The sequence below is a fragment of the Alteromonas aestuariivivens genome (assembly GCF_003367475.1).
GTDB lineage: Bacteria > Pseudomonadota > Gammaproteobacteria > Enterobacterales > Alteromonadaceae > Alteromonas > Alteromonas aestuariivivens.
In genome coordinates this window covers 1-57671 of record NZ_QRHA01000008.1, presented here as the reverse complement: position 1 = coordinate 57671, position 57671 = coordinate 1, and the positions used below count along the sequence as shown (strand labels likewise).

The 57671-nt window shown below is 49.0% G+C and carries 59 protein-coding genes (1 of these 59 running past the window's edge); 16 read left to right on the top strand and 43 right to left on the bottom strand.

Annotated elements, in window-relative coordinates; all coding sequences use genetic code 11:
• The 24 genes from DXV75_RS12050 to rpmH form a co-directional block, all read right to left on the bottom strand.
• Window positions 1-228: the 5' portion of a hypothetical protein gene (locus DXV75_RS12050; RefSeq protein ID WP_115593676.1), read on the bottom strand. The gene continues 720 nt to the left of window position 1, outside the view; 228 of the gene's 948 nt are visible here — the first part of the coding sequence; it begins with the start codon at window positions 226-228; its stop codon lies beyond the left edge, outside the window.
• Window positions 229-594: 366 nt separating this feature from the next.
• Window positions 595-1011 carry a F0F1 ATP synthase subunit epsilon gene (locus tag DXV75_RS12045; protein ID WP_115593675.1) on the bottom strand — a complete coding sequence of 139 codons (417 nt, stop codon included), beginning with the start codon at window positions 1009-1011 and terminating at the stop codon, window positions 595-597.
• A gap of 64 nt (window positions 1012-1075) precedes the next feature.
• Window positions 1076-2461: a F0F1 ATP synthase subunit beta gene (gene atpD, locus DXV75_RS12040; RefSeq protein ID WP_115593674.1), complete on the bottom strand. Its 1386-nt coding sequence runs from the start codon at window positions 2459-2461 to the stop codon at window positions 1076-1078.
• A 33-nt stretch (window positions 2462-2494) separates the two neighbouring features.
• Window positions 2495-3355 carry a F0F1 ATP synthase subunit gamma gene (atpG, locus tag DXV75_RS12035; protein WP_115593673.1) on the bottom strand — a complete coding sequence of 287 codons (861 nt, stop codon included), beginning with the start codon at window positions 3353-3355 and terminating at the stop codon, window positions 2495-2497.
• A gap of 67 nt (window positions 3356-3422) precedes the next feature.
• Complete coding sequence (gene atpA, locus DXV75_RS12030; protein ID WP_115593672.1) at window positions 3423-4964, bottom strand: F0F1 ATP synthase subunit alpha; 1542 nt, start codon at window positions 4962-4964, stop codon at window positions 3423-3425.
• A 14-nt stretch (window positions 4965-4978) separates the two neighbouring features.
• On the bottom strand, window positions 4979-5512 hold the full coding sequence (atpH, locus tag DXV75_RS12025; RefSeq protein WP_115593671.1) for a F0F1 ATP synthase subunit delta: 534 nt from the start codon (window positions 5510-5512) through the stop codon (window positions 4979-4981).
• A 15-nt stretch (window positions 5513-5527) separates the two neighbouring features.
• Entirely contained in the window at window positions 5528-5998 is a 471-nt protein-coding gene (atpF, locus tag DXV75_RS12020; RefSeq protein ID WP_115593670.1) for a F0F1 ATP synthase subunit B, read from the bottom strand.
• Window positions 5999-6043: 45 nt separating this feature from the next.
• A complete protein-coding gene (gene atpE / locus DXV75_RS12015) occupies window positions 6044-6265 on the bottom strand; it encodes a F0F1 ATP synthase subunit C (protein WP_012520222.1) in 222 nt (73 codons plus the stop codon).
• A gap of 103 nt (window positions 6266-6368) precedes the next feature.
• Window positions 6369-7205, bottom strand: a complete 837-nt coding sequence (gene atpB, locus DXV75_RS12010; protein ID WP_181898419.1) for a F0F1 ATP synthase subunit A — start codon at window positions 7203-7205, stop codon at window positions 6369-6371.
• A 30-nt stretch (window positions 7206-7235) separates the two neighbouring features.
• Window positions 7236-7634 (bottom strand): ATP synthase subunit I, encoded by a 399-nt coding sequence (locus tag DXV75_RS12005; protein ID WP_115593668.1) that lies wholly within the window; start codon window positions 7632-7634, stop codon window positions 7236-7238.
• Window positions 7635-7836: 202 nt separating this feature from the next.
• A complete protein-coding gene (locus tag DXV75_RS12000; RefSeq protein ID WP_115593667.1) occupies window positions 7837-8712 on the bottom strand; it encodes a ParB/RepB/Spo0J family partition protein in 876 nt (291 codons plus the stop codon).
• Window positions 8713-8774: 62 nt separating this feature from the next.
• A complete protein-coding gene (locus DXV75_RS11995; RefSeq protein WP_115593666.1) occupies window positions 8775-9569 on the bottom strand; it encodes a ParA family protein in 795 nt (264 codons plus the stop codon).
• 11 nt (window positions 9570-9580) lie between these two features.
• The gene (gene rsmG / locus DXV75_RS11990; RefSeq protein ID WP_245953192.1) at window positions 9581-10225 is read right to left on the bottom strand and encodes a 16S rRNA (guanine(527)-N(7))-methyltransferase RsmG; all 645 of its coding nucleotides are present in this window, start codon (window positions 10223-10225) and stop codon (window positions 9581-9583) included.
• Window positions 10222-12123 (bottom strand): tRNA uridine-5-carboxymethylaminomethyl(34) synthesis enzyme MnmG, encoded by a 1902-nt coding sequence (gene mnmG / locus DXV75_RS11985; protein WP_115593664.1) that lies wholly within the window; start codon window positions 12121-12123, stop codon window positions 10222-10224. The genes rsmG and mnmG overlap by 4 nt, the downstream gene beginning before the upstream one ends.
• Window positions 12124-12641: 518 nt before the next feature.
• Window positions 12642-13406: a DUF4097 family beta strand repeat-containing protein gene (locus tag DXV75_RS11980; RefSeq protein ID WP_115593663.1), complete on the bottom strand. Its 765-nt coding sequence runs from the start codon at window positions 13404-13406 to the stop codon at window positions 12642-12644.
• A 67-nt stretch (window positions 13407-13473) separates the two neighbouring features.
• The gene (locus DXV75_RS11975) at window positions 13474-14295 is read right to left on the bottom strand and encodes a DnaA ATPase domain-containing protein (protein WP_115593662.1); all 822 of its coding nucleotides are present in this window, start codon (window positions 14293-14295) and stop codon (window positions 13474-13476) included.
• A 5-nt stretch (window positions 14296-14300) separates the two neighbouring features.
• The gene (locus DXV75_RS11970) at window positions 14301-14972 is read right to left on the bottom strand and encodes a DnaT-like ssDNA-binding domain-containing protein (protein ID WP_115593661.1); all 672 of its coding nucleotides are present in this window, start codon (window positions 14970-14972) and stop codon (window positions 14301-14303) included.
• Window positions 14973-14980: 8 nt separating this feature from the next.
• On the bottom strand, window positions 14981-15412 hold the full coding sequence (gene mioC, locus DXV75_RS11965; RefSeq protein WP_115593660.1) for an FMN-binding protein MioC: 432 nt from the start codon (window positions 15410-15412) through the stop codon (window positions 14981-14983).
• A 104-nt stretch (window positions 15413-15516) separates the two neighbouring features.
• Window positions 15517-16911 carry a tRNA uridine-5-carboxymethylaminomethyl(34) synthesis GTPase MnmE gene (mnmE, locus tag DXV75_RS11960; protein WP_115593659.1) on the bottom strand — a complete coding sequence of 465 codons (1395 nt, stop codon included), beginning with the start codon at window positions 16909-16911 and terminating at the stop codon, window positions 15517-15519.
• 3 nt (window positions 16912-16914) lie between these two features.
• On the bottom strand, window positions 16915-17397 hold the full coding sequence (locus DXV75_RS11955) for a YajQ family cyclic di-GMP-binding protein (protein ID WP_115593658.1): 483 nt from the start codon (window positions 17395-17397) through the stop codon (window positions 16915-16917).
• Window positions 17398-17454: 57 nt separating this feature from the next.
• A complete protein-coding gene (gene yidC / locus DXV75_RS11950) occupies window positions 17455-19143 on the bottom strand; it encodes a membrane protein insertase YidC (RefSeq protein WP_115593657.1) in 1689 nt (562 codons plus the stop codon).
• 10 nt (window positions 19144-19153) lie between these two features.
• Window positions 19154-19402, bottom strand: a complete 249-nt coding sequence (gene yidD / locus DXV75_RS11945; protein WP_245953207.1) for a membrane protein insertion efficiency factor YidD — start codon at window positions 19400-19402, stop codon at window positions 19154-19156.
• Window positions 19390-19746, bottom strand: a complete 357-nt coding sequence (rnpA, locus tag DXV75_RS11940; RefSeq protein ID WP_115593655.1) for a ribonuclease P protein component — start codon at window positions 19744-19746, stop codon at window positions 19390-19392. The genes yidD and rnpA overlap by 13 nt, the downstream gene beginning before the upstream one ends.
• Before the next feature lie 15 nt (window positions 19747-19761).
• Window positions 19762-19896, bottom strand: coding sequence for a 50S ribosomal protein L34 (gene rpmH, locus DXV75_RS11935; protein ID WP_014290886.1), 135 nt, complete (start codon window positions 19894-19896; stop codon window positions 19762-19764).
• A 646-nt stretch (window positions 19897-20542) separates the two neighbouring features.
• On the opposite strand from rpmH, the gene dnaA reads away from it, so the two are divergent.
• The 4 genes from dnaA (at window position 20543) to gyrB (ending at window position 26749) form a co-directional block, all read left to right on the top strand.
• Complete coding sequence (gene dnaA, locus DXV75_RS11925) at window positions 20543-21997, top strand: chromosomal replication initiator protein DnaA (RefSeq protein WP_115593653.1); 1455 nt, start codon at window positions 20543-20545, stop codon at window positions 21995-21997.
• A gap of 30 nt (window positions 21998-22027) precedes the next feature.
• Complete coding sequence (dnaN, locus tag DXV75_RS11920; RefSeq protein ID WP_115593652.1) at window positions 22028-23131, top strand: DNA polymerase III subunit beta; 1104 nt, start codon at window positions 22028-22030, stop codon at window positions 23129-23131.
• 100 nt (window positions 23132-23231) lie between these two features.
• Complete coding sequence (gene recF / locus DXV75_RS11915; RefSeq protein ID WP_115593651.1) at window positions 23232-24320, top strand: DNA replication/repair protein RecF; 1089 nt, start codon at window positions 23232-23234, stop codon at window positions 24318-24320.
• 8 nt (window positions 24321-24328) lie between these two features.
• Entirely contained in the window at window positions 24329-26749 is a 2421-nt protein-coding gene (gene gyrB, locus DXV75_RS11910; RefSeq protein ID WP_115593650.1) for a DNA topoisomerase (ATP-hydrolyzing) subunit B, read from the top strand.
• Window positions 26750-26974: 225 nt separating this feature from the next.
• On the opposite strand, the gene DXV75_RS11905 is transcribed toward gyrB, so the two are convergent.
• The 3 genes from DXV75_RS11905 to glyQ all read right to left on the bottom strand — a co-directional run bounded on the left by DXV75_RS11905 (window position 26975) and on the right by glyQ (window position 30482).
• Entirely contained in the window at window positions 26975-27424 is a 450-nt protein-coding gene (locus DXV75_RS11905; RefSeq protein ID WP_245953191.1) for a hypothetical protein, read from the bottom strand.
• Between the two features lie 77 nt (window positions 27425-27501).
• Window positions 27502-29574: a glycine--tRNA ligase subunit beta gene (glyS, locus tag DXV75_RS11900; RefSeq protein WP_115593648.1), complete on the bottom strand. Its 2073-nt coding sequence runs from the start codon at window positions 29572-29574 to the stop codon at window positions 27502-27504.
• 2 nt (window positions 29575-29576) lie between these two features.
• The gene (gene glyQ, locus DXV75_RS11895; protein ID WP_115593647.1) at window positions 29577-30482 is read right to left on the bottom strand and encodes a glycine--tRNA ligase subunit alpha; all 906 of its coding nucleotides are present in this window, start codon (window positions 30480-30482) and stop codon (window positions 29577-29579) included.
• Between the two features lie 147 nt (window positions 30483-30629).
• On the opposite strand from glyQ, the gene DXV75_RS11890 reads away from it, so the two are divergent.
• Entirely contained in the window at window positions 30630-31220 is a 591-nt protein-coding gene (locus tag DXV75_RS11890) for a DNA-3-methyladenine glycosylase I (protein WP_115593646.1), read from the top strand.
• Here DXV75_RS11890 and DXV75_RS11885 read toward each other — a convergent pair.
• The 4 genes from DXV75_RS11885 to DXV75_RS11865 form a co-directional block, all read right to left on the bottom strand.
• Window positions 31217-31669 carry a DUF2489 domain-containing protein gene (locus tag DXV75_RS11885; protein WP_115593645.1) on the bottom strand — a complete coding sequence of 151 codons (453 nt, stop codon included), beginning with the start codon at window positions 31667-31669 and terminating at the stop codon, window positions 31217-31219. The two genes, DXV75_RS11890 and DXV75_RS11885, sit on opposite strands and share 4 nt — an antisense overlap.
• A gap of 22 nt (window positions 31670-31691) precedes the next feature.
• Window positions 31692-32186, bottom strand: coding sequence for a Der GTPase-activating protein YihI (yihI, locus tag DXV75_RS11880; protein ID WP_115593644.1), 495 nt, complete (start codon window positions 32184-32186; stop codon window positions 31692-31694).
• 50 nt (window positions 32187-32236) lie between these two features.
• Window positions 32237-32887, bottom strand: a complete 651-nt coding sequence (locus tag DXV75_RS11875; RefSeq protein ID WP_115593643.1) for a class I SAM-dependent methyltransferase — start codon at window positions 32885-32887, stop codon at window positions 32237-32239.
• Between the two features lie 345 nt (window positions 32888-33232).
• Window positions 33233-33856, bottom strand: a complete 624-nt coding sequence (locus DXV75_RS11865; RefSeq protein ID WP_115593641.1) for a c-type cytochrome — start codon at window positions 33854-33856, stop codon at window positions 33233-33235.
• A 175-nt stretch (window positions 33857-34031) separates the two neighbouring features.
• Between DXV75_RS11865 and yihA the strand changes: the two genes are divergently transcribed.
• A complete protein-coding gene (gene yihA, locus DXV75_RS11860) occupies window positions 34032-34640 on the top strand; it encodes a ribosome biogenesis GTP-binding protein YihA/YsxC (protein WP_115593640.1) in 609 nt (202 codons plus the stop codon).
• 385 nt (window positions 34641-35025) lie between these two features.
• Here yihA and polA read toward each other — a convergent pair whose 3' ends face one another.
• A complete protein-coding gene (polA, locus tag DXV75_RS11855; protein WP_115593639.1) occupies window positions 35026-37782 on the bottom strand; it encodes a DNA polymerase I in 2757 nt (918 codons plus the stop codon).
• 408 nt (window positions 37783-38190) lie between these two features.
• On the opposite strand from polA, the gene elbB reads away from it, so the two are divergent.
• Together elbB and DXV75_RS11845 are read left to right on the top strand one after the other, a co-directional pair.
• Window positions 38191-38844: an isoprenoid biosynthesis glyoxalase ElbB gene (gene elbB / locus DXV75_RS11850; RefSeq protein WP_115593638.1), complete on the top strand. Its 654-nt coding sequence runs from the start codon at window positions 38191-38193 to the stop codon at window positions 38842-38844.
• A gap of 164 nt (window positions 38845-39008) precedes the next feature.
• Complete coding sequence (locus DXV75_RS11845) at window positions 39009-40460, top strand: TrkH family potassium uptake protein (RefSeq protein ID WP_115593637.1); 1452 nt, start codon at window positions 39009-39011, stop codon at window positions 40458-40460.
• A gap of 5 nt (window positions 40461-40465) precedes the next feature.
• Here DXV75_RS11845 and DXV75_RS11840 read toward each other — a convergent pair whose 3' ends face one another.
• From DXV75_RS11840 to def, 9 genes are all read right to left on the bottom strand, one after another.
• Window positions 40466-41833 (bottom strand): transglycosylase SLT domain-containing protein, encoded by a 1368-nt coding sequence (locus tag DXV75_RS11840; RefSeq protein ID WP_115593636.1) that lies wholly within the window; start codon window positions 41831-41833, stop codon window positions 40466-40468.
• Between the two features lies 1 nt (window position 41834).
• Window positions 41835-42419 carry an LPP20 family lipoprotein gene (locus tag DXV75_RS11835; RefSeq protein WP_115593635.1) on the bottom strand — a complete coding sequence of 195 codons (585 nt, stop codon included), beginning with the start codon at window positions 42417-42419 and terminating at the stop codon, window positions 41835-41837.
• Between the two features lie 14 nt (window positions 42420-42433).
• Window positions 42434-43504 carry a hypothetical protein gene (locus tag DXV75_RS11830; RefSeq protein WP_115593634.1) on the bottom strand — a complete coding sequence of 357 codons (1071 nt, stop codon included), beginning with the start codon at window positions 43502-43504 and terminating at the stop codon, window positions 42434-42436.
• Between the two features lie 16 nt (window positions 43505-43520).
• Entirely contained in the window at window positions 43521-44471 is a 951-nt protein-coding gene (locus DXV75_RS11825; protein ID WP_115593633.1) for an LPP20 family lipoprotein, read from the bottom strand.
• The gene (locus DXV75_RS11820) at window positions 44464-45114 is read right to left on the bottom strand and encodes an ETEC_3214 domain-containing protein (RefSeq protein WP_115593632.1); all 651 of its coding nucleotides are present in this window, start codon (window positions 45112-45114) and stop codon (window positions 44464-44466) included. The genes DXV75_RS11825 and DXV75_RS11820 overlap by 8 nt, the downstream gene beginning before the upstream one ends.
• Before the next feature lie 309 nt (window positions 45115-45423).
• Window positions 45424-46803, bottom strand: coding sequence for a Trk system potassium transporter TrkA (gene trkA, locus DXV75_RS11815; RefSeq protein ID WP_115593631.1), 1380 nt, complete (start codon window positions 46801-46803; stop codon window positions 45424-45426).
• A gap of 29 nt (window positions 46804-46832) precedes the next feature.
• Window positions 46833-48146 (bottom strand): 16S rRNA (cytosine(967)-C(5))-methyltransferase RsmB, encoded by a 1314-nt coding sequence (rsmB, locus tag DXV75_RS11810; protein ID WP_115593630.1) that lies wholly within the window; start codon window positions 48144-48146, stop codon window positions 46833-46835.
• Window positions 48147-49100 (bottom strand): methionyl-tRNA formyltransferase, encoded by a 954-nt coding sequence (gene fmt, locus DXV75_RS11805; RefSeq protein ID WP_115593629.1) that lies wholly within the window; start codon window positions 49098-49100, stop codon window positions 48147-48149.
• Window positions 49101-49117: 17 nt separating this feature from the next.
• Complete coding sequence (gene def / locus DXV75_RS11800; RefSeq protein ID WP_115593628.1) at window positions 49118-49627, bottom strand: peptide deformylase; 510 nt, start codon at window positions 49625-49627, stop codon at window positions 49118-49120.
• Window positions 49628-49830: 203 nt separating this feature from the next.
• Between def and DXV75_RS11795 the strand changes: the two genes are divergently transcribed.
• From DXV75_RS11795 to DXV75_RS11765, 7 genes are all read left to right on the top strand, one after another.
• Window positions 49831-50913 (top strand): LysM peptidoglycan-binding domain-containing protein, encoded by a 1083-nt coding sequence (locus DXV75_RS11795; protein ID WP_115593627.1) that lies wholly within the window; start codon window positions 49831-49833, stop codon window positions 50911-50913.
• A 36-nt stretch (window positions 50914-50949) separates the two neighbouring features.
• Window positions 50950-52077, top strand: a complete 1128-nt coding sequence (gene dprA, locus DXV75_RS11790) for a DNA-processing protein DprA (protein WP_245953190.1) — start codon at window positions 50950-50952, stop codon at window positions 52075-52077.
• A 1-nt stretch (window position 52078) separates the two neighbouring features.
• Window positions 52079-52555, top strand: a complete 477-nt coding sequence (locus DXV75_RS11785; RefSeq protein ID WP_115593626.1) for a DUF494 family protein — start codon at window positions 52079-52081, stop codon at window positions 52553-52555.
• Window positions 52556-52588: 33 nt separating this feature from the next.
• On the top strand, window positions 52589-53134 hold the full coding sequence (locus DXV75_RS11780) for a DNA topoisomerase family protein (RefSeq protein WP_115593625.1): 546 nt from the start codon (window positions 52589-52591) through the stop codon (window positions 53132-53134).
• A gap of 24 nt (window positions 53135-53158) precedes the next feature.
• Window positions 53159-53728, top strand: coding sequence for an L-threonylcarbamoyladenylate synthase type 1 TsaC (gene tsaC / locus DXV75_RS11775; protein ID WP_115593624.1), 570 nt, complete (start codon window positions 53159-53161; stop codon window positions 53726-53728).
• Between the two features lie 5 nt (window positions 53729-53733).
• Window positions 53734-54666: an oxygen-dependent coproporphyrinogen oxidase gene (hemF, locus tag DXV75_RS11770; protein WP_115593776.1), complete on the top strand. Its 933-nt coding sequence runs from the start codon at window positions 53734-53736 to the stop codon at window positions 54664-54666.
• Between the two features lie 148 nt (window positions 54667-54814).
• Window positions 54815-55489, top strand: a complete 675-nt coding sequence (locus tag DXV75_RS11765) for an OmpW/AlkL family protein (RefSeq protein ID WP_115593623.1) — start codon at window positions 54815-54817, stop codon at window positions 55487-55489.
• A gap of 56 nt (window positions 55490-55545) precedes the next feature.
• On the opposite strand, the gene DXV75_RS11760 is transcribed toward DXV75_RS11765, so the two are convergent.
• Window positions 55546-55971: a group II truncated hemoglobin gene (locus DXV75_RS11760; RefSeq protein ID WP_115593622.1), complete on the bottom strand. Its 426-nt coding sequence runs from the start codon at window positions 55969-55971 to the stop codon at window positions 55546-55548.
• Between DXV75_RS11760 and aroE the strand changes: the two genes are divergently transcribed.
• On the top strand, window positions 55970-56788 hold the full coding sequence (gene aroE / locus DXV75_RS11755) for a shikimate dehydrogenase (RefSeq protein WP_115593621.1): 819 nt from the start codon (window positions 55970-55972) through the stop codon (window positions 56786-56788). The two genes, DXV75_RS11760 and aroE, sit on opposite strands and share 2 nt — an antisense overlap.
• Before the next feature lie 18 nt (window positions 56789-56806).
• On the opposite strand, the gene DXV75_RS11750 is transcribed toward aroE, so the two are convergent.
• On the bottom strand, window positions 56807-57337 hold the full coding sequence (locus DXV75_RS11750) for a gamma carbonic anhydrase family protein (protein ID WP_115593620.1): 531 nt from the start codon (window positions 57335-57337) through the stop codon (window positions 56807-56809).
• Window positions 57338-57671: the final 334 nt, after the last annotated feature.

Genomic DNA, 57671 nt, shown 5'->3' with positions numbered 1-57671 from the left:
GCTGTCGGCATTGTGGCGCATCAGGCGCAAACAATACCAAAAATAGCTCGTCAGCAACGGAAGCGTTACAGCCAGGTAGAGATTATGGGAATATGTATCGGGCAGCTCTGAGTTGATATGGGCAGACAGCGCACCGGCGAGAAAATTAACCAGCAATCCCCCAATAGCGTAGAGAGCGGGGGACAACCATAGCGGGAAAATTTCATTCAGATAGGGGCGGCTTTGCATCACTCAAACTAAATAAGATTTAATGCCGTTCCCTGACGTGTTGCAGCCCACTTTGCCCGGCACCCTGCCTTAAGACCAGCCTGTGAGCTTCAAAAACAGAATGCCTGCTTTCTTGAGGTTAAGTCTAATCAGCTTCGGTATCCAATCCAAGCCCGAAAGTGTCAGTAAATGTAAGAAAATTAGGTGATTAAGTATTAAATTTCAGTTGGTTACAAAATTACTCAAAAATAACTACAGAATATTAACGTGGTGGTTTGGGAAAACCGATCTGCACGTCAACATACTTTTTACAAACAGTAATCCCAATATGCGGATACAAAAAACCCAGCATATCGCTGGGCCTTTTTATTCAAACTGAATATTCAATTACTTGCGCAGTTTTTGAATCAAACGCAATTGCGCAATGGCTTCGGCCAGCTCGTGAGCGGCTTCTGCGTAATTAAAATCAGCGCCAGGGTTGGCGATGTGCTCTTCTGCACGACGTTTGGCTTCTTCAGCAGCCTGCTCGTCCAGGTCTTCTGCCCGGACCGCAGTGTCAGCCAGTACGGTAACGTTACTGGGTTGTACTTCGAGTACGCCTCCAGCAACATAGATAACTTCTTCTTCACCGTGCTGTTTGACCAAACGCACCATACCCGGTTTGATTGCAGTGATCAGTGGCGCGTGGCCCGGGTAAATACCCAGTTCACCTTCGCTACCTGTCACCTGTATGGTTTCTACGCGGCCAGAGAAAATTGCCTCTTCCGCACTTACTACATCCAGATGCACTGTCATAGCTGCCATTTAAACCTCCCGATTAGGTACGCAAGCGTAGTGAGTGGGCTGGTGGTTAACCAGCCTCAGTCAATTACGCCTTCTTGGCTTTCTCGATGGCTTCTTCAATTGAGCCGACCATGTAGAAAGCCTGCTCTGGCAGATCATCGTAGTCACCGTTCAGAATGCCTTTAAAGCCGCTGATGGTGTCTTTCAGAGAAACGTATTTACCCGGAGAACCGGTGAATACTTCTGCTACGAAGAAAGGCTGTGACAAGAAGCGCTGAATTTTACGTGCACGAGATACAACCTGCTTGTCTTCTTCAGACAGCTCGTCCATACCCAGGATGGCAATGATGTCTTTCAGCTCTTTGTAGCGCTGCAGAACACTTTGCACTCCACGGGCAGTCTCGTAGTGCTCCTGACCGATAACCAGCGGATCCAACTGACGAGATGTGGAATCCAGCGGGTCAACCGCAGGGTAGATACCCAGAGACGCGATATCACGTGACAATACTACCGTCGCATCCAAGTGAGCGAAGGTGGTTGCCGGAGACGGGTCAGTCAAGTCATCCGCCGGTACGTATACCGCCTGGATAGAGGTGATTGAACCGGTCTTAGTGGACGTAATACGCTCCTGCAGTACACCCATCTCTTCTGCCAAGGTAGGCTGGTAACCTACCGCAGAAGGCATACGGCCCAACAGTGCCGATACTTCGGTTCCTGCCAGGGTATAACGGTAGATGTTATCTACGAAGAACAGTACGTCACGACCTTCGTCACGGAATTTCTCTGCCATGGTCAGACCGGTCAGAGCCACACGCAGACGGTTGCCCGGTGGTTCATTCATCTGACCGTATACCAGAGATACCTTGTCCAGTACGTTGGACTCGTTCATCTCATGGTAGAAGTCGTTACCTTCACGGGTACGCTCACCCACACCAGCGAATACCGAGAAACCACTGTGCTCGATAGCGATGTTACGGATAAGCTCCATCATGTTTACGGTTTTACCTACACCGGCACCACCGAACAGACCAACTTTACCACCCTTGGCAAACGGGCAAACCAGGTCGATTACCTTGATGCCGGTTTCCAGCAGCTCAACAGAGCTGGACTGCTCTTCGTAGCTTGGCGCCTCACGGTGAATAGACATACGCTCTTCTTCACCAATCGGGCCTGCTTCGTCGATAGGATTACCCAGAACGTCCATGATGCGGCCCAGTGTGGCTGTGCCCACAGGAACCGAAATCGGCGCACCGGTGTTATCAACTGCCACACCACGACGCAGACCGTCGGTGGTACCCAGAGCGATGGTACGAACGACACCGCCACCTAATTGTTGCTGCACTTCCAGTGTCAGACCGGATAAGTCACCTCCGGTCACTCTCAGCGCGTCATATACTCTTGGCACCGAATCTTGTGGAAACTCAATGTCCACAACGGCGCCAATGATTTGGACGACCTTACCTTGACTCATAATTTGTCCTCGTTATCTCTTTTAAACCTTTGTCTACACCGCGGAGGCGCCGCCCACAATCTCACTGATTTCTTGTGTGATTGCAGCCTGACGGGCCTTGTTGTATACCAACTGTAAGTCGTCAATCAGGTTGCCGGCATTGTCGGTTGCGGCTTTCATCGCAACCATCCGGGCAGCCTGCTCAGACGCGGCGTTTTCTACAACGCCCTGGTACACCTGGGACTCGATATAACGAACCATCAACGTTTCCAGTATGTGTTTTGGATCCGGCTCGTAAATGTAGTCCCAGCGATGCTTATATTCGTCGTCTTCGGACTTAGGCAAAGGCAATAATTGATTCATCACTGGCTTTTGCGTCATGGTGTTAACAAAGTTGTTGTAAACCAGGAACACCCGATCCAACTTACCTTCGTCGTAGGCTTTCAGCATTACCCGAACCACACCTACCACATCACTGACACTGGGTGCATCGCCCAATCCGGATTCAGCGGCCAATAAGGTTCCGCCAAACCGGTTGAAGAATGCACATGCCTTGGAGCCTAACGCTGCAAAGTCCACTTCCACACCCTCGTCACGCCATTTTTTGACGTGCTGGGTGACCAGCTTAAATTCGTTGGTGTTCAAGCCACCACATAAGCCGCGGTCAGTGGAAATCACAATGTAGCCAACCCGTTTAATTTCCCGCTCTTCCAGATAAGGATGGCGGTATTCCAGGTTGCCGTTGGCAATGTGACCAATCACTTTAAGCATGTTTTGTGCGTACGGACGGCCAGAGGCCATGCGGTCTTGCGCCTTTTTCATTTTTGACGCAGCCACCATTTCCATCGCACTGGTAATCTTCTGAGTATTCTTGATACTCCCAATCTTACCTTTAATTTCTTTACCGCTGGCCATGACTATCTCTCCGATTACTCAACGTTGCGCTGGCAGTCTGTGTTTAACTTCCTGCCAGCACCATTGGTTACCAAGTTTGTGTCGCTTTAAATTTGGTTAAAGCGTCATTCAACTGTGACTCAATGTCGTCGTTGTAGTTACCTGTTTCGTTGATAGTCTTGACCAGATCAGCATGCTCGCTGTTCATGTAAGAGTGCAAGGCCGCCTCGAAATCCAGGATCTTGTTCAGTTCCACGTCTTTCAGATAGCCTTTTTCTACCGCGAACAGGGACACACCCATGTCAGCAATTGACAACGGCGTGTACTGCTTCTGCTTCATCAGTTCGGTAACGCGCTCACCGTGCTCCAGCTGGGCACGAGTGGCTTCGTCAAGATCCGAAGCAAACTGAGAGAACGCGGCCAGTTCACGATACTGAGCCAGCGCCAGACGGATACCGCCACCCAGTTTCTTGATGATCTTGGTTTGCGCAGCACCACCTACCCGGGATACTGAGATACCAGCGTTAACCGCAGGGCGGATACCGGCATTGAACAGATCAGTTTCGAGGAAGATCTGACCGTCAGTAATCGAAATTACGTTGGTCGGTACGAACGCAGATACGTCACCCGCTTGGGTTTCAATGATCGGCAGAGCCGTCAAAGAACCAGTCTGACCTTTCACTTCACCGTTGGTGAAACGCTCAACGTATTGAGTGTTTACGCGCGCCGCACGCTCAAGCAAGCGGGAGTGCAGATAGAACACGTCACCAGGGTATGCTTCACGGCCCGGAGGACGCTTAAGCAGCAGTGAAATTTGACGGTAGGCAACAGCCTGCTTGGACAAATCATCGTATACGATCAGAGCGTCTTCACCGCGGTCACGGAAGAATTCACCCATAGTACAACCAGAGTACGGTGCCAGGTATTGCAACGCAGCGGATTCAGATGCAGAAGCCGCAACCACAATGGTGTGATCCATCGCGCCGTGCTCTTCCAGTTTGCGTACTACGTTAGCGATGGTAGAAGCCTTTTGGCCTACCGCTACGTACACACACTTAACACCAGTACCTTTCTGGTTGATGATGGCATCAACCGCCATCGCTGTTTTACCGGTCTGACGGTCACCGATGATCAACTCACGCTGACCACGACCAACCGGGATCATGGCGTCAACAGACTTATAACCGGTCTGAATTGGCTGGTCGACCGATTGACGTTCGATTACGCCCGGTGCAATTTTTTCTACCGGCTCATAACCGTCTGCTTCGATGGAACCTTTACCATCGATTGGCTCACCCAGGGTGTTTACAACACGGCCCAGCAGGTTACGACCCACCGGAACTTCCAGGATACGACCAGTAGATTGTACTTTAACGCCTTCTTGCAGGTCCGCATAAGGACCCATAACCACCGCACCTACGGAATCGCGTTCCAGGTTCAGTGCGATGGCGTAACGACTTCCAGGAAGCTCAATCATTTCACCTTGCATTACATCGGCCAGGCCGTGAATGCGAATAATACCGTCGGTTACTGCGACGATGGTGCCTTCATTGCGTGCTTCACTGGTTACATTAAACTGTTCAATACGTTTCTTGATCAGTTCTGCAATTTCAGTGGAATTAAGTTGCATTACTCTTATCCCCGTTATGCTTGCAACGCGTCTGCGAGACGGTTCAATTTCGATTTTACGGAACCATCAATGACTGTATCACCGGCTTTGATTACAAAACCGGCAACAAGGGCAGGGTCCACGTTACAATTAAGCTTCACTTTACGTGCCAAACGTTTTTCTAATGACGCACTCAACTCAGTTTGCTGAGAAGCCGTCAGTTCGACTGCCGAAGTAACGTTCACTTCGATCTCTTTGTCGTACTCAGCCTTCAGCTCGTCAAACAGAGCGGAAATTTGTGGCAGCGCCACCAAACGTTTATTTTCAGCCAGAACCTTAATCAGATTCTGGCCGTGTTCGTCGAGCTGTTCACCACAGACTTTGATGAAAATGTCAGCCAGGGTTTCCGCTGCAACGGCACCAGTCATTAACTGGTGCATATCGTCGTTACGGGCTACCTCGCCAGCGAACATCAGCATGTCTTGCCATTGGGCAACGGCTTTATGCTCGACAGCAAAATCGAAAGCTGCTTTAGCATAGGGACGAGCAACAGTTGTCAGTTCAGACATGGCTCATCTCCTCTCTTAAAGCTCAGCGACAAGTTTTTCAACAATGTCGTTTTGTGCTTCAGCGTCGATTTCACGTTGCAGGATCTGCTGGGCGCCAGCTACTGCCAGGGCAGCAACCTGCTTGCGCAGTTCCTCTTTGGCACGATTGCGTTCAGCTTCAACTTCGGCATAACCGGAAGCGATGATTTTCTCCCGCTCGGCATGGCCTTTCTGCGTTTCTTCGTCAACCAGTTGGTTGGCGCGCTTCTTGGCCTGCTCGATAATTTCAGCTGCTTGCGCTTTCGCTTCTTTCAATTGCTCAGTAGCTTTCGACTGAGCAAGTTCCAGGTCTTTCTCGGCGCGTTCAGAAGCTTCCAGGCCATCGGCTATCTTCTTCTGACGCTCTTCAATCGCTGCCATCAGCGGTGGCCACACGTACTTCATGCAGAACACCACGAACACAACGAAGGCGATCAATTGACCTATGAATGTGAAGTTAAAGTTCACAATCGCCCCTCCTCAAAAAAGTTCGCAAAAAATGTCAGTAAGGTCTTACGCACCAACAGCGAACAGGAGGTACAGGGCGATACCAACACCGATCATCGCGATGGCGTCGATCAGACCCGCTACGATGAACATTTTTACTTGCAGTTGAGGAGCCAGTTCAGGTTGACGAGCAGCAGATTCCAGGAATTTACCACCCAGCAGACCAAAACCAATAGCGGTACCCAGGGCACCCAGGCCGATTAGCAGTGCAACAGCGATGTATAACATTTACGTCTCCGATTTAAGTTAAATATTAAAGTTAAAAATTAAGGTATAACCCGTAAAAACGCACAGCATCGGTTCCAGGGCCGGACTGTGCGCACAAAACTTTCTAGTGGTCTTCGCTAGCCAGGCTCAGATACACGATGGTCAGCATCATGAAAATAAAGGCCTGTAAAGGAAGAACCAGGATATGGAAAACCGCCCACATAAAGTGCAGTGGCAGCTGCGCCAATCCGATGGTGGCAATCAGAATAAAGATTAGCTCACTGGCATAGAGGTTACCGAACAAACGCAGAGCCAGTGAAAGCGGGCGTGCCAGCAAGGTAACGGACTCCAGAATGAAGTTCACCGGAATAAAGACCGGATGGCCAAATGGCTGCATCGTCAATTCCTTGGTGAACCCGCCAATCCCTTTCATTTTGATGGAATAGAACAGAATCAGGATAAATACGCCAGCCGCCAGTGCGAACGTCAGGTTCAGGTCAGTGGTGGGAACTGCTTTCATATAAACATCGTGAGGATCCATGCCAAATCCGTACTGGCCAATCAGCCCGGCAATCCAGGGTAAAAGGTCAACGGGAACCAGATCCATCAGGTTCATCAGCAGCACCCACATAAAAATAGTCAGTGCTAGAGGGGCAATTAGTCCGCTTCTGCCGTGATAGGTACTTTTTACGTTGTCATCAACAAACTCAACGATAAGCTCGACAAACGCCTGCATTTTTCCGGGTACACCGGTAGTGGCGTTTTTGGCGACGCGACGGAACAGCCAGAGAAAAAGAATGCCCAGGCCGACGGACCAGGCGAGAGTGTCCACATGTATTGCCCAAAAACCGGCATCGGCACACGCTTTGTTAAACGCAACTCCGCTGTCGGTTGAGCACATGGTGGCATTGGTCAAGTGGTGCTTGATGTATTCTGAGGTAGTGTATTCAGATGCCATTATTAAACCCAAATTGTAAAGTATGAAAATCCTTTATCGCTCGTCACTGCCAGTCGGGAAATGACGAACCAGGGCCAGCCAGTAGCTGACCGTTGTAATGGCAAAAGCACCAAAAAGTGCCAAAGGCCGGGTGTCCAACACCACAAATGCCACTACAAATAAAAGTATTGTCAGTGCCAGTTTCACTCTCGAACCCTGGCTGAAACTCCGTGCTACCAGCGAATTTTTACTGGCACCGGCGTATCTGAATGCAAACAACGCAAAAACAAAATTGGGTAAAATACTGATGACAGCGCCTACTGCGACGGACAGAGAAAGCTGTGCCGTACCGAAAGCCCATGCAGATGCGGTAAGGCCAGCTGCCGTGACAAGCTGAAATACAGTGCCCTTTTTTGCTAAAAATTTGCCTTGGCGTGCCAAATCTCTGGCCACATTTATTCTCTTTTTTAACGCCCAACAAAAAGCGTCAGAAGTATACTGTTTTAGCGATATTTTTCAACCATTCGTCGGATAATGTAATGGATTTCGCTAAACGACTAACGCGCAAACAGATAGTTGACGAAGACTTCTTCGCTCTGCGGGACCGAGGAGCGAAGATTAGACTACCATTGTTTATTTTTTAAACAAATGTAAATTATTCAATTCGGGAGAGGATCCCGTCGAGTTGATCAAGGTCATTGAAATTGATCACAAGTTTACCCTTGCCTCTGGCGTTATGGTCAATGCTGACCTGGGCACCCAAGCGTTCAGACAGTCCAGTTACCAGACTTTGCACATCCGGATCGATTTTTTTCTCCGGTTTGGGTTTTGCGGGTTCCAAAAATTTACGTACCAGCTTCTCTGTATCCCTCACTGTGAGGCCTTTACCTGAGACGATCTGTGCTGCCTCGGACTGGCTTTCTCCCTGTAGCCCCAGTAAAGCACGTGCGTGACCCATTTCAATGTCACCATGTTCCACCAGAAGTTTAACGTCTTCATTGAGGTTATTCAGACGCAACAGGTTAGTCACAGTAGTACGGGACTTACCCACCGCTTCCGCCACTTCAGCATGGGTCAGCTCAAATTCGTTCATCAGCCTGTCCAATGCCTGGGCTTCTTCCATAGCGTTTAAATCTTCGCGCTGAATATTCTCAATCAGAGCAATGGCTACGGCCGCTTCATCCGGAACGTCTTTGATCAGGCACGGAACCACATCAAGCTGAGCTAACTGAGAGGCCCGCCAACGGCGTTCTCCGGCAATTATTTCATAGCGCTCATGGCCAAGCTGGCGAACTACGATAGGTTGAATGATACCCTGCGAACGGATGGATGAAGCCAGTTCTTCCAGCGCTTCAGGCGACATGTCTTTTCGGGGCTGATATTTGCCGGGAGTAAGAAATTCAATCGGCAGCTTGCTTAATTCACTGTTAACCGGGCTGCTCGTGTCGTCAGTTTCTTTTCGGGCTGAGGACTGGCTGGTCGCCAATAACGCGTCCAGACCTCGTCCGAGTCCTCTTTTTTTTGCAGACATAGTTTCCTCAATGACTATAGCGCAGGCGTGTTTCCCAGCAGGGAATGGTCACGCGGCAGACTTCAACTGGCCTTGGCCGGAGTCTGTAATGTTTTGTCCCTTCGTCTTAAAATCTCTCCGGCCAACGCAAGATAGGCTTTGGCACCAGTGGAGGATTTGTCGTAATACATTGCCGGAGCACCAAAACTTGGCGCTTCCGCTAACCGAACATTACGGGGAATCACGGTACGGTATACCTGCTCACCAAAATGACGTTTAAGCTGCTCAGACACATCGTTGGCCAGGCGATTACGGGGATCATACATGGTTCTGAGCACCCCTTCTATTTTCAGATTGGGGTTAACCACCGACGCCAGCTTCTGGATAGTATCCATCAGGGCAGTCAGGCCCTCAAGCGCATAATACTCACATTGCATTGGAACCAGCACGGAATCGGCCGCAGCCAGCGCATTAACGGTCAATTGATTCAAAGAAGGAGGACAGTCGATAAAAATAAAATCGTAGTGTTCGAGGACTGGCTTCAGCGCATTTCGAAGACGTACTTCACGGGCAAACAGCTCCATCAGTTTGATTTCAGCCGCTGTTACGTCGCCGTTTGCAGCGATCAAATCGTACTTTCCGGTGGTTTCCGGCACAATCACCTCATTCACCGGTTTATCTTCGATCAACAACTCATAACTGGTGGCATCAACGTCGTATTTGTCTACACCGCTACCCATGGTGGCATTGCCCTGAGGGTCGAGATCAATGAGCAACACCTTGCGCTTGGTCGCTGCCATAGATGCTGCCACATTAACGGCTGTCGTGGTTTTACCCACGCCACCTTTCTGGTTTGCTATTGCGATAACCTTTGCCACTGTGAATCCTGTTACGCTTTTTTGATCGTGACGAGATGGCGTTCCCCAATTAACCCAGGTACCGTCAGTTCGTTCACGGCTTGAACATGAAAGTGTTCACTTACTTCCTTAAGTTCGTCATGCGGATACTGCCCTTTAAGCGCCAAAAACGCTCCCTGAGAATCTACCAGATGCTGACACCAGTGCAACATATCTTTTAGCGAAGCGAAAGCGCGGCTGAGGACTAAATCGTAATGGAAATCAGGTTGATGCTCTTCAACCCGGGCATGCACAGGTTCCACATTTTTAAGCCCCAGTTCAAAAGCCACCTGCTTCATAAACCGTACGCGCTTACCCAGACTGTCGAGTAATACAAACTGAACCTCAGGCAAGGCGATTGCCAGTGGAATACCCGGTAACCCAGGCCCAGTGCCTACATCAATCACACACTTTGCGCTTACATACGGGATCACGGCAAGTGAATCCAGAACATGCTTAACCATCATCTGATCAGGGCTGCGAACCGAAGTAAGATTGTACGCCTTGTTCCACTTGTGCATAAGCGCCACATAGCTGATCAGCTGATGCTGCTGACTTTCAGAAAGTGCACAATCAAGGGTTTCAAGACCGGATTGTAAAATGCTCTGTAGCTGCTGAGGATTTACCGCTTCACTCACGCTGATTTTTGCTCCTGCTTGCGCAACATTCCGTGCTTTTTCAGATAAACCAGCAATAACGAAATTGCCGCCGGGGTTATACCAGAAATACGCGCAGCCTTACCAATAGTTTCCGGGCGCGCATCACTGAGTTTCGCCACTACCTCGTTTGACAGGCCGGAAATCTTTGAGAAATCAAAGTCCACTGGTAACAGTGTATTTTCATGCCGCTGGGTTTTAGCAATTTCATCAAGTTGCCGGGTAATGTAACCTGCATACTTAATCTGGATCTCCACCTGCTCAGCCGCAACCGGATCGGCTAACCCCGGGCCAATTCCCTCAATCGACATCAGCTGCTCATAAGTCATTTCAGGGCGGCGAATCAGTTCTTCCAGCGAATGCTCACGACTGATTGGATTTTTCAGATGCTCATTAAGTTGAGACACGGCGGCGTGTTCAGGATGGACCCACTGCCCGCGCAGTCGTTGCTGTTCCTGCTCAACCATTTCAATTTTAGCATTGAAAGCAGCCCAGCGTTGGTCGTCTACCAGCCCAACTTCACGGCCTACTGCGGTCAGTCGAATATCGGCATTGTCTTCGCGCAGCAGCAAACGGTATTCCGCGCGGCTGGTAAACATACGATATGGCTCTTTGGTGCCCATGGTCGCCAGATCGTCAATGAGTACGCCCATATACGCCTGATCTCGACGCAAGGTCAAAGGCTCCTTGCCTGCAGCCTGCAATGCCGCATTTGCGCCCGCTATCAAGCCTTGGGCTCCCGCTTCCTCATAACCGGTTGTACCATTGATTTGACCGGCAAAAAACAACCCCTGAATGAATTTGGTCTCCAGAGTCTGTTTCAGATCCCTTGGATCAAAGTAATCATACTCAATGGCGTAGCCGGGGCGAATGATGTGGGCATTTTCAAACCCCTTAATCGAGCGCACTAGGTTGACCTGCACATCAAACGGCAGACTGGTTGAAATGCCGTTGGGGTAGACTTCAATGCTGTTAAGCCCTTCCGGCTCAACGAAAATCTGATGTGAAGATTTATCGGCGAAACGGGTAATTTTATCTTCAATACTGGGGCAATAACGCGGCCCGATACCTTCGATAACACCGGTAAACATGGGTGAACGATCCAGACCGCCGCGAATGATCTCGTGGGTTCTTTCGTTGGTGTGTGTGATGTAACACGAGATCTGACGGGGATGCATTTCCCGACTTCCCATGAAACTGAATACTGGCACGGGCTCATCACCCGGTTGCGCCTGCATCACACTGAAATCCAGTGTACGGGCATCGAGGCGGGCAGGCGTACCCGTTTTCAGCCGATCAACACGAAATGGCAGCTCTCTCAAACGTGCAGCCAGTGCCAGTGATGGTGGATCACCAGCCCGGCCACCACGGTAGTTTTCAAGACCTATGTGGATGGTTCCACCCAGAAAGGTTCCGGCTGTGAGCACAACAGATTTTGCCCTGAATTTCAGGCCCATCTGAGTAACAACACCGCACACCCGATCGTTCTCCACGATCAAATCGTCACAGCTCTGCTGAAACAGCGTCAGATTGGGCTGGTTTTCAACCGCATGACGGATTGCCAGACGATACAGGGATCTGTCGGCCTGGGCACGGGTAGCGCGGACTGCCGGCCCTTTACTGGAATTGAGTGTGCGAAACTGGATCCCACCGTGATCGGTGGCCAGTCCCATTGCCCCGCCAAGAGCGTCAATTTCTTTGACTAGGTGGCCTTTGCCAATACCACCGATCGCTGGATTACAGGACATCTGACCAATGGTTTCCAGATTGTGGGTTAACAGTAATGTTGACGAACCCATGCGCGCTGCAGCTAAAGCCGCTTCAGTACCAGCGTGACCGCCACCGACAACGATGACATCAAACTCTTGTTGATAGAACATGGTTAACCTCAAACAAAAACGAACCTGGTCAAATTTATTAGCTAACTGCTGGAAAATAGCGAGGTGCTAAAAAGGGGCGCGTATTTTAGCTAAGTTATCAGACAAAGAAAACGGTTAAATTTTCTTCAATTCCATTTGTGCGAAGCAAACAGGATCGTGGCTAATATCTTTAAGATCTTTTTAGATCTCTTTATTTTTATTTCTATTAGGATCCGAAGGATCTGTTGATAATGTGTTTTTCTTTAATAAAAACAGCTAAATACAAGATTAACAAGCTTGGGATGCAGCGATCCATAACCCCGATCGGATCCTGTGAGTAACCTGCTGTTTTATCCACAATGGCAGTTTTGAAAAAAATTACCCCGATCGTGATCAAAGCTTATGCACAGTGGTCTGGGGGATCTTGTCCACAGGCCTGATCAAGTTGTGATCCAGATGGGGATAAGTTGTCAGTATGATCCAGGGCGTGATCAAAAAAAGCCCGTTTTTGGCGGGCTTGATCAGGATCTCACTGTGGATTAGATCTTTTCCACACGCACACTTCCACCGGATGTATGTAGCGCCAGCTCTGGGCCGCCACCATTTACGGAACCCCGGATCGATTGCTTCCTGATCTGACCTTGAACTTCAAATTCGGATCGCACTTTGCCACCACTGGTACTTGCATTCAGATCAAAGGTGGCATCCATGGGTAATTTTGCAATGATTGAGCCTCCTGATGTACTTAGACTAGCGTTTTGTGTGGGTTGGTGCGCGAAGGTCACACGGATACTGCCACCTGATGTGTGAGCGTCTATCCCACCATAGATGTTTTCAGTTTGAATAGATCCGCCCGAGGTGTGTAATTCCACATCACCGTTTATGTCTCCAACAGCAATGGAGCCACCAGAAGTGCGTGCCTCTGCGTTACCTTTCAGGTCATCTATGGAGATGGAGCCTCCAGATGTGTCCAGGTCGAGATTGAAGTTTTCAGGAACGGTTATCTCATAACTTACTTTAAGTCGCCGGTGGTGGCTTTCAGACGTCTTTTCGCCATTAATTTGCAGGCCTTGTCCTGTAGGGGTAAAACTGACATCAAATTCGTCTTCCTGTTCACCTTCAACAAAGACATTAACATCAATTTGTTCGAGACTGTGGGTTCGTACTTCAATGCGGCCCTGATCGGTTTTCAGGGTTAAAAGCTGGCCGGATGACACGGGAAAGCTTTGTTCAATGTTTTTGGCGGTGGCAGCGTAACTGGCGAAGGCAATAAGCAATAACAGGGGTCGATAAACAGCAGACATAGTGAATTTCCTCGAGGTAGTTTTTCACTTTGTCGCTACAATAGCCTGAAAGGTTTAAATTAAATGTTCAGCGCACCTGATTGGGCTGATACCTTGGGGTGACATCCTGACTTTCAGCAGGTTCCGGAATCAGCCCTTCACGGCGGCTTGGGCCTGAAAAGCGTACCTTGTAGGTATCGTATTCCTTTATCGATTCAAAGCAATAACGGCCTAAAGCGTGTTCCAGTTCTGCGAGGTTGTGGTTAGTGATTAAAATGCAGTTTTTCTTGTTAACCAGCCGTTGGCGCAACAGATTGCCGAGCCAGCTTTGAGTGTTCTTTTTTAAAACGGTTTCGTTGACACAAACTTCGTCAAGGATCAGCAGATCGACGTCGAGAAGTTCCTGGTTAGCTTCACGGAATTTTTGGCTTATGTTGTCCTGGGCACTGAAATCATAAGAAAAATAGCGCATTTCCAGTAAGGTTGAAAGCTGCCGGTAGAGTACGGTAATTTCAAACTGATCGATTAGCTGATGAGCGATGGCGCCGGCAATGTGTGACTTGCCCCGACCGTAATCGCCGTAAAACAGCATCATATGGGAGCCTGCCTGACGCCATGCTGCATCATCATGAGCGGCGATAAATGAACGTGCGATGCTGACCGCTTCAATGACGTCGTCACTGTCTTCAACCAGGTTGGCAAAAGTCCATTTGGGATTCAGATCCGAACGCCCGTGAAGAGCGCTGATGCGTTCTTTTTTAGTCCGTTGCTGAAGTTGTGAAACCTCTGCATTGGCTTGCTGTTCGTATTGTTTTCGCAGGGTTTTGTAGTCGATGTATTCGTCGTTTTTTTCCGGTGCTTTTCCTAACGCCCGGGCCAGACGGTCTATCTTGTCTTTCAGGTTCTGCATAATGGTTACGGCGCCTTTTTGGAAGACGAATATTTTTCAACTAACTTACGGGCATTATCGTCGGCTTCGAGGGTTGGTGCAACTGACACCTGTTGGGTTCCAACTTTCTTGACCGGAACCATTCCCATGGCGGTGCGTTTGCGTTTTATGGCGTAGGCAAATTTTTGTGTCCACTGGAACTGGCTAAACACTGCCTGCGGACGACCCAACCAGTAGGCAATAAATTCGCCCACGTCTTCCTGGTTGTATTCGTGCTCAATGATCCCCAGTAATGCCGCCAGTTCCTGGTACAGCTCCTGTTCAGGTTTCCATTGAACCGAGATGGCAAAGCTTGTCTGGTGAAGTTGCGCGTATTGCTGAGTTTCAACCAGGGTTAGTGGCAGTATGATGACTTTACCATTGAGATTCTGCTCAAACGTTAGCTCTGTGGGGAGGGCTATCAGGCCCGCATTTTCGAGTTTTTTAAGCAACCGGTTAATTTGGCGCCCTAATGTAAAAGGGCGCTCGGCAGACTGACTATGTTCACCGTTAAGCAGTGAAAGCAGAATCTTGTAGTTTAGCGGCTCTGTGGTCGCAGTGGCTGGATTGACCCAGGGCCGCAAACCCAGACAATAGAGTACGCGGGATTCGTTGCACAGCGGTGTGTTGAGTGCGTCAATTTCGGCCTGGGTATACACGGGTTACTTCACGCCAAACGGCTTTCAAACCATTCCACAGCTTTTTCTTCAGGAATGGGGTGGTCAAGTACATCGATGTGAAGCGGGGCATCTAACAAGGTCGCGCCACTTTGTTGCAAGAGAGTTTCAATGGTTTTTGCTCCATAGCAGAAAGTATCGTAACTGCTGTCGCCAAGGCCAATCACAAAGGCATTTACCTGTGAAAGTTTGGAACTTTTAAGTTGGGCCGCAAACGATTGAATGTTGTCAGGGAGATCGCCGGCACCATGGGTTGAGGTGATAACCACCCAAATCGAACCCGGGTTAATGGTGGTGAGGTCTGGTTCAAGTTCAATACTCACTTGGTGACCTGCTTCACGCAATTGCTCGGCCAGGGCATCGGCAACGTACTCAGATGCTCCCAGCATCGACCCAACTATCAGAGTGTAGTGTTTTGACATAGGAATACTTCTTGGATGAGGCAAATGCCCCGGTAATGCGTTGTGTCGTTATGGTCGTTCAAAAATAACACGGAAACAGGGGCAGACAAAGAAGGATAATTGGATTACTTACCAATACAGAATGACGAGAAGATTCTTCCCAACAGGTCATCTGAAGTAAATTCGCCGGTGATCTCTGATAATGCCTGATGTGCCAGGCGTAACTCTTCCGCCAGTAACTCGCCAGCAACGTGTGCCTGCAACTGGTGATTGCCGTTTTCCAGATGCTCATTGGCCTGAGTCAGGGCATCCAAGTGCCGGCGCCGGGCAATAAACTGGCCTTCCGTAGTACTGTCGAGACCCATTGCATTGGCAAGATGGGTTTTCAGCAATTCTATTCCATCGCCGGTGTTGGCTGACAAGCCAATTACACTGACCTTGCCGTGCGCGGTATCGAGTATTTGCTCAGAGACGGTTTCTCCGGACAGATCCGCTTTATTGCGTACTACCGTGGTGGGGATGCCCGGAGGCAGTTTTTGCATGAATTCTGGCCAGATGGCGTAAGGGTCTATGACGGAAGTTTGGGTACTGTCGACCACAAACAGAACCCGGTCTGCCTGCTGGATTGCCTGCCAGGCCCTTTCTATACCAATTTGTTCAACTTTGTCCGGGCTGTCCCGCAGACCGGCCGTATCGATGATGTGGATTGGCATGCCGTTAATGTGAATGTGTTCTTTTAATACATCACGGGTAGTGCCGGCGATGTCAGTCACAATAGCGCTGTCTTTTCCAGCCAGGGCATTAAGCAGGCTGGACTTACCTGCATTAGGCTTGCCAGCTATGACTACCTGCATTCCTTCACGCAGCAGTGCACCCTGCTGGGCTTTTCCCATCAGGGTGCTCATCTGTTCCAGGATACTTGATAAATCTCCAGCGACCTTTCCGTCAGACAGAAAGTCGATTTCTTCGTCCGGAAAATCGATGGCGGCTTCCACGTACATGCGCAAATGGATAATGGCCTCCGACAACTGATGAACCTGTTGTGAAAACGCCCCCTGTAATGAGCGCAGGGCGCTTCTGGCTGCCTGTTTGGAACTGGCGTCGATAAGATCCGCAATGGCCTCTGCTTGGGTCAGATCGAGTTTGTCGTTGAGAAACGCCTGTTCACTGAACTCTCCCGGGCGTGCAAGCCTTACACCAGGAGTATTCAGAACAGCGTCTATCAGCATGTCCATAACAACCTGGCCGCCGTGCCCCTGCAGTTCAAGTACGTCTTCACCTGTGAAGGAATGGGGCGCAACAAACAGTAGGGCGATGCCGCGGTCTATCTCTTCGCCGCTGGCATCATAAAAGCTCGTATAGGTTGCTGTTCTTGGGGATAGAGACACGCCCAACAGTTTGCTGGCGACCTTGGTGGCCAGTGGCCCTGATACGCGCACGATGCCCACTCCGCCGCGACCAGGTGCGGTGGCTTGGGCGACAATGGTTTCTGAGCTGAGGGATGTGTCTGAAACGGTCATAAATCAGTCGCGGAAGTTGGTGAACTGAAAAGGCTGGCCCAAATCAGAAGATTTCACCAACGCAATGGCTTCCTGCAAGTCATCCCGCTTCTTGCCGGTGACTCGTAGCTGCTCACCCTGAATTTGTGTCTGTACCTTCAGTTTGGCGTCTTTGATCAGTTTAACAATCTTTTTTGCCATCGCCTGTTCAATGCCTTCTTTGAAGGCAATGGTCTGACGGAATGTTTTTCCGCGGTGATCATAAGGCTTTACGTCCATGGCGGAAGTGTCCAGATTGCGTTTTGAGCAGGCAGTGCGAAACATTGAGTCCATTTGCTGCAACTGAAACTCCGCTTCTGCGGTCATTAGGACCGTTTTGTCCTTGAATTCAAAACTGGCCTCCACACCGCGGAAGTCGAAACGGGTAGAGAGCTCTCTGGAAGCATTTTCGGTAGCGTTACGTACTTCTTCCATGTTGATTTCTGAAACAATATCAAATGATGGCACAGGATTACTCCTTTTATCTGACAAATCAGCCCGCGGGTGCGGGCTGATGATGTTGAACTAGTGGGTTTTAATACCCCGTTTTTCCATCGATGCGTAAATCATCTTGGCCTGGACCAGGGTGATAACGTTGCTGACCAGCCAGTACAGTACCAGACCGGCAGGGAACCAGAGGAAAAACACACTCATCATGACCGGCATCCACTGCATGATTTTTTGCTGCATTGGGTCGGTAACGGTGGTGGGTTGCAACTTCTGCAGAAGGTACATGCTTCCACCGGTCAGTACAGGAAGTACAAAGAAGGGGTCTTTGACGGATAAATCCGTGATCCACAGGAAGAATTCTGCATGGCGCAGTTCCACACTTTCCAGCAGCACCCAGTAGAGTGCCAGGAAAATAGGCATTTGCAGCAACAAGGGAAGACAGCCACCCATTGGGTTCACTTTTTCCTTGCGGTAAAGCTCCATCATGGCCTGGGACATCTTTTGGCGATCTTCGCCAAAGCGGTCTTTCAGCTGCTGCATCTTAGGTGCCAGGCTGCGTAAACGGGCCATGGATTCGTATTGTTTCTTGGTGAGCCAGTACATGGCACCTTTCACCACAATGGTGATCAGGATAATGGCCACACCCCAGTTACCTACGAGGCTGTGCAGGAACTTGAGTAAGCTAAAGAGCGGTTGTGAAATCCACCACAATACGCCGTAGTCCACAGTAAGATCCAATCCACGGGCCAGCCCTGCCAGGGTTTCCTGATCTTTCGGGCCCATGTAAAGCTGGCTGGTAATGGTTTGTGTCTCATTGTCAGCTACGGTTACCGGGCTGCCTTTGTAACCAATGATGGCGTACTGGTTTTGAATCAGAAGCGAATAGAGGGTGTTGGTCTGCTCCTGGGGTGGGATCCAGGCTGAGACAAAATAGTGCTCCAGCATACCAACCCATCCACCTGTTGTGGTTTCACGCAGATTGTTGTCTTCAATATCGTCGAATGTGTACTTCTCGTAGCGCTCATCCTGTGTGGAGTAAGCCGCACCCCGGTAGGTGGGCATAAACATATTGCCATCTTCCTGATCCGTTACCTGCTTCAGTTGAGCGTACTGCTGGAAGCTTGCCAGCTGGCCGGATTGGTTGAGGATATGATAGGAAACATCCACGTCGTGACGGCCACGAAAAAAGGTAAAAGTCTTGGTTATTTGAATACCATTAGCACTTTGCCAGCTCAGTGGTATTTCAAGACTGTCGCCACTAAGTTCATACTCGGTGGCGTCTGTGTTATAGCGAGGCCGGCCTGCAGGGTTGCCGTCCGGTCCGTTGGCGCCAACAAGGCCGCTTTGTGCCACATACAGGCCATCCTGAGGGCGCAACAGGCTGTAAGGCACATCTGATCCTTGGGTAACCGGAAAGTCCATGAGATCCGCTGAAACCACATCACCGCCAACCAAATCAATCTGAACATCGAGGGTGTCGGTAACGACCCGTATCCAACGAGATTGTGATGAAATCTGGTCAGTCACTGGTTGAGCCTGGTCTGATACCGGAACGTCAGAACTGGTATTTTCGGGGTTCAGAGTATCGGCTTGCGCTGGTACGGTAGAGGGAACTCCGGCATTTTGGGAGTTGGTTGCCTGCGCTTGTGATGGGGTTTGTTCTTGTGCAACCGGCTTCGGACCATAGTCTACATGCCATTGTTGCCACAATAAAAAACTGACCAGGGCTAAGCCGATAATCAGAAAACTGCGTTGGGATTCCATACGGGTCTCTTTATTTAGTGTGTTTGTTTTTGTGTTCTTGCGGTACCGGGTCGTATCCACCCGCGTGCAAAGGGTGGCATTTTAATATGCGTTTAATGGATAACCAACCGCCAATTATCAATCCCCGGGTATTTAATGCCTCTATCGCATAGTGTGAGCAGGATGGATGGAAGCGGCATCGCTGTCCCAGCATGGGAGAAACTATCCATTGATAACACTTGATAAGGAATAATGGTAGGGCGATGGCTATTTTTCGCAGCGCCTGGCGAGTTTTTTCCATAATTTGTCCAGTGTTGTAAAAACTTCCTCATTAGTGAGCTGATCCGCACCGGACTTACCAATAACGATGATGTCGATATTCGGCAAATGTTTTGCCTGATGACGAAAGCTTTCGCGAATCAGTCGTTTCAGTCGGTTTCGTTCGTGTGCTTTGCGAATGCGCTTTTTGGCAAGTGTGATACCTAAGCGGGGAGCTTTGGACTGGTTGTGTCTGGCAAGAAGAGTAAAAGAGGAAGAAACTGCAGGAATTGCGTCGTTAAACACATAAGTAAAGTGGGAGGGAGTTAACAGACGCAACTCCCTGGAAAACTGATTTTCGCCCACTTTGGGATAATACCATTAAGCAGAAAGGCGAGCGCGACCTTTAGCACGGCGAGCCGCTAGTACTTTACGACCATTTTTAGTCGCCATACGAGCACGGAAACCGTGAGAACGCTTGCGCTTCAAGTTGCTCGGTTGAAATGTTCTTTTCATGACCAAAGTCTCACTTAAGTTCGAGTTAAACGTGGACAGTTAGCTAAAACGGGTCTTTATACTTTGGATGTGTAGATCCTCAGCAAAAGCGGACGTTTTTTGATGTCCATCCAAAAAGGACGCTGAATTCTAGAGATCTCGAGGCATTGTGTCAATGATAAAAGGTAAATTATGCGCAGATTAAAGCGTCAAAATGACTGAATAATATCCAGGTAGCTCCAATAACCGGATAATTTCGTGCCAGGATGGATAAGTCAAATGAATGAAATGTGAATAAACCATTAACTAAAGTTGATTTATCCACAGAGGTGCTTGAATTTTCGCGAATTGAACCGAAAAATCGCCCTGATCTGGCGCACTGATCATGGATACAGTAGATTGGGGAACTGCGATCGTTATAGCGTGAAAAAACAATAAAACTCAATAAATACAAAAATATATCAGCAAGATCGTAAAGATCATAAAAGATCAAGATTTACATTTGGCCTGCTTAGGTGGATAATCCACAGCAATAAAATTATTAAAACAATTCTTATCGCTGTTACCCAATATTAGTGCTAAACGACGCGTCAGTCTGTTTGGCATTGTATGGCTATTGTCCAAAGTAATATTGGCATTCAAAGCGAAAGTTGGAGCCAATAGTACCATGTCTTTATGGAATCAGTGTCTTGACCGATTGCGTCAAGAATTGCCCACGCAGCAGTTTAGTATGTGGATAAGACCATTGACCTCTCAAGAGGATGACGGTGTGATCACTTTGCTGGCTCCGAATCGGTTCATTCTCGATTGGGTTCGGGATAAATACCGGGATAAAATTACCGAGTTGTTTTCCGAGTTCAGTCGTCCGGACGAGATTCCTCAATTGCGGTTGGAGGTTCTGAGCAGACAACAGTCTGTTTTAACAGGTAATTCTACCCGCTCGCCCTCGGTAAATTCTGTGGGTGGTACATCGTCGTTATCATCGCATCAGGTTAACGTACCGGTTGCAGCAGTCAGCCCTGCAGCAGAGGTGTCTTCCAGACCCGGATCGAACGCATCCTTCACACCTAATGTAGTGCCGATCCCTGAGGGTATGAAGCACAAAAGCAATATTAATCCCAATTATCAGTTTGATAACTTTGTAGAAGGTAAGTCCAACCAGCTTGCCCGAGCGGCTGCAACACAGGTTGCGAATAATCCAGGGGGGTCGTACAACCCATTGTTTATTTACGGTGGTACGGGCCTGGGTAAAACGCACTTATTGCATGCGGTAGGCAATGGTATTATCGCCAATCGTCCCGATGCCAAAATTGTTTATATGCATTCAGAGCGTTTTGTTCAGGACATGGTTAAGGCACTGCAAAATAATGCCATTGAAGATTTTAAGCGCTTTTATCGTTCAGTTGACGCATTACTGATTGATGACATTCAGTTTTTTGCGAATAAGGAACGGTCGCAGGAAGAATTTTTTCATACGTTTAACGCTTTGTTGGAAGGCAACCAGCAGATTATTCTTACTTCTGACCGTTACCCTAAAGAGATTGACGGCGTTGAAGACAGACTTAAGTCTCGTTTTGGTTGGGGGTTGACGATTGCGATCGAACCCCCTGAACTGGAAACCCGTGTGGCGATTTTGATGCGTAAGGCTGCCGAGAATCGAATCCACTTGCCTAATGAAGTCGCTTTCTTTATTGCCAAACGGCTGCGCTCTAATGTACGGGAACTTGAAGGCGCGTTGAACCGTGTAATTGCAAATGCGAATTTTACCGGCCGCCCAATAACCATTGATTTCGTCCGTGAAGCGCTTCGGGATTTGCTCGCGTTACAGGAAAAACTGGTTACCGTTGATAATATTCAAAAAACTGTCGCCGACTATTATAAAATCAAGGTTGCAGATATCCTTTCAAAGCGCCGTAATCGGAGTGTTGCGCGACCACGGCAAGTTGCCATGGCACTCGCAAAGGAACTGACCAATCATAGCTTACCTGAACTGGGAAATGCCTTTGGTGGCAGGGACCACACTACTGTGTTGCATGCCTGTCGTAAAATAGAGCAGCTTAGAGAGGAAAGTCATGATATAAAAGAAGACTATAAGAATCTCATACGGACTTTGTCTTCTTAAATTTGTACTACGAGGCGAGAAAAGAAATCGATGAAATTTACCATCAGCCGCGAGAAATTTTTACAACCCTTGCAACTGGTTTCCGGTGCCGTTGAGCGTCGCCACACGTTACCGATTCTGTCTAATGTTCTGATTAAGGTGAGCGAAGGTGCACTTTGGCTGACTGGTACAGATCTGGAAGTTGAACTGATTGCCAGTGTTCAGTTGGAAGGTGATTTTGCGGAAGGCGAGATTACCGTTCCGGCAAAGAAACTTTTTGATATTTGTCGTGGTTTGTCTGATGGCGCGAGTATTGATTTCTCTGTTGACGGTAACAAAGCATTAATTCGGGCTGGAAGAGGCCGCTACACGCTTTCTACGCTTTCCGCCAGTGATTATCCAAACCTTGAAGATTGGGAAGGTGAGGTTGAGTTCGAAGTTTCCTGCAGCGATTTAAAGCGTCTTATAGACAGTTCACATTTTTCAATGGCACAGCAGGACGTTCGGTATTATTTGAACGGAATGTCTCTGGAAACCGAGGACCACCTGGTTCGCACAGTTGCGACTGATGGGCATCGATTGGCTTTGTGTCGTCTTGAATACAATAATAGTACGTTGCCTGCTAGACAGGTTATTATCCCGCGTAAAGGGGTACTGGAGATTTCCCGTCTTATCGGTGAGGAAGACAGGCTGCTAAAAATTCAGATCGGCGCTAATCATCTGCGTCTGTTTTCAAATGAATTTATTTTTACCAGTAAGTTGGTAGACGGCAGGTTTCCTGATTATCGCAGGGTATTGCCTAAAGACGGTGATAAAACTGTTCTTGCAAGCAAGGCAGTGTTGAAAGAGGCATTTTCACGTGCTGCCATTTTGTCTAATGAAAAATTTCGTGGTGTTCGTTTAAATTTGTCTTCCGGGGAACTCAAGATTACTGCCAACAATCCTGAGCAGGAAGAGGCCGAAGAAATCGTTGATGTTGATTACCAGGGTGACAGTCTTGAAATTGGTTTCAACGTGGCTTATCTGATTGATGTATTGAACGCACTGGTAACAGATAGAGTAAAAATTACCTTATCCGATTCGAATTCTTCTGCTTTGATAGAAGATGCTGAAGATGACGCCGCACTCTATGTAATCATGCCCATGCGGCTCTAGACGGAGTGAAACTCCGGGGTTCGGAGAATATAGGTTTTTCGAACCCCAGGTTAGATTCAATGTCACTCTCAGTTTTGTATACCTTCCCTCGGTGTGATTTATGAAACTGGACCAGGTCCAGCTGACGAACTTTCGTAACGTCAGTCAAGCTCGATTAAATCCCAGTAAATCCTTATCCGTAATTACTGGTGTCAATGGTAGCGGGAAGTCTTCGATTTTGGAGTCAATTTATTATCTTGGCTTTGGACGGTCTTTTCGCACTCAAAAGTACCAGTCTGCAATCAATCACAATTCCGACGCATTCTCTGTGTTTGCGAAGGGTACAAAGGAGGATGGCGGACAAGTGTCGGTTGGAATTGAACGCAGTCGTAGCGATCAATTTTTGTGTTCCATAAACGGTACACATTCGAACCGTTTGGCTGACTTGGTTAGTCTGATCCCGGTTCAACTGTTTACACCTCAAAGCACTGACCTTGTAATCGGCTCTCCATCTGAACGTCGTCGTTTCATAGATTGGGGGGTGTTCCACGTGGAACATTCTTTTCAGACCTTGTTCGTTCAGTTTAATAAATTGCTTAAACAACGTAATGCGCTACTAAAGCAGGGGGCATCTCTTAGAGCCGCCCACAATCATTTCTGGGAACAGCAATACATTTTGGCGGGCAATCGCCTGTGTGAGTATAGAAATGCATATACAGAAGCTCTGACGCCGATATTTAATCGCATTTCGAGTGAATTTCTACCTGAGTTTTCCGTCGAAATTTCGTATTATAGAGGGTGGGAAAAGGGGTTAACACTAGGAGAAGTACTCGAAAAAAAATACGAGTACGATGCTAAGGTTGGTCATACTTCAGTGGGGCCGCACAAAGCTGACCTGAAGTTTAGAATCGACGGTGTCAACGCACAGGAAATCCTTTCTCGAGGCCAACTGCGTATGGCAGTGGCTGCGTTGCAACTGGCGCAAACTGAACTGTTTACACTACAGACTTCACGTAAGGGTATTTTCCTATTAGATGATGTAGGTGCCGAGTTGGATTTAGAGAAGCGCGAACGATTTATTGATGGGTTGCTATTAATGGACACTCAGGTTTTTGTAACCGCAATTGAAAAGCAGCAACTCTCGTTCATAAACAAGTACAATGACAGAAGAATGTTTCACGTGGAACATGGTCACGTGACAGAGGAGTAAAAGCCAATATGTCAGAGCAGAATAACTACGACTCGTCCAGCATCAAGGTGTTGAAGGGACTGGATGCGGTAAGAAAGCGTCCAGGCATGTACATTGGTGATACGGATGACGGAACCGGGTTGCACCACATGGTGTTTGAAGTAGTTGACAACTCCATTGATGAGGCGTTGGCAGGTTATTGTTCCGAAATTGTCGTTCAAATCCACTCAGATGGTTCAGTGTCCGTCTCTGATAACGGTCGGGGTATTCCTACCGAAATCCACCCCGAAGAAGGGGTGTCTGCAGCTGAAGTAATTATGACTGTATTGCACGCTGGCGGTAAGTTTGACGACAACTCATATAAAGTGTCCGGTGGCCTGCATGGCGTTGGTGTGTCTGTAGTAAATGCACTGTCCAGAAAGTTAAAGTTACGTATTCGCCGTAGCGGAAAAACTCATGAACAGGAATATCAGCATGGTGTCCCACAGGAGCCACTGAAGGTCATTGGTGAAACAGAAAAATCCGGAACAACGGTTCGATTCTGGCCCAGTAGCGATACCTTTTCTAATATTGAGTTTCATTACGATATTCTGGCCAAACGTCTGCGTGAACTATCATTTTTGAATTCTGGTGTGTCTATCAGATTGAAAGATGAGCGTGACGGGAAGGAAGACCTTTTCATGTACGAAGGCGGCATTCAGGCCTTTGTTCAATATCTGAATCAGAACAAAACACCCGTTCATCAAAAGGTATTTCACTTTTCGTCTGAACGTGAGGACGGCATCTCAGTTGAAGTTTCCATGCAATGGAACGACGGATTCCAGGAAAACATCTACTGCTTTACCAATAACATTCCGCAGAGGGACGGTGGTACACACCTCGCGGGCTTCCGCGGTGCATTGACCAGAACATTAAATAACTACATGGAAAAGGAAGGCCTAAACAAAAAGGCCAAGACCAACGCCAGTGGTGATGATGCTCGGGAAGGTTTGACTGCGGTTATCTCTGTTAAAGTGCCTGACCCCAAATTTTCTTCTCAGACCAAAGATAAACTGGTTTCCTCCGAAGTGAAACCTGCTGTTGAATCGGCAATGAACGAAAAGCTGGCGGAGTTCCTGTTGGAAAACCCGGCTGAGAGTAAGATCATTGCAGGGAAAATTATTGACGCTGCCCGTGCCAGAGAAGCAGCAAGAAAAGCGCGGGAAATGACCCGGCGTAAAGGTGCCCTGGATCTTGCTGGTTTGCCGGGCAAGTTGGCAGACTGCCAGGAAAAAGACCCCGCTCTCAGCGAACTCTATATTGTGGAGGGTGACTCCGCAGGCGGTTCTGCCAAACAGGGGCGTAACCGTAAAAATCAGGCTATCTTACCGTTGAAAGGTAAAATTCTGAACGTCGAGAAGGCGCGGTTTGATAAAATGCTGTCTTCCCAGGAAGTCGCTACGCTTATCACTGCACTGGGTTGTGGAATTGGTCGTGACGAATATAACCCTGAAAAGCTGCGTTACCACAGCATCATTATAATGACTGATGCGGACGTGGACGGTTCTCACATTCGTACCTTGCTGCTGACATTCTTCTATCGCCAAATGCCGGAAATCATTGAGCGCGGATATGTGTATATTGCACAGCCTCCGCTTTATAAAGTGAAGAAGGGCAAACAGGAACAGTATCTGAAGGACGATGAAGCGCTGACTAATTACCTGACTTCAATTGCTCTTGACGGAGCGGTGCTTTACACCTCTGAAGATGCACCGGGTATATCAGGGGTTGCGCTTGAGAATCTGGTTAAACAATATCAGATAGTAGAAAAAATGATCGGCAGAATGCACCGCGTTATGCCGCAGGTAATTCTGTATAAACTCATCTACTCAGCAGTTATTAAGCTGGAAGACCTTAAAGACCAGGAAATTCTAGAGCGCATTGCGGACAAATTCGTCAAAGAACTGAATGACCAGGAAAATGATGGTGCTACCTATCGCCAGGAAGTACGCCGGGATGAAGAACTTAGCGAGTTTTACATTGCTATCATTATGCGTATGCATGGTATCGACTATGAATACAGATTGGATCATGATTTCATTGAATCGACTGAATATGAGCGTATCAGGGGCCTGAACGATGCTATCAATGGCATGATGGGTGAAGGCTCATTTGCAATGAGAAATGAGCGCAAACAGCCAGTCAGCTCGTTTAAGTCTGCTCTGGAATGGTTGATGTCGGAAGCAAAGCGAGGACAATATATCCAGCGATATAAAGGGCTGGGTGAAATGAATCCAAACCAGCTGTGGGAAACAACCATGGACCCGGAAAGTCGTCGTATGCTCCAGGTTACCATTGAAGATGCTATTGCATGCGATCAGTTGTTCACTACATTGATGGGCGATCAGGTTGAACCCAGAAGAGCATTTATTGAAGCCAACGCATTGAAAGTTGAAAACCTGGATGTATAGACAAGGATTCAACTCTATCTGACGAACTGCTATGAATGAAAAGCCGCGCACTAACATGCGCGGCTTTTTTTTGGTGATTTTACAGGGGGTAATAACGGGGGCTGTTTTTAAGATTAAAAGTGAATTTTTTAATCGATAAAGTTGTATGTAATAACCAGGGAGCCTGGTTTTACAGACAACTTAAAGTTAATTGATATAAATGCTCGCCAGCAAGGTCAAGGTCACTTAGGAACCTATCTTACTGATAACCAGTTGTACTTCACCACCACTTGCAGGATTAAAAACAAACCGATAAACGCCGGTTGTTGAGGGGGTAAACTGAAGATTCTGTGCGTCGCTTCCACATATCAAATACAGTGGCGTTTGAAGTAACGGTGACTGACCATTATAGCGGGCACCACAGGTATTATTTGGGGTCCAGAGAGAATCTGAAAGCTTGAAATCGTAGGGTTGACCGTCTGCGATGAGTTCTACATCCACATACCAACCATTGCTACCAGCACTTAGACGGTATGCAGGAGATGCTTCCCACCAATTAAACACACCACGCAGATACTGATTATCAAAGTTGATATCAGGGCCGGAGCCTAACCCTGGAATTGAGGATAATGGCTGGCTGCTACAGGCGCTCAGCATAACTAAGGTGGCAATGACAGGGATGCTTTTGTTGAACACGTTGAACCTCAAAAAAATGCCCAACATACGTCGGGCATAATCTCAATTACACTTTAGGTATTACCCCATTAAAGCATTTATGCTTTCGCTAGCAAAGAAATGTCTGCAGTGGTAAGGAAAAGTTGTCGCAATAACGCAAGCAGGGCCAGGCGATTACTGCGAACCTGTTCATCGTCAGCCATGACCATGACGTGATCGAAGAAGTTGTCTATGGGGTCGCGCAGCGTGGCCAGCTTGGTCAGTACGGCAGCGTAATCCTGACTGGCTGCGGCTGCATTAACGATATCCTTGGCTTCTGTCAGAGCTTTATAGAGTGCAACTTCCGCAGCTTCACCCAGTAGCAACTCGGAGACAACGGCGTCACTCTCTACATTATTTTTTGCGAGAATGTTGGCAACCCGTTTATTAGCTGCGGCCAATGCCTCGGCTGTTTCGTGTGTTTTGAACATGGCAACGGCACTGATACGCGCGGCATAATCAGCCGGTCGCGTAGGCCTGCGTGCTGCAACAGCCTGGATAACATCAATATTGATGCCCTGGTCTTGCAACATGGCAACAAAACGGCCCAGCACAAAATCGACCACCTGAGTCTGACATTCACCGTTGGTCAGTTTGTCACCATAGACTTCGATTGCCTTGGAAACGAGGGTATCGAGATCGAGTGGCAAGGACAACTCTACTATGATGCGCAATACACCTATTGCTGCACGTCGCAGTGCAAAAGGATCCTTATCACCTTTGGGCAACTGGCCTATACCGAAGATACCCACCAGAGTGTCCAGCTTGTCTGCCAGGGCCACTGCAGCACTTACCGGGTGGGACGGGAGTTCGTCGCCTGCGAAACGCGGAAGATACTGCTCGTACAGGGCCTGCGCAACCTGTTCGGACTCACCATCGTGCAGCGCATAGTACTTACCCATTACGCCCTGAACGTCAGGAAATTCCATAACCATATTGGACATCAGATCCGTTTTAGCCAGCAAACCTGCACGGGCGGATTGGTCGGAATCGGTACCGATTTGGTCGGCGATAAATGCCGCTAACGCGGAAATTCGTTCAGATTTATCCTTCAGGGTACCCAGTTGCTTCTGGAATAAAACGGTGCCGAGTGATTCAAGACGGCTTTCCAGAGTGACCTTTTTGTCGGTATTAAAAAAGAACTCAGCGTCGGCAAGGCGAGGGCGGATAACGCGCTCGTTCCCGCTGATCACCTGGCTTGGGTCCAGGCTCTCAATATTGCTGACAAACAAAAAGGTATTTGCCAGACTCCCGTTGCTCTTGAGCAGAGGTACGTATTTCTGGTCATCTTTCATGGTGTATATCAGAGCTTCTTTGGGCACCTGCAGAAACGCCTCGTCAAAAGATGCAGTCATCACCACTGGCCACTCAACCAAAGAAGCAATTTCTTCCAGCAGAGCGGTATTGTAATCGGCCTTTAGGGTAAGCGAATCTGCAGTAGATTCGAGGCGTTCGCGGATCACCTCTGCTCGCTCGTGGAAATCGGCCACTACATAATGTTGCTTGAGTGCAGGCAGGTAATTGTCGGCATGATCGAGGTCGAACCATGATTCGCCGTGGAAACGGTGACCTAAAATGCGACGTCCACTTGCCTGCCCAAGGGCATTAACCGGGATCACTTCATTGCCGTAAAGTACACACAGAGTGTGAACCGGTCGGATGAACTGGGTAGCGTGGCTGCCCCAGCGCATAGGCTTGGGAATGGGTAGCTTACTGACAGCCTGATGCAGCAGGGATTCGAGTAAGTCATTAACAGACTGGCCTGGCACATGGGCTTTGTGCAATAACCATTCACCCTTTTCGGTAACCAGCCTTTCAGCCTGTTCAATGCTAATGCCATTGCCTTGGGCCCAGCCGAGCGCGGCCCGGGTAGGGTTACCCTGTTCATCGAATGCAGCATTTACCGCTGGCCCGCGCTTCTCAACAAGTTTGTCCTGCTGAGATTCAACCAGTCCTGACACATAAACGGCCAGGCGACGGGGGGCTGCGTACCAGGTGATGTTCTCGAAAGCCAGTTCGGCACCCTCTAATGCGGCCTGCATATGGATGGCGAAACTTGAACCAAGATCTTTAAGTGCCTTTGGAGGAAGTTCCTCAGTGCCCAGTTCAATAAGTAAATTCTCGGTACGCACGCTTACTGCTCCTTATTACAAAGTGGGAACCCTAGTTCTTCGCGAGTCTGGTAGTAACTTTCTGCACACGCTTTTGCCAGTGTTCGGACCCGCAGAATATAGCGTTGCCGCTCCGTAACTGAAATGGCGTGCCGGGCATCCAGTAAGTTAAAGGCGTGAGACGCCTTCATAACCTGCTCGTAGGCAGGCAGTGGCAGATTTTTGTCAATCAGTGACTGGCTGGCAGCTTCACATTCATCAAAAGTTCGGAATAGAGCTTCTACGTTGGCGTGTTCGAAATTATAGGCTGACTGTTCCACCTCGTTCTGGTGGAAAACGTCACCGTAGGTGACGACGCCCATAGGGCCATCGGTCCAGACCAAATCGTAAATGCTGTTAACACCCTGAATGTACATGGCAAGGCGCTCGAGTCCATAGGTGATTTCACCGGTAACTGGCTTACATTCAAGGCCACCAACTTGCTGGAAATAGGTAAACTGCGTAACTTCCATACCGTTTAGCCATACTTCCCAGCCCAGACCCCAGGCACCGAGGGTAGGAGATTCCCAGTTGTCTTCAACAAAACGAATGTCATGCACCAGAGGGTCAAAGCCGAGTTCTTTCAATGAGCCAAGATAAAGCTCCTGAATGTTGTCCGGAGACGGTTTCAGCATTACCTGAAACTGGTAGTAATGCTGCAGGCGGTTGGGGTTTTCGCCATAGCGTCCGTCGGTTGGACGGCGACAGGGTTGCACATAGGCACTGCTGATAGGCTCAGGGCCCAATGAACGCAAAAAGGTCATCGGGTGGAAAGTGCCGGCACCCACTTCCATGTCGAGAGGCTGTATGATCACACAGCCCTGACGAGCCCAGTAGTCCTGGAGAGCAAGGATCAGGCCTTGAAAGGTTTTAATATTGTATTGCTGCATACATTCGCTGCTTTGTTACTGACTATCCAAAGGTGGCATAGTATACAATTTGTATGGCGTGGTATGTAGGCCCAAACCGTCCAAAAAACCAATTAGTTGGGCTTAATTCGCTGCGAATTAACGCAGTAAAATTCCTGCGGAGGAAATATGCAATCCACATTACAACTGAATCGGTGCGCCTGGGTAAGCGACGACGCCCAATATCAGCACTATCATGATCACGAATGGGGGCGGCCTGAGACCGCCAGCCAGGCGCTGTTTGCTAAACTGTGTCTCGATGGACAGCAAGCGGGCCTTTCCTGGATCACAATTTTAAGGAAGCAGGCCAACTACGAAGCAGCCTTTCACAATTTTGTGCCACAGAAAATCGTCACCATGGATGAACAGGGACTCGAAGCGCTGATGCACAATCCCGGAATTATTCGCAATCGCCTAAAAATCAGAGCAATTGTGGCGAATGCGAGGGCTTACATGGCAATCGAGGAAAAGCAGTCATTTTCAGACTACCTGTGGCAGTTCACCGATGGGAAAACAATAATCAACCGTTGGAATGACCTTTCGCTGGTACCCGTTAGCACCCCAGAGTCCACCCGGATGGCGAAGACACTGAAAAAAGATGGCTTTAAATTTGTCGGCGAGACAATTTGTTATGCGTTTATGCAGGCCGTGGGAATGGTCAATGACCACACCACAGACTGCCATTGCTACGATGAAATCTGTACCCTTGCCAGACGTTAACGCAATTCCTCGCAATAGGCCTGAATTAGGGGAAGCTCTTTCAATACCTTGGACTCGTGCTCGGATTCAATCTGTTCACGAGCGTTATCCTGCTTGCGACGCTCTGCTTTTGTGAGCTTTTGGCGCGCCTCAAGAATGGCAAACCCACTGATTTCAATGTAGAGCGCATGAATATGGGGGAACTGAGTACGATAATCCGGCGGTGAACTCAAAGGTAGGGCATTGAGCAAATTGCAGATACGGATAGCACCTTCGGAAAGCTCACACTGCTGTTGTTCCATCGCTTTACTTATCAGCTGAATACTATCGGTAATATTTTCAATTCGGGCGTTGCGCGCCTTTTGCTGACGTTGATTCTGTTGTTTAAGCAAATATAGCAGCCGACCGGCGTAAAATCCGAGCCCGAGGATGATTAGAGCCCCGACAATAAGGGCTAATGTCCAGTACACTTACTTCAGTCCTTATGTTTGATTAATGCTTGAAGTCTTCGATATTGAGCGCATCGAGTGTATCAAATGGATCAGATTCTTCCTCTTCATCATCGGTGATACCTAGCAGATCACAAACGATGCGGTGACGGTTCATCTTTTCGTCGACATACGCTTGTTCGGCTGCACTTAAGGTCTTATTGGCATCAAGTTTGTCCAACAACTCAGCAAGGCGTTCATCGGCTTCCAGCGCAGCCAGTTCATCAGCAGGAGAAGCGTATTTTCGCATGGCGGGCTGGGGCGGGCGCTTTGCCGTGACAACGAGCTCAATGGGTTTTTTACTGCCCACACGAGGATCCTGCTTAGTCTTTGAGGCCTTAGGCTGGACGTCGGGCTGCTCGACATTGTGACGGCTGCCTGCTGGCTTGCCTTTCTTTTTTTTCACCCGGCCTGAGGACACCTTGGGCGCTGGCCGGTAGTCGGGGTCCTTTCTTACGCCAATCAGACCGACTTTGCGGGTTTTTTTACTTCTGGCCATAGTTTAGCTTGTTACCAAATAATCATATGAACCCCTATTATACAGGCTAATCAGGGGATCTTCTGCATAAGCACAACGTCATTTTCGACAAAATGCACTTCATATCCAAATTGCTGACCAATGTTCAGGAAGGTCTCGTCACTGAAAAAGCAGACATGCGTCGGGTCGTTTTTGTAATGCCATTGCTGAAAACGGTCCTGACTGATGACTCGTTTGGTCATTATGGCTAACCAACCTCCGTTGCTCAGCAACCTGTCCAATCGCGCGAGTTCTCTAGCTGGATGATGAAAATGTTCAATAGCTTCAGTGCAGGTAATAAAGTCGTAGGGCCCGTTTAACACCGCATCATCCGGAAAAAAGAAAGGGTCGTAAATTGCCATCGAGTGGCCATCTTCTTCGAATATCCTCGCCAGTAACGGAGTCGGCCCGCAGCCAAAATCCAGGCCCCGTGAGGCTGGCCTCAGATTGTTGAGAAGGGGCATGGCCAGTCGCATCAGAAACTTGCGGTAGCCGGGGTCATCAGAGTGGTTTTCGTGAAGTTCGTATTCAAGCCTTTCCTGTTCTGCCGAGGGGAGATAATCCGGGTATACAAATACCAGTTTACACGCTGGGCACTGGGCGTAGTGGCGCCGCTTGTCTTGAGCGTAGGGCGTGCATTCAGAGTTTGCGCATCCCAGGGGGCAGGATAAAGGAAGTGGCATAATCGATAGGAGCTGATGAAAAATGATAAAGAAAAAGGGTGACGGCCTGAACCATCACCCTTGCTATTTAGTGCCAAATGACACCTCTCCCGTACAGCACCTCATTGTGCGGCTGACTTCCATGCTCGAACTCCCCTTATTGTTTTTGTTAGCGGAGTCGATTTATTATTCTGGGTCTTCCGGACACTTTATCGTTGCTGTCCCTACGGATGTTTTTATTGTTATTCTAAATGGGCAGTTCCGGTAAACGTTTTACCAAAACCCGATAGCTAGACTACACCATTAATAATGAAATACAAGCAAATCAATTACAAAATGTTAACAATGGTGTGGCAAGCAACCCGCTTAATGCAAACCTGCAATATAGTTAGACAGGGTTTCAATATCTTCGTCCGTCAGCTTGCTGGCGATATCCCTCATCATGCCATTCATGTCGTTGTGACGGGTTCCGTCACGGAACGCTTTTAACTGGCTCGCAAGATACGTAGCATGCTGGCCACTGATGTCCGGGAATCCTGCCAATTGCATACCGTTACCGTCAGGTCCGTGACATGCTGTGCAGGCAGTAACTCCGCGCTCGGCGTCTCCACCCATATAAAGCTTCTGCCCTTGTTCAACGTACTCTTCAGGAGTGGCGCCCGGGGTTGCTTCCTGGCTGGAGAAATAAGCCGCCAGGTCCTCCATATCCTGCTCGGAAAGTGGGGCTGCCATACCATTCATTACAGCATTGTTGCGGCCTTCCTCGCCACCGGTTTGAGAGGCGAGCTTGAATTCCTTAAGCTGTTTAACAATGTAGTTTGCATGCTGGCCGGCCAACTTTGGGTTCATGTCGATAGCGCTATTTCCGTCTACGTTGTGACAGGCGGCACAAACGGCTGATTTGGCTTTACCTGCATCAGGATCACCATTTGCTACAGCGGTAGCGGATAACCCTAAAGACATACATACCAACAAACACAGTTTTTTCATAATTAATCTCTATAAAGGATCCAACGGCTCGCGTGATATACGTGATATCATGCGTATTTTACACATTTACCGCGCCAGAAAAACCTATTCCATGATAAAACTATGGTTTTACGTCTTTTTCTTACAGTCAGATCGTAGAAGGTTAATGTGCCAGCGCGGATTGAACGGATAACACATGACGTACTATACCAAAGCAAAATTTCTTACCAGTGCACCGGATATACGCCACCTGAAGATGGACGAGGGTATTGAGGTTGCCTTCGCAGGGCGGTCGAATGCCGGGAAATCAAGTGCCCTGAATACTTTAACGCGGCAAAAAAACCTTGCGCGAACCAGTAAAACACCGGGTCGTACTCAGCTGATTAACATTTTTGAACTGGATGAGCAGCGTCGATTGGTCGACTTGCCCGGATACGGGTATGCCCAGGTACCCGTAGCAATGAAACAGAAATGGCAGCGTTCGTTAGGCGAGTACCTCCAGAAGCGCAAAAGTCTTAAGGGCCTGGTTGTGTTAATGGATATTCGCCACCCGTTTAAAGACCTCGATCAGGACCTGGTACACTGGGCGGTTGATGCGGGACTGCCGGTTCTGGCCCTGCTGACCAAGTCTGACAAACTCAAGTCGGGTAAGCGAAAAGAACAGCTTATGATGGTCGAAGAAGCCGCACTTGCGTTTTGCGGTGATGTAACGGTCAAAACATTCTCATCATTATCAAGGCAGGGGCTTGGTGATCTGGAATCCGTATTGAACCAGTGGTTCAAACTTGGTGAAAGTGAAGATTAATGCCAGTCTAAAAATAAAAAGCCCCATCGCAAGAATGGGGCAAAAAGGACTGAGAGAAAACACATAAAAACCGAATATTATGAGTTCCCCCATTCGCTTTAGTTCAATAAAAATTAACGTTTTTTGCCTGTAGCGCTCTTTTTTTCAGATATCCTTAAAAATCAGCACCTTGGTCACAAGTGAAATTTTCTTTCAGGCATAAAAAAACCCCGGTCAATTAACCGGGGTTAAAGCAAAGGTTTGAAAACAGCTTTCTCACCTCTGTACCCTACACGCTCAAGGGTATATGAGGAGGAGAAAAAATCAAGCAGATTTTGTAATTAAATTACCAAATTGACCGCTTTTGAGTTGCGAAAATTGAAAATGTTGTAATCAAATTTCTTTTTTAGTGTGCTTCATCCCAATTGATGCCTACTCCGGCCTCAACTTCCAGAGGCACAGAAAGGGCAGCAGCTTGCTCCATCAGTGATACAATGGTGGCGCAATGCGCTTCGAGCTGATGTTCGGCAATTTCAAACACCAGTTCATCGTGTACCTGCATCATCATAAACACATCATCGCTTGCAGATTTCCTGATCCAGTCATCCACTTTTAGCATGGCCATTTTAATGATGTCCGCCGCCGTGCCTTGCATTGGCGCGTTGATCGCCGCCCGTTCTGCACCTTTGCGGCGCGCCCCGTTACTGGCCTTGATGTCTGGTAAATACAGCCTGCGGCCAAAGACGGTCTCTACATAGCCCTTTTCCCGTGCATGTTCACGGGTTTCATCCATATAGCGCAACACGCCAGGGTAGCGTTCAAAGTACAGGTCCATGTATTTCTGTGCATCAGAGCGGGGAATGTTCAGTTGGCGTGACAGTCCAAACGCTGACATACCGTAAATCAATCCGAAGTTGATGGCTTTGGCACTGCGTCTTTGTTCGGTGGTGACCTGTTCCAGTTCTACACCAAATACTTCCGCTGCGGTGGCCCGGTGAATGTCTTTACCTGCTGAGAAGGCATCAAGCAGGCCTTTGTCCTGAGACAGGTGCGCCATTATCCGTAACTCTATTTGCGAGTAATCTGCAGCGACAATTTTGTAACCGGCTCTGGGAACGAATGCCTGGCGTACCCTTCGGCCTGCCTCATTGCGGATAGGGATATTCTGCAGGTTCGGATCGGTGGAACTCAGGCGGCCTGTGGCGGCCACCGCCTGATGATAGGACGTATGCACACGGCCAGTACGGTGATTGATCATCTTGGGCAGTTTATCGGTGTAAGTATTTTTGAGCTTCGTCAGCCCCCGGTATTCCATGATCATATTGGGAATGGGGTAGTCCAGAGCCAGTTCCTGCAACACTTCCTCGGAAGTGGACGGAGCGCCTTTGGGGGTTTTCTTGATCACCGGCAGTTCCAGTTTATCGAACAGAATGTGCTGTAACTGTTTGGTTGAGCTCAGATTGAAAACCTCACCGGCCTTTTCGTGTACTTCCTTTTCCAGTTCATCGATACGTTTGGCCAGATCCTGGCTTTGTTGGGCAAGTTGCTGACTGTCAATTCGTACACCAAGTTGTTCCATACGCGAAAGGACGCTTGCTAACGGGACTTCAATATCCTGCAGAATAGATTTCAGCCTGGGTTCCTGCTCGAGCTTTTGCCATAAAACCTGGTGAAGCCGAAAGGTAACATCGGCGTCTTCAGCGGCATAGGGGGCAGCCTGTTCCAACGGTATCTGGTTAAAGGTCAGTTGTTTGGCGCCTTTTCCTGCGATGTCTTCGTAATGGATGGTTTGGTGGTTCAGGTACGCGAGGGCGAGCGAGTCCATGTCATGGCGAGTGGCAGTGCTGTTATAAACGTAGGACTCCAGCATAGTGTCAAACGCAATACCGTTTAGCGCAATGTCGTAATTCGCCAGCACATTTTTATCGTACTTCAGGTGTTGGCCGACTTTCTTGCAGCTATCGTCTTCAAGCAAAGGTTTTAGCTGGCTCAGCACCCAGTCTCTGGGCAGTTGCTCGGGGGCATCCGGATAGTCGTGGGCAACCGGAACATAGGCTGCTTCGCCAGGTGCTACGCAAAACGAAAGGCCAACCAGTTCGGCCTCCATGTAATCCAGGCTGGTGGTTTCGGTATCAAACGCTATCAGCGGGGCTGCTCGCAGCTTTTTCAGCCATTGGGAAAAGTGCTCCCGGTCGAACACGGTTTCGTATTGACTGCGATCGATGGAGCTATCAGGAGTTGTCTCCACATCAGTACTTTTCGAAGACGCTTCAGATGCTGCTTCATTACTGACCTCATTCAGCCAGCGTTTAAATTCATATTCGGCAAACAACGCTTGCAATTGCGCATTATCCGGCGAAGTCGGGCACAGAGATTCCGGGCTGCAGTTGAGTTCCAAATCCACATGTATGGTTGCCAGTTGATAGGACAGACGGGCCTGTTCCTCATGTTCCTGCATCTTGGCGGCCATTGTTTTACTGCCGCGAAAACTGAGGTCGGCGATTTTATCCAGGTTCTGGTAGATTTCGTTAATACCGCCAATACCATTCAACAACGCCTGGGCACTTTTATCACCCACACCAGGAACGCCAGGAATGTTGTCGACCTTATCGCCCTTTAACGCCAGAAAGTCGATGATGAGTTCCGGTGGAATGCCGAATTTCTGCTTCACACCTTCCACGTCCATTAACTGGTTTGTCATGGTATTGATGAGCGTAACATGTTGGTTGACAAGTTGGGCCATGTCTTTGTCGCCGGTGCTTATCAGGGTATTGATACCCTTTTCCGTCGCCTGTTTTGCCAGGGTGCCGATTACGTCATCCGCTTCAACGCCTTCTTCAATAATGATCGGTAGGCCCATGGCACGAATGATTTCGTGCAGTGGAGCGATCTGGCCGCGCAACTCCTCAGGCATAGGTGGACGGTTGGCTTTGTACTCTTTGTAAATGTCATCACGAAACGTTTTGCCTTTGGCGTCAAAAACAACTGCCATATGCGTGGGGTGGTACTGATTGATCAGACTTTTCAGCATGTTGATCACACCGTAGATCGCACCAGTATCCTGACCTTTTGAATTGGTCAGCGGTGGCAGCCCGTGGAATGCTCTGAACAGATAGGATGAGCCATCCACGAGAATAAAGGGAGGAGTTTTGGAGTTCGGCATAGCGTTTTTTAATAGTCTCAGGAGAATTAGGCGAAAGGATGCCACAGGGACTTTGGGATCGCTATATAAGGGGGAAATTAAACTAGGGTCAATTGTGGATAACTTTGTGATCTAATGTGAATCAAAAGTAGATCGGCGCGATCAAGCCTCAGCTTACTACTACGCTGCAGAACAATAACCTCAAGGACTTCGTTAAAACTGTCAGAAAAGCAACCTTGCTTTAAATCAATCCTTTATTGTGTGGATAACTTGGTGAGTGAAGAAATGGCCTTTAACCAAGCTAGTCGGATAATGTAGCATAATGGTTAACAAATCCTAAAGTATGTATCCATAATATTTTGTTGGATAGCTGGTTGTTTTGTAGCCAGAATTGCATAAGCCATATAAATCATGGTGTAAGGAGAATTTATGAAAAAAGTCGCAGTAATTCTTAGTGGATGTGGTGTTTATGACGGTACTGAAATTCACGAAGCCGTTATTACACTGCTGGCAATACGCCAGAATGGGGCTGCTTATCAGTGCTTTGCTCCTGATATACCGCAGATGCATGTGATCAATCATTTAAGCGGTGAGCCGGTGGAGGGAGAGGTCCGTAATGTACTGGTAGAATCTGCCCGAATTGCACGTGGAGATATCAAACCATTAGCACAGTGCAATGCTGAAGAGTTTGATGCGCTTGTCGTTCCCGGTGGATTTGGTGCGGCTAAAAACCTCTGTACATTTGCCGTGGACGGGCCTGAAAGCCATTTCGACGCGGATGTAATGAGAGTTTGTAAAGCCTTTGCTGATGCATACAAACCGGCAGGTTATGCCTGTATAGCCCCAGCACTTGCTGCTGCAGTTTATGCTGACAGTGTGAAACTTACAATCGGAACTGATGCCGGGACCGCTGCTGGCATTAATGCGCTGGGGGCATGTCACATTGATTGCCCTGTCGATGAAGTGGTAATCGACAGAGAAGCCAGACTGGTAACGACCCCTGCGTACATGCTGGCAGAGGATATTCTGCAGGCATACAAAGGGCTGACTAAGATGGTTGAGACGGTGCTCAGCCTGAAATAGTGTATGTTAATAGCCTGATGATACTGGTGAAAGCGTGCTAGGGTCTTTTTCTTTGCGTAAAGCCGCCGCATAATAGCCAATTCAGGGATCCCGGTTATGGCAACGCTCGATCACAGGCGGCCATTACAACCGGGGGTAAAAACAAGAATAAGGTAAATTGGAACATGCACTACCGTGCGATTGTACGAATCCTGGGATTACTGATTGCGCTATTCAGTGTAACCATGATCCCACCTGCGGTGGTCTCCCTGATTTACCAGGATGGCAGTGGTTTACCATTTATACTGGCATTCATTTTGTGTGTGTTAACCGGTATCGGATGCTGGTATCCCAATCGCGGTCAGAGAAAGGATTTGCGCGCGAAAGAGGGGTTTCTGATCGTTGTTCTGTTCTGGACTGTTCTTGCCAGCTTCGGTGCTATTCCCTTCGTGCTGCTTGAGCAGCCCAGCATGACTATTACTGACGCGTTTTTTGAAGCTTTCTCCGGGCTTACTACAACCGGTGCCACCGTCATTGAAGGTATCGAATTTCTGCCCCATTCAATTCAATTCTACCGCCAGCAACTCCAGTGGCTGGGTGGCATGGGAATAATCGTGCTGGCGGTGGCCATTTTGCCTATCCTTGGGGTAGGGGGAATGCAGTTGTACCGCGCGGAAACGCCTGGCCCGGTGAAAGATTCGAAGATGACTCCGCGTATTGCTGATACGGCCAAACACCTCTGGTACATTTATCTGTCGCTGACCACAGCCTGTACGCTGGCCTACTGGGTTGCGGGAATGAATTGGTTTGACGCAATCTGCCATTCTTTTTCCACTATCGCAATTGGTGGTTTTTCCACCTATGACGCCAGCCTGGGGCATTTTAACAGCCCCATGGTGAATGCCGTTTGCTCGGTGTTTTTGTTGATAGCAGCGCTTAACTTTTCCCTTCACTATGCTGCAGCCACGTCAAGAACAGCGCGGGGATACTGGCAGGATCCGGAATTCAAAGCCTTTTTGTTTATTCAGTTTTTTCTGATCCTGATCTGCTTTTTAGTGCTGGTACTAACCGGTTACTACACTTCTGCCGAAGAAGCATTGGACCAAGCTATGATTCAGGCGGTTTCCATCAGTACAACTGCAGGATTTGCGACCACCGATTTTTCATCCTGGCCGTCTTTTCTGCCGATCATGTTGATATTTGCATCTTTCATTGGAGGGTGTGCAGGCTCCACCGGTGGAGGCTTAAAGGTTATCCGGGTATTCCTGCTTTTCTTGCAGGGCAAGCGCGAGATAGACAGGCTTATTCACCCCAAAGCGGTGTATTCCGTAAAACTGGGCGAGCGGGCGATGCCTGACCGGGTTGTCGAGGCGGTCTGGGGCTTCTTTTCAGCTTATGCCATTGTTTTTGTTGTAATAATGATTGGAATGATCGCCACAGGTCTGGACAACATTTCAGCTTTTACCGCAACCGCTGCGACCCTGAACAACCTGGGGCCGGGGCTGGGAAGTGTTGCGGGTACTTATGCCGAAGTATCGGATACCGGAAAGTGGTTGCTGGTACTGGCCATGCTGTTTGGTCGTCTGGAAGTCTTTTCCTTGCTGGTATTGTTTTCACCCACGTTCTGGCGCAGCTAAGTTACTTAAATTAAAGGTTTGTATTCTGTCATTCTGGTGGTGACTTTTTCCAGATAACGCCGGGTTTCTTCGTAGGGCAGGTGCTCTATGAGTGCCTGATAGACGTCTTCACTCGGCATGGCGTTGATTTTTTCTACCAGTTCGGCAGTCAATTTTTTGTTCTCACCCTCGCTCAGCGCTCGCGCGACATTGCCCACGCCGGTGTTGTACGCCGCTATCACACAATAAAGCCGGGATTGGCTGTCAGACAGGTTTTTAAGGTAACGATTATTCAGTAAATAGAGGTAAGTACTGCCTGCCAGTACATTTTCGTCGGGTTTGAACAGCAGGTCTTTGTCCATAGGCATGCGCTTTTTGTTCAGATAATCGTTAATATCAATGCCGGCTGACGTAGGCACAATCTGCATCAGCCCGTAGGCTGGAATATGAGATTCTGCTAAAGGGTTGAAGCTGCTTTCGGTATGGATCACGGCCACGATAAGTTCGGGGGGCAGCTTCCACTTTTCGGCGTTTTGGTAGACATAGCGGCGCACACTATTCAGCCGTTGATCACTACTTTTTGACTGAATTGGAATTTTGAAACGTGTGATACTTTTGTTGGTAAGTTGTTCAGGGGCTTCCTGATTGGACTCAACCTGAGCCGTTATGCTCTTTTTCATGGTTTCTTTGGATGTTCCCAGTACCGCTTTGGCGTTTTCAATTATGGGTTCATTCACAGGAAGGTCCTGCGTCAGAATATCAATTTGCTGGTTATCCTGAGCCGACAAAGCTTCCATATATTGCAGTTCCTCTTCGAGGTCCTGGTCATTGATTTCAGGTTTGACTCTGCTGATTTCAGCCCGGTTGACCAAATCCTTAAAGGCGAGGTTAGCTGCAGGTTGAGCGGAAAATGAATCAAGAATACCCGTGTTGGTTTCAGCGTTGGCCAGAGTATTTGTTGACTTCAGCGCATGGACCACCTGTTCAGCAGAGGGAGGGGTATCACTCTGATGCAATATGCTTACAACGACAGTCTGACTTTCAAAGTCGACAACGGTTTTTACCTCAGGCTCCGTGTACAGAACCACCTTCTCAGTGTCAGACACTTCCACTTCACCCCACTGCATCAGTAGCTTCTGGCGATAAGCCGAAAGTCGCTGGTTGTAGGCCAGTTTAAACTCAGTGAACTCCCTCACGCGCTGAGCTTTGAAGGCCTCGAACTGGGCTTGATAGCGTGCCTTAAACGCTTGTTCTTGCTCGGTGAGGGTGACAGATTGCTGTGACACTGCGAAAGGTATTGCCCACAGGCTTAAAGCGAGTGCGGAAACGAGCTTCCACAACGACAAGCGCAGTGGAAGCCTCGCGTAAAATCTGACCAGAATAGGCTGCTTCATTCTACGGAGCCCCGATTTTACCCATCAACCGCTCACGGGCTGTCTCATTCTCAAACATTTGTTTCATCATTGCGTTTTCGTCAGAGAGCGCTGCAAATACCTTCTCGGTGTTACTTTTGTAGGTTTGATCGTCCATGGCCACAACGACGTAGTGTCCGCCGTTCGGTGAAGCGAGGCTGCGCACAACCTTGGTGCCAAACAGGGTCATGCTGTTCACTGATTGTCTGACCATATCGGTATCAACCGAAAACTCGGAGGTGGACTCGCTTTCAATCGACTTTTGCACCTCTTGGAACAGCTGGGCTACTTCTGCAGCAAAATAAGCTGACATTTTATTTCTGGCATCGGTGGCTGCCGATTCGGTGGTCATGGAAAGCGTAGGGCGCTTTTCGGAATAGCCCACAGAGGTAAGGGCATAGCCCTCTACCGGAACATCACACACCCAAAGGGGGGCCGCAGTATCAGGCGCATCCGGAAATACGCAATCCGGTACCAGTAGGGTGGCTTGTTTGGTTGAAACACCTGAACCGGTGGATTCGCAGCCGAAAAGTGCAAAGGCAGCTACCAAGCAAATTAAAAATCGCATGTAATGGCTCCAATTTAGTTGTCTGAGAGAAGACCCATAATTAAGTTCGCGGAGTCTTCAATAGTATCTGTTAGGGTGATTGATGAATTTGCTTCGAAATGAGTTTTGGCAATATCACCTTGTTTGAGTTGATTGAGTGCTTCCGGTTCGACGATGACCCATGCGCTGCCAGCCTGAATGTAGTCTGAAACTATGCCGGAAAAGTCGTAGGGGGCCAGTGTAATGGTGGTGGTATTGGTGTACTCGTCATGAAACCTGAACTTATGGGCAAACTGGATTTTTTGCCCGGGTTTAAGGCCCTGCGCTGAACCCATACTGATGAAGACCAGGTGGTCATCGCCACGATTGCGGTACTCCCTGACGTAACCGGTTTGACTCAGGTGCTTTTTGACTTTATGCAGCATGTCGGAAACACCATCTTTCGTAGCTTTGGCTGCTAGCATGGATGCCTGTGACTGGCTTATCGGGCAGTTACTGCGCCTCGTTTCCTCGTAGTCACTAGTGCTTCCATTCAGCGGCACCCCCTCGACCAGTTTCAGTTCAGGCAGGGAATAAACCCGGATATTGCCGGAAACCTTGCCCTCGAAACGGCAGCGTGCAGGAATGGTCTTTGTCTTGCCATCATCCGTGTAGGTGCTTGGTGGAGAGTAGTCCGAGTCAACCTGAACATTGGATATTGATGGCAGAATAACGATGTCCGCAACGTCCAGCCCGGCATCGGAAAATTGTCCGGTCGCCTCGTAGGCAATGATTTCTTCTGCCAGTTTGCCCGTCAGCGAGCGGTCAACAATGTCCGCCCCCGCTCCCAATAAGCCGTTTTCCAGCATGGCAGTAATTTCGCGTTTGGCTCCTATTTCGTATTCAGAGGCATCCGACACCCGAACCGGCAATACGACAACTTTGGTTCTCTTACCAGACATTTCCGAGGCGGCGGGCATAATTTCTGCTTTGGCCATTTCCACCTCGAAGTCCGGGTTTGATAAAATTTCACCCACATTTTCTACTTTTGTACTGGTGCTCATACAGGCCACAAGCACGGTTGAGAGTGTTACAGCCAGGGTGGTGTTTAGTAATCGCAGGTTCATGGTTTATTCCTCTGAATCAATGCAACAGCAATTTAGTTATAATTTCACCGCCTTCCTGCCGGACTCTCCCCACAATAATGCTGTATGCGGCTTTTTCTGCCATGTCCTGGCTGGTTACCGATTTACCGGTTTGAACGATATTCTGGTTGGATATCGGCCGGTTATTCTGGGTCAGCAGAACGTTGAGCGAGAGGGTGACGGTGTGTTGGTTGAACAGCATTCGGGCCTGAGTCGTGTCCTCAAGCTTGAGGTTGTAAGGGCAGTTTGGGTTATCCGCAGCAATGCCACTTTCCACAATCTGGTTTCTGAACGCCAGTCTCAGGTCGGAATTAGGGTGTCCGGCGACATACAGGCAGGCCTGTTCGCGGGTGGCTTTGATCGTTTCGCCAAGTTTCGCCTGCCGGGTTGTCAGCGATTTCTGCTCTGCCCCCATCAGCGCGAGAATTTCCAGATAACGGTTGTTTGAAGCGTACTGGCTGAGCAAACTTTGCCGGTTCTTCATCCACCACTCAAGACCGGAACCCGACAGCTGCTTTTCATCAATTGTGTCCGAACTTTTTTTCAGATTGGTCTCAACCTGTTTGGCAAGGGTGTCGGCAAGCAGTGCCTTCTCAACGGAAACCAGCGCATAAAAGGAACTGCCCTGCTGGTGGTTATTGAGTTTTTTATACTGGCTAATGGGCAGTTGTTCTATCGAACTGCTAACAGACTGATTGATGCGTTCGGAAAACTGGTCATTGACCAATTGCTGCTCCTGGGAGTAGGAGCCGGAAATGTGTGTTCGGAGTTGGCCCATTATATTCTTGAGGGCGGCATTCTGCGCTTGTTCCAGATTATGGCCCTCGCCAATACCAAATAATTCATGCTCGTTATGAGGTGGGGCTGTGATCCAGTCGGGAAGTACCGCCCAAGCACAAGTGGCCAGGCTCATCAGCAGTATTGCGGTGGGTAAAGAAAACCTAATCATGGACGTTTCCAAAATACGATTGAAATTCCACCCGGGTGAGCAGGGAATCTGCCACTAGCCTTCCGTCCAGTTCTGTAAGGGCGAAAAAGTTTGGCGGAGTGGAAGAGCGAAACTTTTCCAGTTCAAGCATCAGGGCATCCGTATTTTCACTGAGGTAATGTTGGTTGATGCGTTGCAACGACTTAATCACATCTGTGGCAGGAACCCGCGCTCCCTGCCACACCAACTCGTTCATTCCGTATTCAACAAATCCTACAGCTAACTGAATAAACAGGTATTCCTTGCCAAGAGTGTTGGCTTCCGCGTAGTAAAGCAGATTGTTTGTGTCGGAATAAAAATCCTGCTGGGCTGGAATGAGCTCGGCAACAGTTTGCTGGCCAAGCGTCCGGTTGATGTAGTGAATCGAGGGATAAAAATCTCTCACCAGAGGGATCACCACAAAACCGGCCACCCGCTGATTGTGGTTGAATATAGTCAGAAGTGCCTTACCGGTATGGTAATACTGAAAAACCACCTCAGGGTTACTGGTGGAAGGCTTAATAACCTGAGGCGGACCAAATATGCCCTCAACAAAATCGGTGGTTCTGCCTATGCTGAGTAAGGTTAGGTCTTCATACTGTTGCTTGTGTGTAAACTTCGCCATTACCTCTTCGTAAGCAGAGGTCAGCAGTTCCTTGGTGTCATTGAACTACCCGAGTAATGCCATGGCAACAGCTACTGAGACAAGCAATTTCAACACCCGGGTACGGTTACATACCTCAAGAATGTCGTCGATGTAATCGCTCACAGTCGAACCTTTTAAGTTTATATTTTTTGTGGAGTGCTGGCCGACGGGCGAACTGACCAAGTGGACAAGGGTGGAATGCTATTTAAGCTATCAGCAGGTTTTTGGCGCTGCAATAATTTTGATTAAAAAATAAACAGGTAGGAGGTGTTAACCGAACACCGTGGGTTAACCAAAGAAAAAGGCACTTGGCTGAAAGAGTTTTTCAACGTCGTTGATGTATTTTTTATCCACCAGAAACAAGATCACATGGTCATTGGCTTCAATTACAGTATCGCTGTGAGCAATGATCACCTGATCGTCCCGCACAATGGCACCAATCGTGGTGCCGGGTGGGAGCCGGATATCGCCAATTTGGCGGCCCACAACCTTGGAGGTATTTGCATCGCCATGCGCGATGGCCTCTATAGCTTCTGCCGCTCCCCGGCGAAGTGAGTACACGTTAACTATGTCGCCTCGGCGTATGTGGGTCAGCAGTGCGGAAATGGTTGCCTGTTGCGGAGAAAAAGCAATATCAATCTCGCCACCCTGAACCAAATCCACGTAAGCGCTGCGCTGGATCAGAACCATGGCCTTTTGAGCTCCCATACGTTTGGCGAGCATGGCTGACATGATGTTGGCTTCGTCGTCGTTGGTCACCGCTATAAACGCATCCACCTGCTCAATGCTTTCTTCGCTGAGCAGTTCCGGATCAGAGGCATCGCCGCAAAATACAATGGTTTTATCTAGATGTGCGGACAGGTACTGAGCTCTCTGAGGATTGAATTCAATCAGTTTAACGTTGTGTTTGTGTTCAAGACGTTTCGCCAGCCCGGCGCCTATCAGGCCTCCTCCGGCAATCATAATTCGCTTGTAGCTGGATTCAAGTTTCTGCAGTTCACTCATTACTGCCCGGATGTGCTTGGTAGCAGCAATGAAGAACACCTCATCATCTGCTTCGATAACCGTGGTGCCCAGTGGGCGAATCGGACGGCCTCTCCGATAAATCGCGGCAACCCGTGTGTCGACATTGGGCATGTGTTCTTTGAGTGCCGACAGGGCATGGCCCACCAGAAGCCCCCCATAATAGGCCTTTACCGCCACCAGACTGGCTTTTCCGTCGGCAAATTCAACCACCTGTAATGCGCCGGGGTAATCAATCAGACGTTTGATGGCCTGAGTAACCAGCTGTTCGGGAGCAATTATGTGGTCGACAGGAATGTTTTGCTGTTTGTATAGCTGTTCCTGATAGATGATGTACTGCTCACTGCGCACCCGGGCGATTTTGGTCGGAGTTTTGAACAGGCTGTAGGCAACTTGGCATGCCAGCATGTTGCTTTCGTCGGAATTGGTTACCGCTATAAGCATGTCGGCGTCTTCGGCACCGGCCTTTTTTAGAACGTCCGGGTGGGATCCAACGCCAGTAACAACCTGCAGGTCCAGGCGATCCTGTAACGCCCTCAGCGTATCGGAGTCGGAGTCGATTACCGTAATTTCATTTCGTTCACCCACCAGGTTTTCAGCCAGAGTACCACCGACTTGCCCCGCGCCTAGGATGATGATTTTCATACTGTTCGACTAGCCCTTTCCTTAAGATTTTAAGACTTTACCAGCCTCGCATAATAGAAACCATCCATTTGTTGTTCACCGGGCAGAATCTGACGGCCGGGCTTTTCCGGGGTTTCTTCAGGCAAAATTGGGTCAAGCTGTGCGTCGTTGTGCCTGGCCAGAAATTGCGAAATTTGCTGGCGGTTTTCCTGGGGAAGAATCGAGCAGGTTGCGTACAGCAAGGTTCCGCCGGATTTGAGCAGCGGCCACAGCGTTTCCAGCAGAGTTTGCTGAATTGCTACCAGTTGTTCTATGTCTTTCGCGTTGCGTAGCCAGCGAATGTCGGCGTGGCGACGTATTACGCCTGTAGCTGAGCAGGGGGCGTCAAGCAGAATTCGGTCAAACGGCTTTCCATCCCACCACGCTGTTGGCTGACCGGCATCTCCGTGTAATACCGTCGGTTGATGACCAAGACGCTGCATGTTTTCTGTAACGCGCTTCAGGCGATGTTCATCGCTGTCCAGAGCTATACAGGCGCCAAGTGCGGGTTGCAGTTCCATGATATGCCCGGTTTTGCCTCCGGGGGCCGCACAGCAATCCAGAATGCGCTCTCCGGCTCCTGGTGCCAGATAATGAGCGGCCAGTTGGGCAGCGCCGTCCTGCACTGCAAACCAGCCCTTTGCAAAGCCCGGAAGTGCCTGAACATCCCCGCGCGAAGTGAGCAGAACTGCGTCTGGATGATGTTCTGGAATCTGGTAGGTTAAGCCTTGTTGTTCGAGAGCCGCAGTAAATTCTTCACGGCTCAGCTGGCGGCGGTTTACTCTAAGCCAGATGGGGGCCACAGAATTGGTTTGCTCAACGATTTCAGCAGTCTGTTCGTTATAGCATGCGAGAATTTGCTTGTAGAGCCATTTGGGTAGGCCGCTGTTGAGCAGTTCGTCGTTCAGCGGCTGTAAATGAATTTCAGAACGCTGAAAATTACGCAGCACCGCATTGACCAGCCCCTTGAGTGAAACGCCACCCAAATAGGGTGCGGCATTGACCGTTTCGCCTACTGCAGCGTGAGGGGATACGCGGGAAAAAGCTATCTGGTAAAAACCCAGCAGGATAAGGTGTTCAAGGATCTTCTTCTTGCCTTTAAGCGGTTTGTCCAGCAGCTGTCGTAACCAATATTGCAATACGGGCAGGCGCCGTAAAACACCCATAGTCATTTCCTGAATCCAGGCGTTATCCCTAGGGCCGTGGCGGCGCTGCACCTGAGCGAGGCAGTCCCGTGATGAGCGGCCGCATTCAAGAATCTGATACAATATCCACGCGCTGTCAGCACGCAGGTTTTTCTGGCGGGGTAATGGAGTGTCTGACATCTATTTTTCGCCGAGCAACGATTGTCCAACCTGAAACCAGGCCTGGCGTGCGTTCAGCACATCGGCGGCGGGTAATGCCTTTTTGCCGGGAATCTGCAGGCTTTCCAGCCGCAAGGGATGAGTGCCAGTAGCCACTACGATGCCAAATTTGTCTGCCTGAATAATGGTGCCGGGAGGTGCGTCGGATGATTCCTCCGCCAGAACTTTGGCTGACCACACCTTAATATTGTTACCCTGTATCTGCATCCACGCGACCGGCCAGGGGTTGAAGGCCCGGATATTGCGTTCGAGCTGCTCTGCACTGTTGTTCCAGTCGATTAGGGCCTCTTCTTTGGACAGCTTTTTGGCGTACGTAGCCTGGCTGTCGTCTTGTTGCTCACCCTTCAGCACATCAAGGTTATTCAGCGTGTGAAGCAACGCCTTGGGGCCAAGCTCAGCCAGTTTGGCATAAAGGCTGGCGCTGGTTTCGTCTGCACTGACTGGCAGGCTGGCAACATGCAGCATGTCACCTGTATCGAGACCTTCGTCCATTTGCATGATGGTGACGCCGGATTCGGCATCGCCAGCCCAGATCGAGCGCTGAATGGGGGCTGCACCGCGCCATTTTGGCAAAATTGAACCGTGGACGTTTATGCAACCCAGTCGGGGGGCATCCAATACGGCTTTTGGCAAAATCAGCCCGTAAGCAACGACGACCATTAAATCCGCTTCAAGGCTGGCCAATTCCAACTGGGCCTCAGGGTCTTTCAGCGATTCAGGTTGAAATACGGCTACCTGGTGCTTCTGCGCCAGTTCCTTAACTGGGCTGGGAGTCAGCTTTTTACCTCGCCCTGCAGGGCGATCCGGTTGGGTGTAAACAGCGATGATCTTATGATCAGAGTCAAGCAGGGCTGAGAGATGGTCAGCTGCAAAATCCGGAGTTCCGGCAAAAATGATTCTAAGACTGGACGACACAATGGACCTTTAGGTTACTACGCACGGGCCGCTAGGCGGACATCTTTTTCAAGCTTTTTGCGAATGCGCTGGCGCTTGAGTGGCGAGAGATAATCGATGAACAACTTGCCCGCCAGGTGGTCAAGTTCATGCTGGATGCAAATAGCCAGTAAACCCTCGGCTTCGAGTTCAAAGGGCTGACCTTCACCATCCAGCGCGGTCACGGTGACCTTCTCGGCTCGCTCAACCTTGGCGTAGTTGCCTGGTACTGACAGGCATCCTTCTTCACTGATGGTGCTGCCTTCGCGTTTAATAATCTCAGGGTTTACAAACACTCTGGGATCGTCCTGATTTTCCGACACATCCATAACGACTACTCTGACGTGGCGGTCAACCTGGGTTGCTGCCAGGCCGATGCCGTTTTCGTCGCGCATGGTTTCAAACATGTCTGCAATCAGCTGTTTGATTTCGTTGTTAACCTCTTTAACCGGCTTGGCAACTGTGCGCAGCCGTTCGTCAGGAAAACTCAATACTTCTAGTATAGCCATCTGTCGTTCACACTTATTTTAGTCTGTATGAATTAATATACGATCCAATTACCAGCACTATTTACAGGGCAATTTCAGTTACTATTCTAACGTATAACCAGCGCTGCGTGCAGCTTTTTGTCGTTGCACTGAATTTCATGGCGCAACGGCCGATACACAAACATTGCTTGAATTAATTACAGTTGTAAGGGGCACAAACAGTTATGACAATCGGGTTGAAATCGTTCATTAAACGAAGCCTGCAGGTGGCAGTAGGCGCGGCAATGATATTACCCGCTGCCCTGATTGAGGCCGTGGAACTGAAAGATAATGCACCGGTCACCTACACGGTTAAGAAAAACGATACCCTGTGGGATATTGCCAGTTTGTTCCTTGATCAACCTTGGTTGTGGCCTGAATTGTGGCGCAACAATACCCAGATTGAAAACCCTCATCTGATTTATCCAGGGGATGTACTCACCATTCGGTTTGTTGACGGTGAACCTGTGCTGGAAGTTCAGCGCGACAAAACCTTTCTCACCATCAGCCCGGATATGGTCAGAACGGTCAAGCCTTCTCCTATCGGTGTTCTGCCTTGGTCAACGCTGGCCACCTACATCAGCCAAAACGAAATCGTCGAACAACAGGATTACGATTTGCTTCCCTACCTGCTGGGCAACCAGAGTGGTGGGATCCGCTTTGTCAGTGATGACCTGGTGTTGAGCCGAAGCTTTGGCCGTCCTGATGATCAGTATCGTGTGGTGAGGAAGCAATTTACCATTAAAAACCTCGATGGTGAGGTTGTGGGGATCCAGATCAACCATATAGCCGACGCTGAGATAGTAGAAGATGAAGCGGCCTCGCAGTGGCTGGTTAAAGTGTCTGACTCCAATTTGGAAGCGCAGCGCGGTGATCGGCTTTATTCCGGAGAATTTACCGGAGCGCAGGACATGACCTTACAGCCAGCCACGGACCAGAAAGGGCATGTGATTGGAAACCTGCATCAGCATGAACTGCTGGGCAAAGGCGACGTGGTTATTGTTGACCTGGGTTCCGATGCGCTGGAACCCGGTACAGTGATGGGGATTTACGCCCAGGGGCCAGACATTATTGACGGCGAACGCCCGCAGTATGCCAGCGAAGCCAGTGCGGTTCGTAGCGTGTTCAACGACGGCTCCAAAGTATCACAGCCTGCGCTGAAAATTGGTGAGCTGATTATTTTTAAAACCTTTGATAAAGCAAGTTACGGCATCATAAGCCGCTCTCGGGATCTGGTAAAAACCGGTGCCATAGTAGCGAAACCTTAATACTGTTGAGCGCCGTTTCTTACAGGGAGAAACGGCGTGACAAAACGGGTTGCTGGTTTACTCTTACAAGAAAAATATGCCTGGCTGGCTCTGGCGACCATCGCCGGAGTACGACATCGGGTCTGGGCCGACCTGGCGGCGAGGGGATATCAGGCAACCGATATTATCCATCGCCAAATTCCCTTTCCTGATGATGTTTCGGTTAGCCCGCGCCTAAAAGAAGCACTTTCAACTTATCAACCGGACATCATTGAACGTTGTAATCAGTGGCAAAAGGCCAGTGATGATCACCATCTCATAAGCTTTGGGTGCGACAATTACCCACCTTTACTGCGGCAGTTGTCTTCTCCACCATTGGTACTCTTTGTAAAAGGCAATACTGCCTTACTGAGCGCTCCACAAGTTGCGATTGTTGGTTCACGCCGGGCAAGCCGGAGCGGGCTTGATTGCGCCTTCGAGTTTGCCGGCCAACTGGTTACTCTGGGAATCAAAGTCGTCAGTGGCCTTGCGATGGGAATTGATGGTGCTGCGCACAGAGGGGCGCTGATAGTGCCAGAGGGAACGCTTGCCGTGTTGGGCAGTGGTGTTGATGTGGTATACCCTAACAGGCATTCGCAGCTTTACCGCCAAATAGTTCAATCAGGCGGTGCCGTGGTCAGTGAGTTCTGGCCGGGTACGCCAGCCCGCGCTCAACATTTTCCTCGCCGAAACCGAATTATCGCTGGTTTGTCTTTGGGAACGCTGGTGGTAGAGGCATCAATTCGAAGTGGCACCTTGATAACCGCCAATATGGCCATAGATATGGGCAAGGAAGTATTCGCAGTACCCGGCAATATACACAATCCACAAACTCAAGGTTGTCATTATTTAATCCAGCAAGGGGCCAAACTGGTTACCCATGTTGAACACATCCTTGAGGAGTTACCCTGTCTGACTGTCAGCTCCGAGCTCCGCTCTGATTCATCGGCAAAAAAAAGTCAATCCGAAAGCTTGGCAACCGATAAATTATTAGATAGTGTGGACTTGGATGTCACGGCTGTAGACATCATTGCCGAACGCAACCAGCTGCCTGTTTCTGAGGTACTGGCGGCACTGCTAGAATACGAGTTGCGTGGTCTGATAACCGCCGTCCCAGGGGGTTATGTCAAATTGAGGGGGAAATAACATGTTCGACATCCTCATGTATCTGTTTGAGAATTTCATTCACAGTGAAACGGAAATCCGTGTCGATCAGGACGAGCTGACTGAGGAGTTGGTGCGTGCCGGTTTTCACCATGATGAAATATACAAAGCGCTAGCCTGGCTTGAAAAGCTGGCAGCGTTGCAGGAAACGGATATAAAACCGTACTTCTGCAAAGGCATAACCACAAGTTTGAGCCGCATTTACACTCAGGAAGAGCAGATGCGGCTGGACGTGGAGTGTCGAGGATTTCTGTTATTTCTGGAGCAGGTTGCTGTTCTGGATGCATCAACCCGTGAAATGGTCATTGACCGGGTAATGGAAATCGATTCGGCAGAATTTTGTCTTGAAGATCTGAAATGGGTTGTGCTGATGGTGTTGTTTAATGTGCCGGGCAAGGAAAATGCGTACGCACAGATGGAAGATCTGCTTTTTGATGAATCGGACGGTATTCTTCATTAAACTTCGATTTTCTGCCTGATTCAGGCTAGCAGCATGTCAAAAATTGATCATTCCCTGTTTAATGCGGATGAGCACGCGCGCTCTCATACCTTTGGTGACTGCCCCGAATGCGGTAAAGCTCTGCGGGTGCGAAACAGTAAATCGGGGCCGTTTATCGGTTGTTCCGGTTACCCGCAGTGTCAATTCAGTAAACCGCTTCATGATGCTCAAACCACCACTCTGAAAGTTATTGAAGATACCCATTGCCCGGAATGCGGAAACGAGATGGCAATCAAAAAGGGGCGTTATGGGATGTTTATTGGCTGTACAAATTTCCCCGCGTGCCATCACATAGAACCTATTAAAGCGCAAAATGATACTCAGTTAACCTGCCCGAAATGTCAGAAAGGGCATTTACTCGAGCGAACCAACAAATACGGCAAGCGGTTTTTTGCCTGCAATCATTATCCCCAGTGCCGTTATGTGCTAAATTTCCCTCCAGTGGCACAGGCCTGTCCACAGTGTGGTTGGTCAGTTCTCATCGATAAAAAAGGTAAGCTGTGCTGCCCGCAGACAGATTGCGATTACACACAATCCTGAACATATTCATTTTTACGGTATCTCATGCAAGACACACAAAATACGTTGCAGCTCGCCCCTGAGGTCGAGGCTTTTCGTGCTGGAAAACTGCTGGTTTATCCTACAGAAGCCGTTATGGGAATTGGCTGTGATCCAGACAACGAAGTTGCGGTTCAGGCCTTATTGAACCTAAAAGGGCGAGCTAAAGAAAAAGGCGTGATCCTCATAGCTGATACCTATTCTCGGTTGCTGCCCTATGTTGATGACAAGGCTATTCGCCAGGACAGGCGAACCGAGATTTTTTCCAGCTGGCCCGGCCCGGTTACCTGGTTGTTGCCAAAGAGTGCTGGGGCGCCGGACTGGATCACCGGTGGAAACCCCAGTATAGCCGTTCGGGTTACAGCCCATCCGGTGGTAAGAGCATTGTGCGAGAAAGTAGGCATGCCGCTGGTATCTACCAGTGCTAACCCATCCGGCAAAGAGCCGGCGATAAATTTACAGCAGGCCAGGGAGTATTTTGGCGACAGTGTCTGCTATGTAGCGGGTGAAGTGGGTGAGCGAAGCCGCCCAAGTACTATCCGGGATGGGCAAACAGGGCAGATTATCAGAGCGTAGTTATGATGAACCTTAAAAGTGATTTGGTGCTTGAAAACACACATTCAGCCATAGATCAGGTAAAGCGTTTCCTGCTTGCCCTGCAGGACAACATCTGCCACACCCTTGAGATGGCGGATGGCAAGGGGCACTTTATGGAAGACTGCTGGCAACGGGAGCAGGGCGGAGGTGGTCGTTCGAGAGTACTGAAAGACGGCGCCGTTTTTGAACAGGGAGGTGTGAACTTTTCACATGTGTTCGGAGAGGCGATGCCAGCTTCCGCCACAGCCTCCCGTCCCGAATTGGCCGGCCGCAGTTTTCAGGCTATGGGCGTGTCTCTGGTCATTCACCCCAGGAACCCCTACGTGCCAACATCCCATGCCAACGTGCGTTTTTTTATTGCTGAAAAGGAAGGTGAAACACCGATATGGTGGTTTGGCGGAGGTTTTGACCTTACTCCCTTTTACCCCTACAAAGAAGATGTTCAGCATTGGCATGATGTTGCAAGAAAACTTTGCGCACCGTTTGGGGAGCAGGTGTATTCCGAATATAAAAAGTGGTGTGATGACTATTTCTATCTCAAACACCGCAATGAAACACGGGGTGTTGGCGGGTTGTTTTTTGATGACCTCAATCAGTGGGGGTTCGAAAAAAGTTTTGCGTTTATGCAGGCAGTGGGCAACGGGTATCTTGACGCCTATGTTCCAATCGTTGAACGGCGTAAAGGACAGAATTATGGTGAGCAGGAAAGAGAGTTCCAGTTGTATCGTCGTGGTCGCTATGTAGAGTTCAATCTGGTGTATGATCGCGGCACTCTGTTTGGGCTTCAAACCGGTGGACGCACGGAATCCATTCTTATGTCGATGCCTCCACTTGCACGATGGGAATACAACTATCAACCCAGGGAGGGTTCTGCAGAGGCCAAACTGGCGGAATGGTTGCAGCCCACAGACTGGTAATTAGTATCTGTAATAATAGGGCAGGTTGACCTGGATCAATCGCACGTCACGTGCGGATTTAGCACAGTTCAACCTTGTCCCAGATCAAAGTTTTTCTCTTGGTGGCTTTGTACATTGAAGCCAGATTCCGAAACATAAGAGAAAATTCATGAAACATTCAACTCTCAGTGCACTTATCGCCGCTACACTTTTCGTTGCCCCAGCAGGCTTTGCTTATGAAAAAGGGGACTGGCTTGTTCGTGGTGGTCTGACCAACGTCGCCCCGGATGATGAGACATCCAATATCCTTCTTGATGATGCCGATTTGGGCATTGGTCTGACAGTGGGTGCAGACACTCAGTTAGGTATCAACGTCGCCTACTTTATTAGCGACAGACTCAATGTGGAGTTGCTGGCTGCCACCCCTTTTACCCACAAAGTCGATTTTGGTGTCAGTGATCCACTCGGTACCGGTGACAAACTTGGTGAGGTTACCCACTTGCCCCCAACACTGAGTGTAAATTATTACTTCAGTGATCCTGCCTCCGCATTTCAACCTTATTTGGGAGCAGGGGTAAACTACACCATATTCTTTGATGAAGAGTTCACTGCTGCGAACACCGATGCCGGTCTGGCTGATCTGGAACTGGACAATTCGCTTGGGCTGTCGGCACAGGTAGGTGCTGACTGGGTCCTGAACAATAAGTGGCACATTAATGGTTCAGTACGTTGGATTGATATTGATACTGAAGCTTCGTTCAATCTGAATGGTACCCCAGGTAAGGTAAGCAGCATTCAGATTGATCCTTGGGTGTACACCCTGTCACTGGGCTACCGGTTCTAACCTAACAATACCCACCCATCGCGCTACTTCGGCCGCTTCGTTTGGAGCGGCCTTTTTTATTGACTGTTGACCATGTGCTCGGCCAATTGGTCCAGTGATCGTAATAACTGCTCGGCCAGGGCTAAATCCGAAACATTTTCCAACAGCGCTTTACGCATACAATACATCCACTGATTCTTTAGCAAGGGGGTTACCTTATAAGGAAGGTGCCTGGCACGTAATCGGGGATGCCCTCGCGACACTTCGTAATCATTCGGGCCGCCGAGCCACATCGAAAGATAAAGAAAGAAAACGTGGCGGATCCTATCCAGCGGTTTTGGATGTATAGCATAAAGTTGAGATGCCAACGGATCCTGTTCCATGATAGTGTAAAAACGATCAGCGATACGGCGAACTGTTTTTTCCCCGCCTATTGCTTCATAGGGTGTCGTCGCCCGTTTATTTTGTTTCAGTTTTTCTGCAAGGAAATCGAATACATTCATGAAAAAGTTTGCGGTGTTTGGTAATCCTATTACCCACAGTTTATCACCCGTTATCCATCAGATGTTTGCGAAAAGTACTGGTGAAGAAATCCTGTACGAAAAAATCCAGGCTCCTTTGGAGGGTTTTGAGCAAGCGGTAATGGATTTTTTCGCTCAGCCCAACGCCGTTGGCTGCAATGTGACTATGCCATTCAAAACCCGTGCGTATGAAATGGCCGGGCAGTCGTCGCCGGAAGCTCAGGTGGCAAAAGCCGTAAACACACTGGCGCGAATGCATGAAGGTGGCTTTCAGGGGTTCAACACGGATGGGGTAGGGCTGGTAGCGGATTTGAAAGCAAACAACATTGTATTGGAAGGTAGACGGGTGTTGTTGCTTGGAGCTGGGGGCGCCGCAAGAGGCGTTGTGTTGCCTTTGTTAAATGCAGGAATAGCAAAGCTTGGTATTTGCAATCGGACCCAGTCCAAGGCTCAGGCTATAGTGGATGAAATTGCGTGTGAGAGACTGGAATGTGTCGCTCTGGAAGCGGCATCTGACTGGCAGGCGGAAATCATAATTAATTCAACGGCCGCCAGCCTTAGCAATGCGTTGCCCGGAATAGACTCTGCAGCACTGGTTCGTTGTGAAGTTGCTTATGACATGGCTTATGCCAAAGAACCTACTGTTTTTATGCGCTACGCACTGGATAATGGGTGTGATTTGGCGCTGGATGGTCTGGGTATGCTGGTAGAGCAGGCCGCAGCGGCTTTTACCATATGGACAGGTAAAACTCCTGCGACCCGTGAAGTGGTTAACAAAGTACGAGCTGAATACACCTAATTTACGGATGCTGAGTGATTAATCTCCCAGATAGTCATTTTTTAATAAAACATAGTTCTCAGCTGACTGTGCCAGAAACTGGCGTTCCGCATCGTTAAGCGGGCGCTTCTTTACCATAGGGTTACCCACGTAAAGGTACCCACTTTCAAGGTGTTTATTGGGAGGGACCAGAGTTCCTGCTCCAATAAACACATCGTCCTCGACGGAGACTCCGTCCATTATAATGGCCCCCATACCCACCAGAATACGATTTCCCAGCGTGCATCCGTGCAGCATACATTTGTGGCCAATGGTGACGTCTTCCCCGATGACAAGCGGATAGCCTGCAGGATTGTTTGCTGTCCGGCGGGTGACATGCAGAACGGTGCCGTCCTGAATATTGGTCCGGTTGCCAATTTGAATACGGTTAACATCACCTCGTGCTGCAACTAATGGCCAGATACTCACATCGTCTCCACACATAATATCACCTACGATTACCGCAGACGGATCGATATAGCAGCGCATCCCCAGTGTAGGCATAGTGTTTTTATAAGGTCGGATCGACATGTTGAATGGAGCTCCTATAGCGAAAAAACGGGGTGATAATACCGAAAAATGGCTAAATCGAACAAGAAATGTTCGAACGAACGTGTTTTTCAGTTTTTTTTAAAATATCTGTTGACGGTTTTTCTCAGGTCTGTAGAATGCGCCCCACTTCGACAGGGGAGCCCAACGGCAAGCCAGTCAGACAAGGCTACAAGCCGCGTCAGGAGTGGTTTTCAGCGAAACGCCTTGAAAAATAAATTTTCAAAAAAGTGTTGACACTGAGAACGGAAAGCGTAGAATGCGCATCCCGCTTCGGGGTAACAACGAAGCAAGCCGGAAACGGCCCTGTTCTTTA

Coding starts and splice junctions, on each gene's coding strand:
- DXV75_RS12045 (WP_115593675.1), bottom strand. CDS start 1,011: ATGGCAGCTATGACAGTGCATCTGGATGTAGTAAGTGCGGAAGAGGCA.
- atpD (WP_115593674.1), bottom strand. CDS start 2,461: ATGAGTCAAGGTAAGGTCGTCCAAATCATTGGCGCCGTTGTGGACATT.
- atpG (WP_115593673.1), bottom strand. CDS start 3,355: ATGGCCAGCGGTAAAGAAATTAAAGGTAAGATTGGGAGTATCAAGAAT.
- atpA (WP_115593672.1), bottom strand. CDS start 4,964: ATGCAACTTAATTCCACTGAAATTGCAGAACTGATCAAGAAACGTATT.
- atpH (WP_115593671.1), bottom strand. CDS start 5,512: ATGTCTGAACTGACAACTGTTGCTCGTCCCTATGCTAAAGCAGCTTTC.
- atpE (WP_012520222.1), bottom strand. CDS start 6,265: ATGTTATACATCGCTGTTGCACTGCTAATCGGCCTGGGTGCCCTGGGT.
- DXV75_RS12000 (WP_115593667.1), bottom strand. CDS start 8,712: ATGTCTGCAAAAAAAAGAGGACTCGGACGAGGTCTGGACGCGTTATTG.
- mnmG (WP_115593664.1), bottom strand. CDS start 12,123: ATGTTCTATCAACAAGAGTTTGATGTCATCGTTGTCGGTGGCGGTCAC.
- DXV75_RS11980 (WP_115593663.1), bottom strand. CDS start 13,406: ATGTCTGCTGTTTATCGACCCCTGTTATTGCTTATTGCCTTCGCCAGT.
- DXV75_RS11975 (WP_115593662.1), bottom strand. CDS start 14,295: ATGCAGAACCTGAAAGACAAGATAGACCGTCTGGCCCGGGCGTTAGGA.
- mioC (WP_115593660.1), bottom strand. CDS start 15,412: ATGTCAAAACACTACACTCTGATAGTTGGGTCGATGCTGGGAGCATCT.
- mnmE (WP_115593659.1), bottom strand. CDS start 16,911: ATGACCGTTTCAGACACATCCCTCAGCTCAGAAACCATTGTCGCCCAA.
- yidC (WP_115593657.1), bottom strand. CDS start 19,143: ATGGAATCCCAACGCAGTTTTCTGATTATCGGCTTAGCCCTGGTCAGT.
- rpmH (WP_014290886.1), bottom strand. CDS start 19,896: ATGAAAAGAACATTTCAACCGAGCAACTTGAAGCGCAAGCGTTCTCAC.
- dnaA (WP_115593653.1), top strand. CDS start 20,543: ATGTCTTTATGGAATCAGTGTCTTGACCGATTGCGTCAAGAATTGCCC.
- dnaN (WP_115593652.1), top strand. CDS start 22,028: ATGAAATTTACCATCAGCCGCGAGAAATTTTTACAACCCTTGCAACTG.
- recF (WP_115593651.1), top strand. CDS start 23,232: ATGAAACTGGACCAGGTCCAGCTGACGAACTTTCGTAACGTCAGTCAA.
- gyrB (WP_115593650.1), top strand. CDS start 24,329: ATGTCAGAGCAGAATAACTACGACTCGTCCAGCATCAAGGTGTTGAAG.
- glyQ (WP_115593647.1), bottom strand. CDS start 30,482: ATGCAGCAATACAATATTAAAACCTTTCAAGGCCTGATCCTTGCTCTC.
- DXV75_RS11890 (WP_115593646.1), top strand. CDS start 30,630: ATGCAATCCACATTACAACTGAATCGGTGCGCCTGGGTAAGCGACGAC.
- yihI (WP_115593644.1), bottom strand. CDS start 32,186: ATGGCCAGAAGTAAAAAAACCCGCAAAGTCGGTCTGATTGGCGTAAGA.
- DXV75_RS11875 (WP_115593643.1), bottom strand. CDS start 32,887: ATGCCACTTCCTTTATCCTGCCCCCTGGGATGCGCAAACTCTGAATGC.
- DXV75_RS11865 (WP_115593641.1), bottom strand. CDS start 33,856: ATGAAAAAACTGTGTTTGTTGGTATGTATGTCTTTAGGGTTATCCGCT.
- yihA (WP_115593640.1), top strand. CDS start 34,032: ATGACGTACTATACCAAAGCAAAATTTCTTACCAGTGCACCGGATATA.
- polA (WP_115593639.1), bottom strand. CDS start 37,782: ATGCCGAACTCCAAAACTCCTCCCTTTATTCTCGTGGATGGCTCATCC.
- elbB (WP_115593638.1), top strand. CDS start 38,191: ATGAAAAAAGTCGCAGTAATTCTTAGTGGATGTGGTGTTTATGACGGT.
- DXV75_RS11845 (WP_115593637.1), top strand. CDS start 39,009: ATGCACTACCGTGCGATTGTACGAATCCTGGGATTACTGATTGCGCTA.
- DXV75_RS11840 (WP_115593636.1), bottom strand. CDS start 41,833: ATGAAGCAGCCTATTCTGGTCAGATTTTACGCGAGGCTTCCACTGCGC.
- DXV75_RS11835 (WP_115593635.1), bottom strand. CDS start 42,419: ATGCGATTTTTAATTTGCTTGGTAGCTGCCTTTGCACTTTTCGGCTGC.
- DXV75_RS11830 (WP_115593634.1), bottom strand. CDS start 43,504: ATGAACCTGCGATTACTAAACACCACCCTGGCTGTAACACTCTCAACC.
- DXV75_RS11825 (WP_115593633.1), bottom strand. CDS start 44,471: ATGATTAGGTTTTCTTTACCCACCGCAATACTGCTGATGAGCCTGGCC.
- DXV75_RS11820 (WP_115593632.1), bottom strand. CDS start 45,114: ATGGCGAAGTTTACACACAAGCAACAGTATGAAGACCTAACCTTACTC.
- trkA (WP_115593631.1), bottom strand. CDS start 46,803: ATGAAAATCATCATCCTAGGCGCGGGGCAAGTCGGTGGTACTCTGGCT.
- rsmB (WP_115593630.1), bottom strand. CDS start 48,146: ATGTCAGACACTCCATTACCCCGCCAGAAAAACCTGCGTGCTGACAGC.
- def (WP_115593628.1), bottom strand. CDS start 49,627: ATGGCTATACTAGAAGTATTGAGTTTTCCTGACGAACGGCTGCGCACA.
- DXV75_RS11795 (WP_115593627.1), top strand. CDS start 49,831: ATGACAATCGGGTTGAAATCGTTCATTAAACGAAGCCTGCAGGTGGCA.
- DXV75_RS11785 (WP_115593626.1), top strand. CDS start 52,079: ATGTTCGACATCCTCATGTATCTGTTTGAGAATTTCATTCACAGTGAA.
- DXV75_RS11780 (WP_115593625.1), top strand. CDS start 52,589: ATGTCAAAAATTGATCATTCCCTGTTTAATGCGGATGAGCACGCGCGC.
- tsaC (WP_115593624.1), top strand. CDS start 53,159: ATGCAAGACACACAAAATACGTTGCAGCTCGCCCCTGAGGTCGAGGCT.
- hemF (WP_115593776.1), top strand. CDS start 53,734: ATGAACCTTAAAAGTGATTTGGTGCTTGAAAACACACATTCAGCCATA.
- DXV75_RS11765 (WP_115593623.1), top strand. CDS start 54,815: ATGAAACATTCAACTCTCAGTGCACTTATCGCCGCTACACTTTTCGTT.
- aroE (WP_115593621.1), top strand. CDS start 55,970: ATGAAAAAGTTTGCGGTGTTTGGTAATCCTATTACCCACAGTTTATCA.
- DXV75_RS11760 (WP_115593622.1), bottom strand. CDS start 55,971: ATGAATGTATTCGATTTCCTTGCAGAAAAACTGAAACAAAATAAACGG.
- DXV75_RS11750 (WP_115593620.1), bottom strand. CDS start 57,337: ATGTCGATCCGACCTTATAAAAACACTATGCCTACACTGGGGATGCGC.